Annotated in this window: 53 protein-coding genes, 1 tRNA gene and 1 riboswitch (1 of these 55 running past the window's edge); of the genes, 44 read left to right on the top strand and 10 right to left on the bottom strand. The window is 48.8% G+C overall.

Annotated elements, in window-relative coordinates; all coding sequences use genetic code 11:
* Positions 1–205: 205 nt before the first annotated feature.
* The 4 genes from DXC51_RS22340 (at position 206) to DXC51_RS22355 (ending at position 3,602) form a co-directional block, all read left to right on the top strand.
* On the top strand, positions 206–469 hold the full coding sequence (locus DXC51_RS22340; protein ID WP_147332395.1) for a hypothetical protein: 264 nt from the start codon (positions 206–208) through the stop codon (positions 467–469).
* Between the two features lie 459 nt (positions 470–928).
* Entirely contained in the window at positions 929–2,332 is a 1,404-nt protein-coding gene (locus DXC51_RS22345) for an NAD(P)/FAD-dependent oxidoreductase (RefSeq protein ID WP_021640083.1), read from the top strand.
* A gap of 2 nt (positions 2,333–2,334) precedes the next feature.
* Complete coding sequence (locus DXC51_RS22350) at positions 2,335–3,393, top strand: peptidylprolyl isomerase (RefSeq protein ID WP_025490768.1); 1,059 nt, start codon at positions 2,335–2,337, stop codon at positions 3,391–3,393.
* 35 nt (positions 3,394–3,428) lie between these two features.
* Entirely contained in the window at positions 3,429–3,602 is a 174-nt protein-coding gene (locus DXC51_RS22355) for a hypothetical protein (protein ID WP_025490769.1), read from the top strand.
* Positions 3,603–3,732: 130 nt separating this feature from the next.
* On the opposite strand, the gene bilS is transcribed toward DXC51_RS22355, so the two are convergent.
* From bilS to bilQ, 3 genes are all read right to left on the bottom strand, one after another.
* Positions 3,733–4,272, bottom strand: a complete 540-nt coding sequence (gene bilS / locus DXC51_RS22360; RefSeq protein WP_025490770.1) for a flavodoxin family protein BilS — start codon at positions 4,270–4,272, stop codon at positions 3,733–3,735.
* 197 nt (positions 4,273–4,469) lie between these two features.
* Positions 4,470–5,585, bottom strand: coding sequence for a bilirubin reductase (gene bilR / locus DXC51_RS22365; RefSeq protein WP_025490771.1), 1,116 nt, complete (start codon positions 5,583–5,585; stop codon positions 4,470–4,472).
* Complete coding sequence (gene bilQ / locus DXC51_RS22370) at positions 5,570–6,007, bottom strand: bilirubin utilization transcriptional regulator BilQ (protein WP_025490772.1); 438 nt, start codon at positions 6,005–6,007, stop codon at positions 5,570–5,572. The genes bilR and bilQ overlap by 16 nt, the downstream gene beginning before the upstream one ends.
* A 396-nt stretch (positions 6,008–6,403) precedes the next feature.
* Here bilQ and htpG point away from each other — a divergent pair, with 396 nt between their 5' ends.
* Positions 6,404–8,512, top strand: a complete 2,109-nt coding sequence (gene htpG / locus DXC51_RS22375) for a molecular chaperone HtpG (RefSeq protein ID WP_025490773.1) — start codon at positions 6,404–6,406, stop codon at positions 8,510–8,512.
* A 189-nt stretch (positions 8,513–8,701) separates the two neighbouring features.
* Here the strand turns inward: htpG and DXC51_RS22380 are convergent, their stop codons facing one another.
* The 4 genes from DXC51_RS22380 to DXC51_RS22395 all read right to left on the bottom strand — a co-directional run bounded on the left by DXC51_RS22380 (position 8,702) and on the right by DXC51_RS22395 (position 11,209).
* The gene (locus DXC51_RS22380) at positions 8,702–9,112 is read right to left on the bottom strand and encodes a DUF3592 domain-containing protein (RefSeq protein WP_025490774.1); all 411 of its coding nucleotides are present in this window, start codon (positions 9,110–9,112) and stop codon (positions 8,702–8,704) included.
* A 14-nt stretch (positions 9,113–9,126) separates the two neighbouring features.
* A complete protein-coding gene (locus DXC51_RS22385) occupies positions 9,127–9,786 on the bottom strand; it encodes an ABC-2 transporter permease (protein WP_025490775.1) in 660 nt (219 codons plus the stop codon).
* Between the two features lie 5 nt (positions 9,787–9,791).
* Positions 9,792–10,727 (bottom strand): ABC transporter ATP-binding protein, encoded by a 936-nt coding sequence (locus DXC51_RS22390; RefSeq protein WP_025490776.1) that lies wholly within the window; start codon positions 10,725–10,727, stop codon positions 9,792–9,794.
* Between the two features lie 98 nt (positions 10,728–10,825).
* Positions 10,826–11,209, bottom strand: coding sequence for a GntR family transcriptional regulator (locus DXC51_RS22395; RefSeq protein ID WP_025490777.1), 384 nt, complete (start codon positions 11,207–11,209; stop codon positions 10,826–10,828).
* 189 nt (positions 11,210–11,398) lie between these two features.
* Between DXC51_RS22395 and ilvD the strand changes: the two genes are divergently transcribed.
* The 19 genes from ilvD (at position 11,399) to DXC51_RS22485 (ending at position 30,549) form a co-directional block, all read left to right on the top strand.
* Positions 11,399–13,114, top strand: coding sequence for a dihydroxy-acid dehydratase (ilvD, locus tag DXC51_RS22400; RefSeq protein ID WP_117530609.1), 1,716 nt, complete (start codon positions 11,399–11,401; stop codon positions 13,112–13,114).
* 105 nt (positions 13,115–13,219) lie between these two features.
* Positions 13,220–14,116, top strand: a complete 897-nt coding sequence (locus DXC51_RS22405; protein ID WP_025490780.1) for a dihydrodipicolinate synthase family protein — start codon at positions 13,220–13,222, stop codon at positions 14,114–14,116.
* Positions 14,117–14,130: 14 nt separating this feature from the next.
* Complete coding sequence (locus DXC51_RS22410) at positions 14,131–14,811, top strand: FadR/GntR family transcriptional regulator (RefSeq protein WP_025490781.1); 681 nt, start codon at positions 14,131–14,133, stop codon at positions 14,809–14,811.
* A gap of 65 nt (positions 14,812–14,876) precedes the next feature.
* Complete coding sequence (locus DXC51_RS29330) at positions 14,877–15,065, top strand: hypothetical protein (protein WP_147331829.1); 189 nt, start codon at positions 14,877–14,879, stop codon at positions 15,063–15,065.
* Positions 15,066–15,108: 43 nt separating this feature from the next.
* Positions 15,109–15,858, top strand: coding sequence for a rubredoxin (locus tag DXC51_RS30785; protein ID WP_025490782.1), 750 nt, complete (start codon positions 15,109–15,111; stop codon positions 15,856–15,858).
* Positions 15,855–16,490 carry a rubredoxin-like domain-containing protein gene (locus DXC51_RS22420; RefSeq protein WP_025490783.1) on the top strand — a complete coding sequence of 212 codons (636 nt, stop codon included), beginning with the start codon at positions 15,855–15,857 and terminating at the stop codon, positions 16,488–16,490. Before DXC51_RS30785 ends, DXC51_RS22420 begins: the two co-directional genes overlap by 4 nt.
* A 184-nt stretch (positions 16,491–16,674) precedes the next feature.
* Complete coding sequence (locus DXC51_RS22425) at positions 16,675–17,478, top strand: hypothetical protein (RefSeq protein WP_025490784.1); 804 nt, start codon at positions 16,675–16,677, stop codon at positions 17,476–17,478.
* Positions 17,479–17,667: 189 nt separating this feature from the next.
* A tRNA-Asn gene (locus DXC51_RS22430) sits at positions 17,668–17,739 on the top strand.
* A gap of 88 nt (positions 17,740–17,827) precedes the next feature.
* Entirely contained in the window at positions 17,828–19,279 is a 1,452-nt protein-coding gene (locus tag DXC51_RS22435) for an aminoacyl-histidine dipeptidase (protein ID WP_025490785.1), read from the top strand.
* Positions 19,280–19,294: 15 nt separating this feature from the next.
* Entirely contained in the window at positions 19,295–20,329 is a 1,035-nt protein-coding gene (locus DXC51_RS22440) for a threonine aldolase family protein (protein ID WP_025490786.1), read from the top strand.
* Between the two features lie 199 nt (positions 20,330–20,528).
* On the top strand, positions 20,529–20,849 hold the full coding sequence (locus DXC51_RS22445; RefSeq protein ID WP_021640060.1) for a helix-turn-helix domain-containing protein: 321 nt from the start codon (positions 20,529–20,531) through the stop codon (positions 20,847–20,849).
* Positions 20,850–20,886: 37 nt separating this feature from the next.
* Complete coding sequence (locus DXC51_RS22450; RefSeq protein ID WP_162162489.1) at positions 20,887–21,561, top strand: RNA polymerase sigma factor; 675 nt, start codon at positions 20,887–20,889, stop codon at positions 21,559–21,561.
* Complete coding sequence (locus DXC51_RS22455) at positions 21,558–22,595, top strand: hypothetical protein (RefSeq protein ID WP_025490788.1); 1,038 nt, start codon at positions 21,558–21,560, stop codon at positions 22,593–22,595. Before DXC51_RS22450 ends, DXC51_RS22455 begins: the two co-directional genes overlap by 4 nt.
* 128 nt (positions 22,596–22,723) lie before the next feature.
* The gene (locus DXC51_RS22460) at positions 22,724–23,209 is read left to right on the top strand and encodes a hypothetical protein (RefSeq protein ID WP_021640057.1); all 486 of its coding nucleotides are present in this window, start codon (positions 22,724–22,726) and stop codon (positions 23,207–23,209) included.
* Between the two features lie 482 nt (positions 23,210–23,691).
* Entirely contained in the window at positions 23,692–25,545 is a 1,854-nt protein-coding gene (locus DXC51_RS22465) for a sensor histidine kinase (protein ID WP_025490789.1), read from the top strand.
* Positions 25,523–26,548, top strand: coding sequence for a response regulator transcription factor (locus tag DXC51_RS22470; RefSeq protein ID WP_181970171.1), 1,026 nt, complete (start codon positions 25,523–25,525; stop codon positions 26,546–26,548). The genes DXC51_RS22465 and DXC51_RS22470 overlap by 23 nt, the downstream gene beginning before the upstream one ends.
* A 329-nt stretch (positions 26,549–26,877) precedes the next feature.
* Positions 26,878–28,605: a type 2 periplasmic-binding domain-containing protein gene (locus DXC51_RS22475; protein WP_025490791.1), complete on the top strand. Its 1,728-nt coding sequence runs from the start codon at positions 26,878–26,880 to the stop codon at positions 28,603–28,605.
* A gap of 82 nt (positions 28,606–28,687) precedes the next feature.
* Entirely contained in the window at positions 28,688–29,617 is a 930-nt protein-coding gene (locus DXC51_RS22480) for an ABC transporter permease (protein WP_025490792.1), read from the top strand.
* A 47-nt stretch (positions 29,618–29,664) separates the two neighbouring features.
* Positions 29,665–30,549 carry a carbohydrate ABC transporter permease gene (locus DXC51_RS22485; RefSeq protein WP_021640052.1) on the top strand — a complete coding sequence of 295 codons (885 nt, stop codon included), beginning with the start codon at positions 29,665–29,667 and terminating at the stop codon, positions 30,547–30,549.
* Between the two features lie 66 nt (positions 30,550–30,615).
* Here the strand turns inward: DXC51_RS22485 and DXC51_RS22490 are convergent, their stop codons facing one another.
* Entirely contained in the window at positions 30,616–31,407 is a 792-nt protein-coding gene (locus DXC51_RS22490; protein ID WP_117530611.1) for a TIM barrel protein, read from the bottom strand.
* Positions 31,408–31,658: 251 nt separating this feature from the next.
* Between DXC51_RS22490 and DXC51_RS22495 the strand changes: the two genes are divergently transcribed.
* On the top strand, positions 31,659–32,369 hold the full coding sequence (locus tag DXC51_RS22495; RefSeq protein ID WP_117545499.1) for a 3'-5' exonuclease: 711 nt from the start codon (positions 31,659–31,661) through the stop codon (positions 32,367–32,369).
* Between the two features lie 37 nt (positions 32,370–32,406).
* On the opposite strand, the gene DXC51_RS22500 is transcribed toward DXC51_RS22495, so the two are convergent.
* Positions 32,407–33,237, bottom strand: coding sequence for an ornithine carbamoyltransferase (locus DXC51_RS22500; RefSeq protein WP_117545481.1), 831 nt, complete (start codon positions 33,235–33,237; stop codon positions 32,407–32,409).
* A gap of 500 nt (positions 33,238–33,737) precedes the next feature.
* Between DXC51_RS22500 and DXC51_RS22505 the strand changes: the two genes are divergently transcribed.
* The 5 genes from DXC51_RS22505 (at position 33,738) to DXC51_RS22525 (ending at position 39,769) form a co-directional block, all read left to right on the top strand.
* Positions 33,738–34,085 carry a hypothetical protein gene (locus DXC51_RS22505; RefSeq protein ID WP_117545482.1) on the top strand — a complete coding sequence of 116 codons (348 nt, stop codon included), beginning with the start codon at positions 33,738–33,740 and terminating at the stop codon, positions 34,083–34,085.
* 91 nt (positions 34,086–34,176) lie between these two features.
* Positions 34,177–35,847, top strand: a complete 1,671-nt coding sequence (locus tag DXC51_RS22510; protein WP_117545483.1) for a DUF5597 domain-containing protein — start codon at positions 34,177–34,179, stop codon at positions 35,845–35,847.
* Positions 35,848–36,060: 213 nt separating this feature from the next.
* The gene (locus DXC51_RS22515; protein WP_117545484.1) at positions 36,061–36,714 is read left to right on the top strand and encodes a GrpB family protein; all 654 of its coding nucleotides are present in this window, start codon (positions 36,061–36,063) and stop codon (positions 36,712–36,714) included.
* Between the two features lie 259 nt (positions 36,715–36,973).
* Positions 36,974–37,336, top strand: coding sequence for a BlaI/MecI/CopY family transcriptional regulator (locus DXC51_RS22520; protein ID WP_025490799.1), 363 nt, complete (start codon positions 36,974–36,976; stop codon positions 37,334–37,336).
* A 12-nt stretch (positions 37,337–37,348) separates the two neighbouring features.
* Positions 37,349–39,769: a M56 family metallopeptidase gene (locus DXC51_RS22525; RefSeq protein WP_117545485.1), complete on the top strand. Its 2,421-nt coding sequence runs from the start codon at positions 37,349–37,351 to the stop codon at positions 39,767–39,769.
* A 277-nt stretch (positions 39,770–40,046) separates the two neighbouring features.
* On the opposite strand, the gene DXC51_RS22530 is transcribed toward DXC51_RS22525, so the two are convergent.
* Positions 40,047–40,982, bottom strand: a complete 936-nt coding sequence (locus DXC51_RS22530) for a helix-turn-helix domain-containing protein (protein WP_117545486.1) — start codon at positions 40,980–40,982, stop codon at positions 40,047–40,049.
* Positions 40,983–41,218: 236 nt separating this feature from the next.
* Here DXC51_RS22530 and pdxR point away from each other — a divergent pair, with 236 nt between their 5' ends.
* The 14 genes from pdxR to DXC51_RS22600 all read left to right on the top strand — a co-directional run.
* Positions 41,219–42,730 carry a MocR-like pyridoxine biosynthesis transcription factor PdxR gene (gene pdxR / locus DXC51_RS22535; protein WP_102289748.1) on the top strand — a complete coding sequence of 504 codons (1,512 nt, stop codon included), beginning with the start codon at positions 41,219–41,221 and terminating at the stop codon, positions 42,728–42,730.
* A gap of 68 nt (positions 42,731–42,798) precedes the next feature.
* A complete protein-coding gene (locus tag DXC51_RS22540) occupies positions 42,799–43,992 on the top strand; it encodes an aminotransferase-like domain-containing protein (protein ID WP_117545487.1) in 1,194 nt (397 codons plus the stop codon).
* 18 nt (positions 43,993–44,010) lie between these two features.
* Positions 44,011–44,967: a phosphotransferase family protein gene (locus tag DXC51_RS22545; RefSeq protein ID WP_117545488.1), complete on the top strand. Its 957-nt coding sequence runs from the start codon at positions 44,011–44,013 to the stop codon at positions 44,965–44,967.
* A gap of 49 nt (positions 44,968–45,016) precedes the next feature.
* A riboswitch (cobalamin riboswitch) is annotated at positions 45,017–45,213 on the top strand.
* 180 nt (positions 45,214–45,393) lie between these two features.
* Positions 45,394–46,155 carry a cobalt ECF transporter T component CbiQ gene (gene cbiQ / locus DXC51_RS22550; RefSeq protein WP_117545489.1) on the top strand — a complete coding sequence of 254 codons (762 nt, stop codon included), beginning with the start codon at positions 45,394–45,396 and terminating at the stop codon, positions 46,153–46,155.
* A gap of 8 nt (positions 46,156–46,163) precedes the next feature.
* Complete coding sequence (locus DXC51_RS22555) at positions 46,164–47,021, top strand: energy-coupling factor ABC transporter ATP-binding protein (RefSeq protein ID WP_117545490.1); 858 nt, start codon at positions 46,164–46,166, stop codon at positions 47,019–47,021.
* Entirely contained in the window at positions 47,018–47,767 is a 750-nt protein-coding gene (locus tag DXC51_RS22560; RefSeq protein ID WP_117545491.1) for an energy-coupling factor ABC transporter permease, read from the top strand. The genes DXC51_RS22555 and DXC51_RS22560 overlap by 4 nt, the downstream gene beginning before the upstream one ends.
* 148 nt (positions 47,768–47,915) lie before the next feature.
* Positions 47,916–48,221 carry an energy-coupling factor ABC transporter substrate-binding protein gene (locus DXC51_RS22565; protein ID WP_117545500.1) on the top strand — a complete coding sequence of 102 codons (306 nt, stop codon included), beginning with the start codon at positions 47,916–47,918 and terminating at the stop codon, positions 48,219–48,221.
* 338 nt (positions 48,222–48,559) lie between these two features.
* On the top strand, positions 48,560–49,513 hold the full coding sequence (locus DXC51_RS22570) for an ABC transporter permease (protein WP_021640030.1): 954 nt from the start codon (positions 48,560–48,562) through the stop codon (positions 49,511–49,513).
* Positions 49,514–49,525: 12 nt separating this feature from the next.
* Positions 49,526–50,455: a carbohydrate ABC transporter permease gene (locus DXC51_RS22575; RefSeq protein WP_243003256.1), complete on the top strand. Its 930-nt coding sequence runs from the start codon at positions 49,526–49,528 to the stop codon at positions 50,453–50,455.
* Positions 50,456–50,546: 91 nt separating this feature from the next.
* On the top strand, positions 50,547–52,181 hold the full coding sequence (locus tag DXC51_RS22580; RefSeq protein ID WP_181970172.1) for a DUF3502 domain-containing protein: 1,635 nt from the start codon (positions 50,547–50,549) through the stop codon (positions 52,179–52,181).
* 130 nt (positions 52,182–52,311) lie between these two features.
* The gene (locus DXC51_RS22585; RefSeq protein WP_021640027.1) at positions 52,312–54,135 is read left to right on the top strand and encodes a sensor histidine kinase; all 1,824 of its coding nucleotides are present in this window, start codon (positions 52,312–52,314) and stop codon (positions 54,133–54,135) included.
* Positions 54,132–55,643 carry a response regulator gene (locus DXC51_RS22590; RefSeq protein ID WP_117545493.1) on the top strand — a complete coding sequence of 504 codons (1,512 nt, stop codon included), beginning with the start codon at positions 54,132–54,134 and terminating at the stop codon, positions 55,641–55,643. The genes DXC51_RS22585 and DXC51_RS22590 overlap by 4 nt, the downstream gene beginning before the upstream one ends.
* Before the next feature lie 44 nt (positions 55,644–55,687).
* On the top strand, positions 55,688–57,358 hold the full coding sequence (locus tag DXC51_RS22595) for a glycoside hydrolase family 43 protein (RefSeq protein ID WP_051358492.1): 1,671 nt from the start codon (positions 55,688–55,690) through the stop codon (positions 57,356–57,358).
* Positions 57,346–57,671: the beginning of a glycosyl hydrolase family 28 protein gene (locus tag DXC51_RS22600; RefSeq protein WP_021640024.1), read on the top strand. Its footprint extends 1,120 nt past the window's final position; only the first 326 of its 1,446 coding nucleotides appear in the window; the start codon lies at positions 57,346–57,348; the stop codon falls past the right edge of the window. Before DXC51_RS22595 ends, DXC51_RS22600 begins: the two co-directional genes overlap by 13 nt.

The following is a 57,671-nucleotide window of genomic DNA, read 5'->3' on the forward strand; positions in this document are numbered from 1 at the left end:
GTGGCTGATGTTCTACAGCACGCAGGATCCGGAACGGATAATCGAGCTGATAAGTCAAACACCCCGTTGCAAGCAACGGGGCATTTGACCCTCGCGGCAGTCGCCAAGTGGATGCACAAGTGCATCCGTTTGGCTCGTTGCTCGCGGAAATAAATACCCGATTTTCAGACAGATGTATGGGGACGTATATGAGGTCTGCCGGAATATGGAGAAGGTGATGGGAATGTTTTCGGAAGAACTAAGAGAGATGGATCGGAACACAGTGCAGTATATGATAGACGAGATGCAGGCAACGATAGATGCACAGTCCGCTGCGTTGGAAGAAGAAAAGAAGAGGCACGAGGAAGAGAAGAAAAAGTACGAGGAAGAAATGCAGGATCTGATTGCTACCCAGACTGCCGCGCTTGATAAGGCCATGAAGCGGATAGAAGAACTGGAAAGAAAAGTCGGTTCTGAACCCGTAAAATAAGCCGCCGCAGTGTGTGGTGGGAGCTGATGTTTCCTGCTGTAGTACTGTGTAGCGTTAAACTCAAAAGAGCGCAGACAGAAACCACGTGCCGATAATCCTCGCTTGAAAAAACTATAAAGAGTAGCATCCGGACGCTGCATGATTTGCGGGTAGGGATGCTATTTCTTTTTGCCATTTCGTTTCCCTGGATATAACGGAACTGCAGGAACTGTGAAGATAATGAACAGTTAAAATACATGAAAGACACCCCTGGATGGAAAAGCAGGTTTCATTGACTTTATCCCGTAAAATAGGTATAATAAAGCCGGCAAACAGCATGGCTGCGGGGAGGTTTACGGTGTCCGGCCGTAAGAGGCGCAGGAAATGTCAAAGAGGGGTACTGTGCGGCATTTACGACAGGTTCGTAGGTGTTTGAAATGCTGAAAATAAAGTTTATGACCGGGCAGAACAGGGGTTTATATGGAGAAGAATTATGATGTGATTATTATCGGAGCCGGGCCGGGAGGTATTTTCTGCGCTTATGAGCTGCTGGAGAAGAATAAGGATTTGAAGGTCCTGATGGTGGAGAAGGGACGGCCGATTGAAAAAAGGACGTGTCCTAAGAGGAAGACCAAGGTCTGCGTGGGCTGTAAGCCCTGTTCCATCACTACGGGCTTTGCAGGAGCAGGGGCTTTTTCGGACGGAAAGCTTTCCCTGTCGCCTGATGTTGGCGGGAACCTGCCGGAGATTCTGGGATATGAGGAAACAAAGGCTCTGATTCATGAGTCGGATGATATTTATCTGAAGTTTGGCGCGGATACGCGTGTGTATGGTATAGATAAGGAAAAGGAGATCCGGGAAATCCGCAGGGAGGCTATCAATGCAAACCTGAAGCTGGTGGAGTGCCCTATCCGTCATCTGGGGACGGAAGAGGGGTATAAGATTTATTCACGTCTGCAGGAGGCGCTGGCTGAAAAGGGCGTGGAAATGCTTTTTAATACCATGGTTTCTGAGATTCTTGTGGAAAACGGCCATGTAAGGGGCGTGGTCACGGACAAAGGAGATACCTTCCTGGCAGATGAGGTAGTATCTGCGGTAGGGCGTGAGGGTGCCGACTGGTTCAAGGATAAATGCGCGCAGATCGGAATAGAGACAACGCCGGGTACGGTGGATATCGGCGTACGTGTGGAGGTGCGTGACGAGGTCATGCAGTTCCTGAATGAGAATCTGTATGAAGCGAAGCTGATTTTCTATACGCCTACCTTTGATGATAAGGTGCGTACCTTCTGTACGAATCCTTCGGGAGAGGTGGCGACGGAATATTATGAGGGCGGGCTTGCCGTGGTGAATGGCCATGCCTATAAATCCCAGGATTATAAAACGAGTAATACGAATTTTGCATTGCTTGTGTCCAAAAATTTCACCAAACCGTTCAGCACACCGATTGAGTATGGACGTAAAATTGCAGAACTTTCCAACATGCTCTGCGGCGGTAAGATTCTTGTGCAGACCTTCGGTGATTTTAAAAGGGGCAGAAGGACGACGGAGGAGAGACTGTGCCGGAACAACCTGATCCCCACGTTAAAGGATGCGGTGCCTGGCGATCTGTCTCTGGTATTCCCTCACAGGATCATGGTGGATATCGCGGAGATGATTGAGGCGCTGGATAAGGTGACTCCGGGTATCGCCAGTGACGAAACCCTGCTTTACGGCGTAGAGGTGAAATTCTACTCCAACAAGGTGGTGGTGAATAAGGATTTTGAAACGAGCATCAAGGGGCTTCGCGCCATCGGAGACGGCGCCGGGGTGACCAGAGGGCTTCAGCAGGCTTCCGCCAACGGCCTGAGTGTGGCAAGAAGCATTATTAAAAGCATGGGAAAGTGAGAATGAAAAAAACAGCAATGAGGCTGGCGGGCTGCCTTCTGGCATCCTGCCTGCTGCTGCCGCTGAATGCCTGCAGCAGCGCGGAACCGGTAAAAATCGTACTTACCACCGGTTTTAATAAAAATGAAATATTCCGTCTGGAGGACACCTCCTGTACCCTTCCTGAGCTTATGGTATATCTGACCACTGAGCAGAATACCTATGAGTCGGTATACGGCAGGGAAATATGGGAGACAAAGTCTGAGGGGGCAGGACTGGAAGAGCGGCTGAAGGACAAGGTTCTGGCGGAGATTTCCCAGATCAAGGCCATGACGCTTCTGGCTGCCCGCAGGGAAATTGTGCTTTCTCCGGAAGAGGAGGAGTTGGCTGTGCAGGCCGCCGGCGAGTATTATGAGTCCCTGAATGAAACGGAGCGCAGCGCCATGGGGGTTACGAGCCAGCTGATTGAGGGGATGTACCGTGATTATGCTCTGGCGGACAAGGTGTACCGTCAGATTATCAGCGACATTAATCCGGAAATCAGCGATGACGAGGCCAGAAATATCACGGTGCAGCATATCCTGATCAAAACGGTTACGGAAAATGCGGATGGTACAATTTCTGCTTTTTCGGACGCGGAAAAGGCAAAATGCTACCGCAGGGCCCAGGAGGTGCTGGCTGCGGCATCGGAGGGAGAGGCCTTCGAAGCACTCATTGAAAAATACAGTGACGATCCCCAGGGAACGATATCCTTCGGCAAGGGCGAACGGGAAATGGCCTTTGAAACCGCCGCTTTTAATCTGGGGACGGATGAAATCAGCGGGATTGTGGAGACTGCGGAGGGGTATGAGATCATCAAGTGCATCAATACCTTCAACCGGGAGGAAACGGATAGGAACAAGCTGAAAATCGTGGAAAAGCGCAAGGATGAGGTTTTCGGGCAGGAATACGACAGTTTTGTGAACTCCCTGGCAAAGAATCTGAACGAACCGCTGTGGGATTCTGTAAACATGATTCATGACGACGCGGTGACTACAAGCAGTTTTTTTGAAATTTATAAAAAATATTTTTCGCAGCCGTAGTTTCCGGCTGTATAAGGAAAGGAAGCAGGACAGGGATGAATACGTTTGAATATATGGTGGTGAGTCTGGACGGCGATTATGCCAATCTGAAAAGGACGGACGAGGAATCTGATGAAATTAAGCTGGTAGCCAGGGCGCTTCTGCCGCCGGAAACGGATGAAGGGACCAGGCTGAAATATGAATTTCTGCAGTACTCCATAATTGCCTGACAGTGATTGGAGCTCTGCTGCAGAGGCTGTGACTGTCCCTGGGATTGTTAAATGAAGGAGAGTGTAAAATAAAGTGTGCAGGCGATTGATTGCCTGCACACTTTATTTTATGATATTTGCGCCTGTAAGCCTAAGCCTTCTGTTCTGTAAAAATATCACGGATACGCATCTGAAGCTTTTCCAGGTCGTCTGCATCAGGATGGGACAGCGCCTGGCTGAAATTAGCGAGGAAGGCGGCGGCCCTTTCATTGTCAGGAGCTTTTTCCAGCATGGCTTCATAGCGCTCTTTTACGGCAGCAGGCATTTTCCCCTGGCACATGTAGGTTCCAAGGAGCGTATTGTCATCAGGAAGCTGTGCGCTTACATTTTCAAGGATCCGGGAAAAGTAGGCATCGCTTCCTCCAAAGCCCGCGGTTCCGAAAAGAAAGACCTTTTTATGATGGATTCCCTGAAGGAATGCGGTTATTTTTTCATCACAGCTACCTTTATCGGTCCAGAAGCCTGCCAGCAGATATTGGGCTTCCTGCCAGCCGGAAGCCTCTCCTGCCTGCATTAGTTCATCAAGGCTGCCGGAATAAATACAGTCCTCCGGAGGAAGCGCGGCCAGGACGGCCTGTGCCAGCTGTGCGGTGTTGCCTGTGCGGCTGCTGAATACAACGGAATATTTCATGATTCTTTCCTTTCTGCCGGAGCGGTTTCCCCTATGCTCTTATACGGCATTGTGATGCGTTGACGTTTAAAACGCAATGTTTTTACAGGCATTTTTTTCAGCGGGCAACGAGCAAGGCGGCCATGCCTGTATGGATATCCGGTGACTGCGGCGGGGCAAATGCCTGTAGCTCTGCGGCGCTGCAAGCTTATACTCTGTTACTTGCAACAGGGTATTTGACCGTCATAAATACAGTGGACACCCCGGTGCTGCTGCATGCCGCCCAGGCATTCCTGATTACAGCGGATACAGTAGTGGATGGCATCCTCCCTGCCTTCCCGCACCTTTTTCACCCAATCCGGATCTGCGATGAGCTGGCGGCTCATGGCGGCGCAGTCGATCCTGTGCTTCTGAAGCTGTTCTTCGATAAAAGAAGGATGGACCAGGCCGCCCACGCCGCAGAGGGGGAGTGCGGTCAGCCCGCGCAACGCATCACAGAAATCCAGGAAGCAGCCTTCTTGGCTGAAAAAAGGATGGCTGGCCGGCGGAATGGTGTCGGTAAGAGCGCCGTGGTTGGCCAGCGTAACATGGAAGCTGGTTACGCCTGCCTGTTCCAGGAGAGGCACGAATATGGGAAGCTCCTCCTGCAGGATGCCGGCGTTTCCGTAATGCGGGTTTTCCCTGCGCACGGCCAGTTTAAAATCTATGGGAAATTGGGGGAGTGCGCTGCGGATGGCGGAAACGCATTCCACTGCAAAGCGCGCCCGGTTTTCAGGTGAACCGCCATAGGAATCCTGGCGTTTGTTGTAGAGGGAGGAGCTGAAGCTGCCGCACATCCTGTCGCCATGGACCTGGACCATATCAAAGCCAAGCTTTTTGGCTTCCAGGGCGGCGGAACCGAAGGAGGAGGTGATTCTGCGGATTTTTTCCGGAGGGAGCGCGGTAATGTAAGGGGATATTTGATCATTCAACAGACGGCGCAGTCCCTCGTGGGAAATTCGTTTTGTAAGGATGCCGGGAAGAAAACGCAGCATGCCCTTCCAGTCGGAGTCCGACTGATGCAGCTGGGCGCAGATCAGGCAGCCATGTTCATGGGCGGCGGCTGTCAGCCTGCGGTAGTAAGCGGCCCCTTTGCGGGTAAAAAGTGAATGGAAGCCCCTTTTTCCCACGGGAACATCCCCTATGATGATCATGGCACAGCCGCCGGCGGCAATGGCTTCCATTTTTGCAAGAAGTTCATCCTCTTTCAGCCCCATGGAGGTAGGGGCGAAGATGATCCGGTTTTTCAGGGTCAGCCCGCCCAGTGTGACAGGGCTGTTTATGGTTTCATACATGGTGGTTCCTTCCTTTCCCCGGGCAGGATTCTGCGCAGCAGGGCAAGCAGCTGTGTGTGCTCTTCCTGAGTCAGGCCCCGGACAGCCTCCGCCTCCCAGCGGTCAAACAAATCATGGCTTAAGTCAAAGGCATCCTGTCCCTTGTCCGTCAGCTCTAAAATGCAGGAACGCTTATCCGCAGGATTTGCCTGGCGGAGGATAAAGCCTGTTTCCTCCAGACGGGTAAGGGAACGGGTGGAATGGCCGGCATCCATTTGAAGGGAACGGCTCAGCTCGCCGGGGGAACAGCCGGGATGCTTTCCTATATACAGAATAAAATACAACAGTCCCTGGGAAAGTCCTTGCTCGGACAGCTTCTGTCCGCAGTATTCGGTAAAATCCTTCCGCAGGAGGGAAATATAGTGAGGTAAAGAAGGATGCATGGACAGGACTCCTTTTTAGTTAGTATAATTTAATTGACAAAGTCAAATATATACTGTTTGCTTGACTTTGTCAACTAAATTAAATTTGTATAATATATTAGTTTTACGAAAACTGTTCAGTACACTCACAGTTGCAGTTTTACAATATAACAGTAACGGTTCAAATTTATCAGAACTGATATTCAAATATTCCCAGCTTGTTCGGACAAAGGGAAAGCAGATAAAAGCTGAGTTTATTTTTTCTTTATATATTTTTCATACTTTTGTTAGCACTCAACTAAATTGAGTGCTAATTTTCTATTGACTTTTTTTAAAGATCGAAGTACACTTATTCCTAGAGCAAAACCGGACAAAAGAAAAAAGTCCGTGGAAAAAAAGAAAGGAATGTGATGAATTATGGCAGAAAAACATGGCAGCTTGTCCATTAACAGCGAAAACATTTTCCCTATTATTAAGAAATGGCTGTATTCTGACCACGATATTTTTTACAGGGAACTGATTTCCAACGGCTGCGACGCTATTACGAAATTAAAGAAGCTGGATGTGATGGGAGAGTATTCCTTACCGGACGGCTATAAGCCGGAAATCCAGGTTATCGTGAATCCGGAAGAGAAAACCCTGAAATTTATTGATAATGGTATTGGTATGACAGCGGATGAGGTGGAGGAATACATCAACCAGATCGCCTTCTCCGGCGCAACCGATTTTATTGAAAAGTATAAGGACAAATCTGACGACAATCAGATCATCGGCCATTTCGGACTGGGCTTCTATTCCGCATTTATGGTTGCCGATGAAGTGCACATTGATACGCTTTCCTATAAGGAAGGAGCAGCTCCGGTACACTGGGAATGCGACGGCGGTACGGAATTTGAGATGGAGGACGGCACCTGGGACAAGGTGGGAACACAGATTACGCTGTTCCTGAACGAGGACTGCCTCCAGTTCTGCAACGAATACAAGGCACAGGAGGTTGTTAAGAAGTACTGCTCCTTCATGCCGGTAGAGATTTTCCTTTCCAGGGAAAACACGCCGGAGACCCAGACCATCGATGAAGCTGAGAAGCTGGATACGGATGAGGTTCTGGAAACCATCCAGCCTGAGAAGAAAGAGGATGCCAAGGAAGGCGAAGAAACTGAAGAGAAGCCTGTCAGGCTGAAAATCAAGAAGCGTCCCGTTGTAATGAATGATATCCATCCTCTCTGGACCAAGAATCCCAGCGAGTGTACGAAGGATGATTATATTGAATTTTACCGCAAGGTTTTCCAGGATTACAAGGAACCGCTGTTCTGGATCCATCTGAACATGGACTATCCGTTTAATCTGAAGGGAATCCTGTATTTCCCCAAGATCAATATGGAATATGAGTCCATCGAAGGAACCATCAAGCTTTACAATAACCAGGTATTTATTGCCGATAATATCAAAGAGGTAATCCCGGAATTCCTGATGCTCTTAAAGGGCGTCATCGACTGTCCTGATCTGCCGCTGAACGTTTCCAGAAGCGCGCTGCAGAACGACGGCTTCGTGAAGAAGATTTCCGATTACATCACCAAGAAGGTTGCCGACAAGCTGTCCGGCATGTGCAAGACCGACAGGGAAGAATATGAGAAATACTGGGATGACATCAGTCCCTTCGTTAAATTCGGCTGCCTGAAGGATGACAAGTTCTGCGAGAAGATGACGGATTATATCCTTTTCAAGAACCTGGACGGCAAATACATGACGCTGCCTGACTGTCTGGAAGTCAACAAGGTTGATCCGGATGAAAAGGAAGAAGGCGACAGCGCTGTTGATGAAAACGGCGAAAAGGTAGAGGCAGAGGTTGTTGACGAAGTAGCTGCCGGGGAAGAAGCAGGAGAAGGCGCAGAAGAGGAAAAGAAGGAAAAGACCATCTACTACGCAACCGACCTGAAGGTGCAGAGCCAGTACGTGAACATGTTCAAGCAGGCCAAGATGGATGCTGTCGTGCTGCCTGACCAGATTGACCAGCCCTTCATCAATCAGCTGGAAATGAAGAATGAAGGCATCAAATTCCAGAGAATCGATGCGGATTTGACGGATACCTTCAAGGCAAAGACCTCCAAGAAGACTCAGGAAGAGCTGAATGCCCAGTCCGAGGAGCTTCAGAAGCTGGTCCGCAAGGCGCTTAAGAATGACAAGCTGACTGTAAAGGTTGAGAAGCTGAAAAATAAAAAGGTTTCTTCCGTCCTCACCATTTCTGAAGAGAGCAGAAGAATGCAGGATATGATGAAAATGTACGCCATGAACGGCATGGATATGGGAATGTTCGGCGGCGAGGGCGAAACCCTGGTGCTCAACGTAAGTCATCCCCTTGTAGAGTATGTGATTGCGCATAAGGACGACAAGGACAATAAGAATGAAGCACTGATTTGCGAACAGCTTTACGATCTTGCCAAGCTGCAGCAGGGACCGCTGGATGCGGAGGCTATGACCAAGTTCGTTAACCGTTCCAACGATATTATGGTTGCATTGACCAAATAAGCTTCCTGTGATGCAAAAGCCGGGATGCACAGTAGTGTCCGCTGAAAACGGCGGAACCTGAAAAAGTATTGCCGGATAAAAAATATGGAATGAAAAAGGTTACTGGTCACGGAGTGAACAGTAACCTTTTTCAGCTTTATCAGCGTTCATTTTAGCTTGAAGGAGCTTCTGTTTTTTTGTCCATCTCATTTACACCAGAAAACCAAGCAGGAAAAAAAGCAGGGAAAAGACGGCAAAGAGCAGGAGCCTGGAAAAGGAGCGTTCCACTATCATGTCAGGAAAATGGACGGCATAGCGGATTTTCACCTGATCTCCCACCTGGGTTCCGGCAGGGACCGGAATTTCATTTCCGGAAAAATAATTCCGGCCTTCCACGGAATAGGTGACAAATGCCATGAGAGGTAAGGCCTTCTTTTTTCCAGAGCCCGCAGCCTTCCGCCGGGATAGATCCTCCGGTTTGGCGGGACGTACTTTGGTCACCACGGCGGCAGTGCGGCGGGAACGGGGCAGAACCACTGTCAGGCGGAGGATTTCCGTCAGTGTCATAAAAAACATCAGGATGCCTGCAATATAACAAAGCTGGTTGAACGGGTATCTCATTGGTATACTTCCTTTCACATAAGTTCTTTTCTGCCGAAAATCCATATTGTCACGGTGGCAGACACCGACAGCAGGACTGCACACAGAAAAAGCAGCGCCAGGAACAAAGGGACGGAGGGCAGGGTAAGCAGCCAGGCCGGCTGGAGCGCGTTCTTTTTCAACAGTACGGGCAGAAGAAAGCAGGAGGCCATGATAATGATTACCAGGACAAACTTGGAATTCTCAAAGCCGAACTGATACTGGAGAGGCGTAAGTATGCAGAACAACAGTGTATTCAGGAAAAAAGCGACGGCATATTCCGGCATTGTGGGGAGGAAGGAGGAGGGCAGCAGCATGGCGGGTATGGTGTAAATAACCGCGGTTGCAATGAAAACCAGGCAGAACAGAAAATACCGGCACAGTACAATATCCCTCCTGCGGTAGGGTGAAGCGCACAGAAGTGAGAGCGCCTTTGGATACTCCGCATCCTTCAGGAAAATCTGTTCATAAGCGAGGAACTCGCTGTAAACGGAAGCCACAATTAAAATGAGCAGGCCGGTTCCCTTCTGCAGGGAAAAATCCGGCAGCCGCCAATAATAGAAAAAGGGGAGCACCAGTGTAAAAACAGGAATAAAGCAAAGATAGTTACCCATGAGGAACAGGTCTTTTTTTATCAGAGATATATGTGCTTTCATCTGATTCACAGCCTCCTTTCCGTAATTTCCTGTGACAGGACGCAGCGGTTTTCTAAAGAATCCGGCCGGCCTTCGCACAGGGCAATCGTGATGTCATCCACGCAAGCACGGTCAAACAGTGCTTCCGGAAAAAGCTGTCTTGCTTTCTCCGGCTGATCGGTGACTGCTGTGAAACCGAAATCGGTAATCCGCAGACAGCGCAGAAAGGTTTCCTTTTCCGGTGTCAGTGAGGCACGGTCACCTTTGACCAGGCGCCAGCTGTCCAGAAGCGCGTCCTTATCCTCCTCCAGCAGAATTTTTCCATGATCGATAAAAATAATATTGTCTGCGCATTTATCCAAATCGGAGGTAATATGTGTGGAAAAAAGCACGCCGCGGCCGCCTTTTTCCATAAACTCCCTCAGAAGGGTGAGAAAGGTGTCACGGACAAGCGGATCCAGGCCGCCTGTGGGTTCATCCATGATTAGGAGCTCCGCATTGTGGGAGAGGGCCAGCGCAAGCGCCAGCTTCATTTTGGTGCCTGAGGACAGGGTTTTGATTTTACGGGAGGGCTCCAGGCCGAAGCGCTTTGACAGCTTCCGGAATTCATCCTCCTGCCAGCTGCTGTAGGCGGGGGCTATTGCCTGCTTCATCTGCCGGATGGTGAGGTTTTCATAAAAAGCACCGGCACCGAGCACCACGCCGATGCGGTCGGCAAGCAGGTTCCTTTGGAAATCGGAAGCTGTGCCGGGATGGAGGGGACACGGCTTGCCGAAAAGACGGATTTCTCCGCTGTCAGGCTGCAGAAGGCCGAGGATGGCACGCAGCGTTGTGGTTTTTCCTGCGCCGTTGGCGCCCACAAAACCGGTGATACAGCCCTCGGGTACGGTAAAGCTTGCCTGGGACAGGGTGAAGCCCGGATATTTCTTGGTGAGATTGTTAACTTCTATGATATTTTTCATGGCAGACAGCTCCTTTCACAGGATGGAGGGACGTAAAGCGATGGAGGGACGTAAAGCGCCGTCCGGCAGGGCCGGCCGGAGATGGAAAATATGGTTTGTCAGGTATTTTTAAAATCATCATAAAGAATATCGAGCATGGCGTGCAGCTCATCCCGGGGGATGTGCAGCCCGCGTGCGGATTCAAGGGCGTCCTGCATTTTCTGCTCCACCACACGGCGTCTGGCATCCCGTAGCAGTTCCGCATTGGCAGCGGAAACAAAGGTGCCGACTCCTACCTGCTGCACAAGGAAGCCTTCCTGCTCCAGTTCATCGTAAACACGGCGGATCGTGAGGACGCTGACTCCCAGGTCATTGGCAAAGCGGCGTATAGAGGGCATGCTGTCCCCGTCCTTCAGCTCTCCCTGCAGGATGGCGTCCTTCAGCTGATCCTTAATCTGCTGGTAGAGCGGCAGGTCGGAGCTGTTGGAAATCAATATTTTCATCGTGAGAACCTTTCTGAAATATCAGTGTGTATCAACTTAATACACACTATATACTTTGCAGGGGGAATTGTCAATAGGAATACAGGGCATTATGGTACTTGACTTTTTCCGTCGGCAGGCTTAATCTGAAGTTACCTGTAATATAGGTATACAAGACATACGGAATACAAGGATAAAAAGGGGGTTACTATGGCAATACGCAGTGAAAAGGAACGTTTTGGCTGGGCGCAGTTTGATGCGCTGCAGCTGGGTAGCGGCTGGGATGAGGAGGACATCGGAAAACCGCAGATTCTGGTGGAGGACGCTTATGGGGACAGCCATCCCGGGAGCGTACATCTGGCAGGGCTGAGCACACAGGCGGTGTATGGGGTATATGAAAAGGGCGGGCATCCGGCGCAGTTCCATGTGACGGATATTTGCGACGGCTGTGCGCAGGGACACGACGGGATGAATCTGGTGCTGGCGTCAAGGGAAGTGATCGCAGATATGATCGAGATGCATGCCGGGTTTGTGCCCTGGGACGGGATGCTGCTTTCCTCTTCCTGTGACAAATCCATTCCGGCGCATCTGAAGGCGGTGGCCAGAGTCAATATTCCCGCCATTTTTATTCCGGGCGGCAGCATGCGCCCCGGGCCGAACCAGACCACCTCTCTTGTGGCGGGCGATATTTCTTTGAGACAGAAGAGGAAAAATGAGATTACGCCGGATGAAATCCGTGATTATAAGCTGACGGGCTGTCCTTCCGCCGGCGCGTGTACCTTCATGGGGACGGCGAGCACCATGCAGTGCATGGCGGAGGCGCTGGGGCTTGCGCTGCCCGGCAGCGCACTGGCGCCGGCCACCATGCGGGATATCCTTTCCATGGCAAGGAGGGCGGGGCGGAAAATCATGGAGCTTGTGGAAAAAGATATCCGGCCGGATAAAATACTGACGCCTGCGGCATTCCGCAACGCCATCGTCATCCACAGCGCCATAGGCGGCTCCACCAATGCGCTGCTTCATTTGCCGGCCATCGCAGGGGAACTGGGAATCGAACTGGATCCCGAGCTGTTTAATGAGATAAACCGGACGATTCCCCACATAGGCAATATCAATCCCAGCGGCCGGCACCTTACCGAAGCCTTCTGGTTTGCAGGAGGAATCCCCAGAGTCCAGCTGCTTCTGGAAAAATACCTGGATCTGGATGTACTGACCGTAACCGGAAGGACGCTGGGGGAAAATCTGGAGGAAATACAAAAAGAGCATTTCCTGGAAAGAGGGGAAGGCTATCTGCATAACTACGGGCTTGAAACAGAGGAGGTAATATTTCCTTTGGAGCAGGCGGAGGAGACAGGATCCATCGCTGTGCTGAAGGGCAGCCTGGCGCCGGAGGGCGCGGTAGTCAAATATTCCGCCTGTGAAAAAAGCATGCGCTCCCATGTTGGAAAGGCCGTGGTTTTCGACTGTGAAGAGGATGCCCACGACGCAGTGGTGGAAGGAAAAATCAATCCGGGAGAGATCCTGGTTATCCGCTACGAAGGCCCGCGGGGCAGCGGCATGCCGGAAATGCTGATGACCACGGAGGCAATCTGCTGTGACCACAGGCTGAACGGCAGGGTTTCCCTGATAACGGACGGCCGTTTTTCCGGAGCCACAAGAGGCGCAGCCATCGGCCATGTCTCTCCCGAGGCGGCCTGCGGCGGGCCGATTGCCTACATAGAAACAGGGGATCTTCTGGCCTATGATATTGAGAAAAAGACGATAGATATTGTGGGGATCGCGGGAGAACGTATGGAGGCGGACGCCGTCCAGGCAATCCTGGGCGAAAGAAGAAAGAGCTGGCCGCTGAAAAAGAAAAGCTATAAGGGCGTACTGAAAAGATATACCCAGGCTGCGGCCTCGGCAATGAAGGGCGCGGGTTACTGAAACTGATTGTGCGCCTTGTTTAAAGACAGGAGAAGCCCGGAGGTTTTCTTCAAACAATGGATTAATGAAAATCGCAGGCAGAACTGCGATATACAGGAGGTAAAGATGAAAGCACGTTATATCACACCGGCAGTCACAGTTATGGGGAAGGATGGAACCATCGATTTTGAGGGCTGCGGAAAGGTTTATGAACATTTGATCGAAGGAGGCGTGGACGGGATTCTGCTTCTGGGCAGCATCGGGGAATTTTTTGCGCTGACTATGGAACAGAAAAAGGATCTGATACGGTTTGCAGTGGACAAAATAGCGCACAGAACGCAGCTGATTGTGGGGACGACAAGCATGGTTTTTGAGGAACTGCTTGCGCTGTCCCGTTTTGCCGGGGAAGAAGGCGCGGATGCAATCATCCTCCTGCCGCCTTATTATTTCCCGCTGAGCCCTGAAGGGCTGGAAACGTATTATGCCAGGATTGCGGAGGCGCTTCCGGAGCAGTCCATCTACCTGTATAATTTCCCGGATCGCACCGGCTATGACCTGACGCCGGAAATCACGCTGCGGCTGGTGAGAAAGTACAGGAATATTGTGGGCTATAAGGACACCCAGGCTGGAATGGATCATACGAGAGAGCTGATAAAGCTGGTGAAGGGGGAGTTCCCCGCGTTTGAAGTTTATTCCGGGTTTGACGACAATTTTGCCCATAATGTGCTGGCGGGAGGCGACGGCTGCATTGCAGGGCTGTCCAACCTGGTTCCCGGACTGTGCCACGCATGGACGGAGGCTTTTGCCAGGGAGGATCTGGTTGAGGCTGCAGCGATTCAGCAGAAAATTGATCTGCTTATGGAAATTTACCAGGTGGGGACGCCTTTTATTCCCTATATTAAAGAAGCGATGGCAATCAAGGGAATTATCGGCAGCGCCGCCTCTTCCCTGCCTTTCCCGGAAGCGGATCCGGGGGATTCGGAAAAAATACGCGGGATTCTTAAAAAAGCCGGGCTGCTGTAAGGAAAGGGACTGCTATGGCAATTTATAAAATCAGCAGGGAAAGCATAAGCGATCAGGTTTTTGACCAGATGAAGGAGCTGATTCTGGAGGGAGAATGGAAGCCGGGGGAAAAAATCCCCTCGGAAAATGAACTGGCTCAGCAGTTCGGGGTCAGCCGCGTGACAGTGCGCAATGCCCTGCAGAAGCTGTCTGCGCTGGAGCTTTTAGAGACCCGGTTCGGAGAGGGATCCTTCGTACGCAGCCCGGATGCGGCTGCCATGCTGAGCCCTCTGGTTTCAGCGGCCTATATCAATGATAAGGGGCTGGAGGAAATACTGCAGCTTCGCAGCATGATCGAAGGGCCGGTCTGTAAAGAGGCATGCAGACGGGCGGACGATGCAGGGAAAGCGGAGCTGGCGGATATTTTCCGGAGAATGCGCCAGGCCAGGGATTATCTTCCCGAGTTTGCCCGGTTGGATTACGAATTTCATCTGAAAATAGCCCAGCTGGCCGGGAATTCCGTAATCATACGCATTTATGGCATTTTAAATGAGGTGATGAAAAGTGCGTTTGACCAAATCGTCCAGAAGCGGGGAAACCAGGCCGGGCTGTTTTATCATGAGAAGATTCTGGCAGCTTTCGAAGCGGGGAATGCGGAAGAAGCCGGAAAAGTGATGGATGAGCATATGAAGGATCTATATGAAAGCTATCGGTGACGGGATATATGAAGCTTAAATGAAATACACGCTTTTTGACTTTAAAAGGTTGAAAGGCGTGTATTTTGATTAAGAAAGCCCAAAAAGTGCCGGTAAGATTAGAAACACGGCCAATAATGATAAATGCTTTTCAAAAGGAACAGGGGCCAATTGCAGAAAGGCATTTTATTTTTATAAATAAAATAGTAATTATTATTATTACTGTAACTTGGTCACAGAATAATAAGCCGGAAGCTGATATATTATTATCATAACGAGAAGGACAAGCATAGGTGATAAAAAGAAGGAGGTAAAGGCGTGAAAAAGTATGTATGTACGGTCTGTGGTTACATTTACGACGAAGCGGCGGGCTATCCTGCCGGAGGAATCGCACCCGGCACTACGTGGGAGGCAGTGCCGGAGGGCTGGGTCTGCCCTGTGTGCGGCGCCGGAAAGTCAGAATTCAGGGAACAGGCGGCCGCTGTGAATAAGCCTGAACCAGAAAAGAAGGAAACGGCTCAAACAGCTGCAGGGGAGGCGTATAAAGTCCCGATTTTGTCCGGGAATGCGGAGAAGATGGGGAATGACGGGGAAGAAAGGGAAGAGCTTCGGGAGCTGACAGCAGGAGAGCTTTCCGCTCTTTGTTCCAATCTGGCCCGCGGGAGCGAGAAGCAATATTTATCAGAAGAAACAGCCTTGTTTATGCAGCTGGCCGATTATTTTAAAAATATCACTCCGGAAGAACCGGAGGCGGATGTAAGCAGACTGCTTTCCATGCTGCAGGAGGATTTGGAATCGGGTTATCCTGCCGCGAACGAAGCAGCGGGAGTAAAACCGGACAGAGGCGCGCTGCGTGCCCTGGTCTGGGGAGAAAAGGTCAGCAGGATCGTAAATTCCATTTTACAGAGGTATGAAAAGGAAGGGGATGCGCTGCTGGAGCACACAAATATTTATGTTTGTGATATCTGTGGTTTTATTTACATAGGCGATACGCCTCCTGCGCTTTGTCCCGTATGTAAGGTGCCAGGCTGGAAAATGACAAAGGTGGAAAGGGGGCAGGCAGGATGAAGAAGATTGCGGTAAGAAACATCCGTTTATGTACGAAGGACTGTCTGTGTCTGTATGTGTGTCCCACTGGGGCTGCGGATACGGAGAACAGTATTATTGATGTGAATAAATGTATCGGGTGCGGCGTCTGTGCACAAAGCTGCCCGTCCCGCGCGATTTCCATGGTTCCCACGGAATACCCGCCCCAGCAGCCCAAGGAAAAAAATGTGGCTGATGCCCTGTATGCGCTGTTGAAAAGCAAGACCGTCCAGGAGAGGATTGCCCGGCAGCTTGCGGAAAATGGGGATTCGCCGGTATTAAAACAGCTGGCGGAAGCCATAGCAAAATCGAACCGGCTCATGGCTGAGGATATTTTGCGGGAAGCCGGCTATATGCTGCCACAGAGCGGCAATACCCACAGCCTGCTGCAGTCGCTTCTTAATAACCCTCCTGGGGAGGAGTTCCCGAAGGAAGCTGCCGAAAGGCTGCTTGAACTGCTGCCTGATAACGACAGGGAGAAACAGGAGGAAAAGGAAGAAAAAATAGAAAAATGGCGTTGTACTGTATGCGGATATATTCACGAAGGGCCTTTGCCAGAGGGCTTTACCTGCCCACGCTGTAAACAGCCGGCCTCCGTATTTGTAAAAGTGTGAAAAAAGAATTGTTGAAGGGAAACGGCGGCGGTATGAAAAAATCATGCCGCCGCTCTGTTAATTACAGCCATGGCTGCTCACGCATTGTTCTTTGAAAAAAGAAGCATTATATAATATCAGGTAACCTATTCCGTCAGGCTATGGTATAATGGCAGGTATGATAACAAAAACGGAGGAATACGGCATGGGAGAAATTATAGCGAGGCGGCAGTTCGATCCTCTTTATATCTGGCTGGATATTATTTTCCTGTTGATTTTCATGGGGCTTCTGCTTTATAAAAAGAAGTTTACGACGGTAGTGGTGGGGCTGATTTTCGGACTGGTTTATATGGCGGTGGATTATGGGATTTTCCACCTGCTGTGCCATGCGCGTTCCATTGAAAACGGCTACAGCCTTTTCTGGGTTCTGCTGTGGATGTCAATGAGCTTTGGTTTTACCAATTTTACATGGATATGGCTGTGGCTTTCCAAGGATAAAAATCTGCTGGAATGGTCCGTGCTGCTGATTGGCTGGTGGATCTGCTGCCCTTTGATTTCCACGGCGTTCGGCGGGGCGCAGCAGCCGGTGATCATCCAGCGGACAACGGGAGCCTACCACGGCTATATGGCTGCCATTCTCATCGTGGGCTATCTGGGTCTTGTCATATGGAACATTACAAGAAAGGAAGCTGCGTTAAAAGCGCCTGTCCTCTGGTTGCTGGGCATCGGAATCCTGGCACAGTTCGGCTGGGAAGCGGGGCTTTTAATCGGCGGCGTACGCAGCGCGGGATTTGAGACGCTGGAGGCAAAGCTGGCTACGCTTGTGGTGAATTCCCTGCTGGAAACCAATCTGGGAATGCCCTACATTTATATGATTTTCATCGCCTTTTCCGCAAAATTTACAGAGCAGGGAAAACGGAGAAAGCCCTGCCTGACCTTTCAGGAGCGTATCCGTGAGAGCAACAGGGAACGGGTTTGGCGGGAGGATGGACGCGGCAAAACCATGTAGAGCCTGTCCGTACGGGACGGCGGAAAAAGAGGCCGGGAAGCAGGGACACGGCGGTCGAAGCCCTGATGGGGTGAGGGCTGCAAATGATTTCAAAGAAAACCGGGAAAAAGTGAATATCTTCTATTGACAAGGGGAATACTGGAAACTATAATCATATCTAGTGAGAGAAATCACTGATTAATTTCATAGTCCTCGATAGCTCAATGGTAGAGCACTCGGCTGTTAACCGAGTTGTTGTAGGTTCGAGCCCTACTCGGGGAGTTGTTAAGCGGTTTGATAGACTTCTATCAGGCCGCTTTATAGGTTTGAGGTATTACACAAGGAAACATATAAAAGGAGTAAAGAGAGTATGGGCAAAATTAGTCAGCTTGAGCCAAAGGAAGTCTTTCATTTTTTTGAGGAAATCAGTCAGATACCTCACGGTTCGGGAAATGTGGAGCAAATAAGCGATTATCTTGTGGATTTTGCGAAGGCAAGGAATCTTGAGTATGTACAGGATGAACTGAAAAATGTGGTCATCATTAAGGAAGCTTCGGCAGGCTATGAATCGCAGGAGCCGATCCTTCTCCAGGGGCATATGGATATGGTTGCGGTGAAAAAGCCCGGCTGTACCAAGGATATGACAAAGGAAGGGCTGGATCTGGAGGTGGACGGAGATTATCTTCTGGCGCGGGATACCACGCTGGGAGGCGACGACGGAATCGCGGTGGCTTATGCGCTGGCTATTCTGGATTCCGACAGCTGCGAGCATCCCCGTCTGGAGGTTATCATAACCGTGGACGAGGAAACAGGCATGGAAGGGGCGAATGGAATTGATCTTTCCATGTGCAGAGGCCGCAGGATGCTGAACCTGGACAACGAAGAAGAAGGCGTACTGCTTACCAGCTGTGCAGGCGGCGCAAGGGTCCACGGCAGGGTTAAAGTGGAGACACAGAAGCTGCAGGGCTATCGGTACCAGGTAGGCGTGGAAGGCCTGCTGGGAGGCCATTCCGGTGCGGAGATTGACAAAGGAAGGGCTAATGCCAATGCCATGCTGGGAAGGCTGATCCATTTTTGCAGGAAAAACGGAGATTTCCGTTTTATGGACATGGCCGGCGGCAGTGCGGACAATGCGATCCCTTCCGCTTCCCATGCACAGATTTTTGCCTGTGAGAAGGAGTGTGCGGCACTGGAGGAAAGCCTGAAGTCCTTTGAGGAGATTCTGCGCAGGGAATTTTCCGTTACGGATCCCGGTATTTCAATTACTGTGGCAGGAAAAGAACAGGGCGAATGGGAGGCTTTTACAAAGGAAAGCACTAAAAAAGCAGAAATGCTCCTTTTCATGATGCCCAATGGAATCCAGGCTATGAGCGCGGATATTAAAGGGCTGGTACAGACCTCGCTGAATCTGGGCATCCTGAAAATGGCGGATGGCGTTCTGGAACTGGATTATTCCGTCCGCAGCTCCGTCATGAGCGAAAAACAGATGATTATAGACAAGGTATGCCTGCTTCTGGAATCCCAGGGCGGCACCTATGAGATTTCCGGGGATTATCCGGCATGGGAATACCGCCAGGATTCTGCCCTTCGTGATAAAATGGTGGAAATCTATGAAGAGATGTTTGGGAAAAAGCCCAGAATCGAAGCCATTCATGCCGGCCTGGAATGCGGCATCCTGGCGGGCAAGCTGCCTGGCCTGGATTGTGTGTCCATCGGCCCGGATATGAAGGATATCCATACGCCTGAGGAAAGGCTGAGCATTTCTTCCACCAAACGGGTATGGGATTATGTGCTGGCAGTCCTGAAGAAAAAAGACAATTAAGGAGTTACAATACAAATGATTTTATTTCAATGCGATTACAATGAAGGCGCTCATCCGAAGGTAATGGAAAAAATGCTGGAAACCAATATGGAGCAGACTCCCGGCTACGGTGAGGATGCCCATTGCCGGCATGCGGCGGAGCTGATCAGAAAGGCCTGCTGTGACGATACTCTGGCGGTACATTTCCTGGTAGGCGGCACACAGGCGAATATGACGGTTATAGATGCGGCTCTTCGCTCCCATCAGGGGGTGGTTTCCGCACAGAGCGGACATATCAATGTACATGAAACCGGGGCGGTGGAATCACTGGGACATAAGGTGCTTTCTGTCCCGCACAAGGACGGCAAGCTGGATGCCGGCCAGGTGGAGCAGCTGTATCTTGCCCATATCAATGATGATTCCTTTGAGCATACGGTGCAGCCGAAAATGGTTTACATATCCAATCCTACGGAATATGGGACACTTTATAGCAGGAAGGAAATTGAGGATTTAAGCAGCATCTGCAGAAAATACGGACTGTATCTGTTTATGGACGGGGCAAGGCTGGGCTACGGTCTGGCGGCGCCGGACAATGAGCTGGATCTTCCTTTCCTTTCGCAGCATTGTGATGTTTTTTACATTGGAGGCACCAAGGTGGGCGCCCTGTTCGGGGAAGCGGTGGTGATAGCCAATGAAGAACTGAAAAAGGATTTCCGCTATTTTATCAAACAGAAGGGTGGAATGCTGGCAAAGGGCCGTCTGCTGGGAATCCAGTTTGAGACGCTGTTTGAGGATAATCTTTATATGGAAATTTCAAAGCATGCGATTCGCCTGGCCGAAAAGCTGCGCAGCGCGTTTCTGGAAAAAGGCTATCCTATGCTGGTGGAGAACAGGACAAATCAGATTTTCCCCATAATTCCGGATGCGGTTCTGGAAAAGCTGGGAGAAAAATATGGATATTGCTATCAGGAGCGTGTGGATGAAACTCACAGCGCGGTAAGATTCTGTACCAGTTGGGCTACTCTGGAAGAAAACGTAGATGAGCTGATAGAGGATTTAAAGAACTTCTGACAATCCGGACTGCGGCAGAGTTTTTCGGGAAGGGAGAGGATAACGCTCCCTTCTTTTTTTTTAATACAATTAAAGGAGAAATCATAATTTATAGTAGTTTTTTCATGACAAATACAAATATATAGTTGCTAAAAAGCCATTCTTAATCACAGTATCATAATAACGTACCTTAGGAAAAAACTGGAAATGGAGAATCGGAATGGCGGCAACACTTGTATTGGTTGAAATCGGAGAACGTCTGCGCAGGCAGAGAAAGAAACTGAAGATGACGCAGGAAGATACAGCGGAGCTTCTGGAAATGTCCACGACTTTTTATGGAGAGATTGAACGTGGAAATAAAAGGCTTTCCATAGAAAAAATTTTGCTGGTTTATGAAAGAATGGGACTGGATCCTACGTATCTTTTAACAGGAGAACTGACTTCTGATAAAACAGTGGTAGAGATTTTCAAGGATTGTCCCAAGGATAAGACACAGGTCCTGGAGCAGATTCTTGAAAATCTGACAAAATTGTATAAATAGTGCAGGCACTTACATGCGGCTGCGGACAGGGTGTTCTGTGTCTTCCAGGAAAAACGGGACAGGCAGGGGCGGGGTGATGGCCATATGTATGGCGCTTCAGGAAAGAAGACCATTTGACCTGAAAGAAGGTAATATGACGAAAGAGGATAGAGGGCCAATGGAGGATAGCAAAAAGTTTTTCGAAGAACTGTATAATGAAGAGTTCGATGAGATAGTAAGGTATGTCCGCCGAATGCTCACCGACAGCAACGCGGTTGAGGATGTTGCGCAGGAGACCTTCTATGAATTCTACAGAAAGCGGAAGGAACTGGTGAATCATCCGAATATCCACGGTTGGCTCCGCATCACCGCCAAAAACAAGGTGATGAAGTGGGAGGAAAAACAGAGAAAGTACAGTCTTGATTTTGATTTCCTTCTGGATAATGCTACGTTGGGAAACGGGAGCAGGGTGGATGATTTCAAGATGGTGGAGGCCTATTCCACTGTCGGTGAGATCCTGTCGGAGGAAGAGCTGGAGCTTCTCCGGTGCTATTATGAATATGGGTATACATCGCAGGAAATGGCGAAGAAGCTGGGGATTACCGAGAACTGTTTTAAGGTCAGGATTTTGAGAATGAAGCAGAAAATACGCGGCAGTATGCTTCTGCCGTTTTTATTCAGTGTCTGCAATCTTACATTTCAGCTGATTACTTCCATAGGAGACAAGTTATGACACAGGGAAAAGGGAAACGTGATGAAAAGTTAATTGAGGAACTGTATGAAAAGCTGTACTGGTACACCTATGAGGCCAGCGAGGAGGAATTTGACGATAAAGAGGTGGACGCTATCGTAAGGCTTCTTGATGTGCTTGATCCGAAGGAGGATGATCCGAAGTTTCCCTCGGATCCGGAGGCGGCGTTTGAGAGGTTTAAGAGCCGGTATGGGCTGGAGGAGGAGTTTGCGGAGGCGGACGCGGAAGCCGAAGAGGCGGCGTCCGGTAGCGGCATGGGTATGGCGGCGGCCGCAGATGCAGATGTAAATGCAGAAGCTGCGGGCGGCAGTGAGGAGGAAGCTGCGGTTCGTTTTGGCGGGACGGACAGTATTGTGTTGGATGTGGAGCCTGGAGCTGACAGGGAGCCGGATAATGGCGATGTTATGGAATCCAGGGAAAATGGTAAGAAGAACGGAGTGAAGTGGAGGAGGAGGCTGGTTCGGATCGCTACCGGTGCGGCGGCCTGCCTGGTTTTGATGTTGTCAGTGAATTTCGGGAGTTATGCTTTGAAGAAGAAGTCGTTCTTTGAGGTGGTTAGGGACGAGGTTGGGCGGACGAAGGTTACGGTTACTGGGAATGTGGATGGGATTGATGATGCGAGTGGATCTGCTGTATATTATAGTGGATGGAATGAAATAGAGAGTATAGTTGGTAAGCAACTATTAAAGCCACAGTATATGCCAGAAAACTTTAAAATGGAAAATATATGTATAGATAGTATGGAGTCTAAAAAAGCTATAATAGCGAGATATAATTATCAAGAACTTTATATACGAATAGAAATCGATATATATGAAAGAGATTATTCTGAGAACATATTGTCCTTTGACAGTGAATGGGAAAAAGTTGATGAATCAAATGATGGTAAGGTTCAGTATTATAAAAAGAACGAACAATTAGAGGCTTATTTTTTAGATGGTCAGGAGATTTATATTGTAAATACTAATGTAGATATAACAGAATTAAAACGAATCATTAATAATTTTAAATTATAATCATTACAAAAGGCAGCTATTATCCTTTAAAAGGGAGATAGCTGCTTTTTGTAACTTTTCTATAGATTGGTAGAATAATTATAAGAAGAATTCATTAGGAGGAAGTTTTTCGAAAGTAAGGAGAAAAGATGAAAAAAAGGTTAAGAGTATTTATTTCATTAGTTTTGGTCGGAGTAGTATTAGCAAAACCAACTAATTTGGAGGCTTCAGATAGTAGCACTGATTTTATTGATATTCCTGTTGAACAAATCGATATTAAGGCATCTTCAGAAAATGAAACTACCGTTTTTGCAGAAGAATCCTTAGCCTCTTGTGATTTGGGCATTGGGATTAATAAGAATGGTGTAGGAGTTACATTTACTACTCGAGCAACTACAGAAGCAACAGAAATCGGTTGTAAAGATATTGTGCTTCAAGAAAAAACAACATTAGGTTGGAAGGATATTACAATAAGAGATCATTATACATATGATTCTGATTATTATATGGGATCGGTAGTATACTTGAAAGCTGAAGTTGGAAAAACCTATCGAGTATATTGTACTCATTATGCAATTATAAATGATGAGGAGTATACATTATACAATATTACTGATTCTATAGTATACAATTAATACTGAAGATGCTTCTTAATGAATTCTTGTTTTTATGCGATACAGCATTTATATATTAACTATTAATTGTTAGGGAAATATGTAAATGCTGTATTACTTTGCGATAAGATGAAAATGTAATATTTTATATTATTTGTTTTGTATATTTGCACCATTAATATATTGTGGTGAAATTTATGCGTTTATCCTGAACATAGATAGAGTAAGACTGTAGCAGCAAGGCTGCAGCAGGGATTGATTTCCCTCTGAAAATGTTCTATACTTTTATAGAATTTATAAAGAAATATAAAAAATTCCCATAAAAAGTTATAAAAGAATTGTTCTGAAAATTAGGAGAAATGAAAAAATAAAACACTGAAAAACAGTTAATCCGCTGTCAGGCGTCATATGAGATTTATCGGTGTATCCGGCAGCAGGCATACCTCAATATGGTGAGAAAGAAAAGGTCTGTGCCGTAAACAGAGGGGATGGAGGGGGATATATTGCAGCGCAATGAGGGGAAACAGACATTTCATAAAATCAGGAACAGCAGTGAACCCCGATTCAGGAGCTTCTTGAAGGAAAACTTCTTAAAGGGGAGTTCTTTTAAGGAGCCCATCAAAAGGGGGAAATTTTTATCTGGAAACTCCTTAAAGGTTAGATTTTTACAAATCCTTATAGTAAGCATTCTTCTGTGCCTTATTCTTATTTTTATCGTAATCCGTTTTTCCTGGACGATTGCCCAGCGTTCCCGTGTGGAAAATTCACTCACCGCGGCGCTTCAGGATATTATCAGCCGTGTTGATTCCGAATATAATGAGATATTGCAGGTTTCACAAAACATGACTCCTACAGGGCTGATTGGAGAAAAGTATGATTCCTTTCTTTCGGGAAGCATACAGTATGACAGAATTAATGATTATAGTTTATTTGCAAACAGCCTGAACATTGCAACCTTTGGAACCGAAAATATCCTGCTTTCAGTCTATTTTTCTGAGAAAGAACAGGATAACGGTTCTAATGAAATTATTTTTTCCAGTTTTCCGGTGTCCGAACATTTCGAACCGAAGGGCCTGCCGGTTCTCATCAGGACGGATGAGATAGTATTCCAGCCGGTACATGAAACATATAATAATATTCTGAATAAGGATGTGGTTTCGGTAATGCGGCCCATCGTGTTCAGCAACGGTTTGGAGGCTGTCATTTATCTGGAGGCGAAGACGGATGTGCTTTCTTCGCTGCGGAATAAATCGGAGCTGGAGGAAACGGCGTATGCTTTTCTTCAGCTGGATTCTGAGAACCGGGTAATCTACAGCAGTTCGGATAATTTTCCTGTAGGGACATCCGTTGCGGTAGATGATGAAGGAATGATTAATCAGAATCAATACATAGGTGTTGCGGAAAACAGCAGATATGGTTTTTCTTATGTTCTTTTGCTTCCATTTAATGAATATTCCCATCAGACCAATCAGTGGCTGATCTGGATTTTTATTGCAGTATTTATTTCTTTTGCAATCCTTGCCATTGTTACGTTTTCACAGATTTGGCTGCTATCCCGGCCTCTTAAAGCATTGGAAAATGAAATGGCATATTTCAGCGATGGTAATTTTGAAATATCGGAATACCACTTTAACCTGAAGGAATTTGATCATCTGTTTGAAGTGTTTAACCGGATGAAGCAGCAGATTAAGTCACTGATGGATAAAAACCAGCAGCAGATGAAGGAAAAGTCGTTGCTGGAGCTGGAAAAACTGAAATACCAGATCAATCCCCATTTTCTAATGAATGCACTGAATACGGTACGCTGGATGGCAATTGCAGAAAAGGCAGAGGATATTTCATCCTATGTGAACCGGCTGGGCTATATCCTGTCTTATTCGCTGGGAAAAATTGATTATGTAACGACCCTGCGCACTGAGCTGCGCGCTCTTGAAAATTATCTGGAGCTGCAGCAGACAACCTATGATTTTGACTATATTATGGATGTGGAGGAAGGAGATTACCTGGATCAGGAATGCGCGCGCTTCATTCTTCAGCCAATTGCGGAAAATTCCGTCTGCCATAATATGGACGAGTTCGGCCATCTGTGGGTAAAAGTGTGGCAGGAAGCGGAGCAGATACATATTACGCTTACTGATGATGGAAAAGGGTTCGTGCTTACTCCGGAGAATGAGGTGGAAAATCCGGAAGAAAGCCGGAAAAATAAAGGAATAGGGCTTCGGTATCTGAAAATGACATTGGACGCAGTGTATGGGGAGCGGGCTAAGCTGCGGATTGAAAGCTCGGCCGGAAAAGGAACTGTGGTTAAAATTATTTTACCGAAGGGTGATGCTCATGTATCGAGTGCTGATTGTTGATGATGATAAACTGGCCAGGAAAGGGTTGATATCCATTGTTCCCTGGGAGGAGTGCGGTTTTACGGTGGTTGGGGATGTGGCCAATGGAGCGCTTGCCCTGGATTTCATTGAACAGAATGAAGTGGATCTTGCCGTTGTGGATCTGGCGATGCCGGTGCTGTGCGGGTTGGATTTTATACGAGAATGTAAGCTGAGAAGGCCGGAAATAAAATATGTGGTTCTGAGCTCGCATGAAAGCTTTGATTATATTCAAAAGGCGCTGCGGCTGGGTGTCTGTGACTATATTTCCAAGCTGCAGCTGGATCAGGAGGATTGTGCGGAAATCTTCCGGCGGATTGCTTCACAGATGGATTCCCGGGCGACGGCGGAAAGCTCTCCCAGAGAAAGCAAAAAAGAGCTTATTGATGGGTTTTGTGATGAAATCAGTGCATTACACTGTATTTATAACAGGGAAGAAATGGAAGTCTTAAGGGAAAGGGCGGCGGCTGCACAGCTGAATGAAATCGAGCGTTACCGACTTTTACTGCATATATTGCGTACTGTTTCCCAGAGCTTTGAGGTGCATCTTTCTGAGGATGATTTTGATTTTCATGCCAGTCAGATGGAGTGGATGCCGCAAATGAGGGAGAAGCTGATTGACAGTATCCGCCGTCAGGAAAATAATCAGCGTATTGAGAGCCTTATACTGGTTGCTGCAGATTATATTCTGGAGCATCTGACCGAAAACGAATTAAAAACCGAAGATGCGGCGGATTCCATAAGCATGTCACGCAGCTATTTCTCTACCAGCTTTAAAAAATATACCGGTTTTTCTGTGAATGGTTTTATCCGGAAGGAGAGAGTGGAGCTGGCAAAGAAAATGGTCAGGGAAAACTACAGCCTGTCCTTTTCTGAGGTGTCTTATCAGGTAGGCTACCGGGATGAAAAATATTTTGCAAAGGTATTCCAGCTCAGGGAAGGCATTACGTTTTCTGAGTATAAGAGGGCGCTTTCTGATAAATAATGTATTGGGTATATTGTACAGTATTTTGCCGGGAAATAATAAACAGGGGTATTATGTTACAGCCTTACAGAGACGTTTGTTCGCAGTGGAAAGAACAAACGTCTCTGTTTTATATATTTGTTCTGTTTTTTTAGAAAATTATTTACAAATGACATATATGTCTATGCAATTGTTCTATAAAATGGGGGCGTTTGCTGGTTACGGATGGGTAAAATAAATAATAAAATAGAGACAGAAAAACAACAGTAACTTTATTTTACACAATAATGGAGAAAATCCTCTGCTCGTACAGAAGTCGTATTTTCTCCGCATAAACAGGGAGGTTTACAATGAAAAAGAAAAAACTTGTTTCCATGTTACTTGCAGGCGCAATGACATTTTCATTGCTTGCGGGCTGCGGTTCAAAGCCAACAGATGCGGGAACTGCAGATGTTCCGGCTTCAGAGGTTGAGGGAGGTTCCGTATCGACAGAAACAGCCGGTTCACAGGAAGCCGCATTTCAGAAATTCCCGGAGGTTGTGGAGGTTCATATCGGGCAGGGCGTCAGTCCCACAGATACGCTGCCGGAAGGACTGAGCGTGGAGAATAACCAGTATACGGATTATCTGCTGGAGAATTTCAACATTAAGGTAGTAGTGGATTGGACTGCAGCCAGCGGCAACGATTATACACAGAAGGTGGCGCTTTGCATCGCCAGCAATACGCTGCCTGATGCAATGACAGTTTCCAGGGAGTATATGTTGAAGGCGGCAAGAAGTGGTCAGCTGTATGATATTACTGACCTGTTCCAGCAGATGCAGTCACCTCAAGTGAAGGAGGTAATGGAATCTACGGGTGGAGAGGCAATCAAAGAAGCCAGCGTGGATGGCCGGCAGTATGCAATTCCAGCAACTGAAGTGGAGACAGCAGGAATACAGGTTATCAATATTCGCCAGGACTGGCTGGATGAATGTGGACTGGAAGCACCGAAAACATTGGATGATGTAGAGAATATAGCAAAAGTATTTGCGGAAAAGAAGCCTGCAGGCGAGGATACAATACCGATTGCCGGTCCTGATAAAAATACCAGCTGTTATACAACCTTCCAGGAAACAGCGACTACTACAGGCGGTTTCGATGCCGTATTTTCAGCTAATGATTGTTATCCAGGTATCTTTTTGAAGGATGAGAACGGAAATGTGACTTATGGAACGGATAGCGCGGCAACGAGAGCAACCCTGGAACGTCTGGCCGACTGGTATCAAAAGGGATATATCGATCAGGAAATGGGGACAAGGGATTCTACAATCGAACTGATTAATTCCGGAAAGGTCGGAATGTTTTTTGGAGCCTGGTGGGTATCCGGTTACGGCATCGGGGATGCATACAGAAATGATCCCACGGCGAACTGGCAGGCATATCCCATTTATACGGATGATAATAGATATTATGTAAAGGCAGGCTCTGCCACCACTGGCTATTGTGTAATCAATAAAAATGCTTCTGAGGATGTGGCGAAAGCGGTTATTATTATGGCTAACGTATTGCTCAGAGACGAGAGCAAATTTGATGTATCTGAGCAGCCCTTGGATTTCTGGCCGGTAAGAACGCTGATGGCTCCGGCGGATGAGTGTGAATATACCTATCACGAATTGATTAACGTACTGGATGGAAAAACTTCTCCCGAGGATTATCAGGGTATTTCCAGTGCATACAAGCTGCTGGCCAACGATGTTTCCGTGGTAAAGGATGTTGTTCCAGGCTATGAGAGTGGAAAACAGCTTTCTATTGAGGACTTCAGCATGGAGAACTTCGGTGATTTCCAGAGAATGTATTCCCTGCTTATCGGTGACAGGCCTTATGCCACCACGACTGTTGACAAGAAGACCCGCAGCTGTGTTTTCAGCCAGACACCAACTATGGAGAGCAAGTGGTCCAATCTTCTGTCTATGGAAAAGGAAATGGTTATGAAGGTAATCACTGGAAAATCCGATATCAGCGCTTATGATGAATTCATTAAAAAGTGGAAAGCGGAAGGCGGAGATACGATTCTGCAGGAAGTAGCCGAGCTTCAATAGGCTTTAAGAAGGATTGCAGCCCTGCTGTAATCCTTCCTTCTTTCAATCAGAAGCAATATAAATATTTACATGGAGGAATCTTATGAAAACTGCTCTTATGCATCTGCAAAAGCCCGGCAGGAAAAGAAAATCCACAACCTTTCTGAATTATAATATCATGGTGGGCGTTGGAATGCTCTGGCTGATTTTATTTAATATTGTTCCCATGATAGGCATTGTAATGGCTTTTGAAAATTATGATCCGGTAAAAGGTTTTTTCCGGTCTGATTTTATCGGCCTGGAAAATTTCCAATATCTTTTTTCGATGAGCGACAGCAGACGTGTTATTGTGAATACCATAATTATTGCCGTATCAAAACTGGTTTTAAATGTAATTGTACCTCTTGTATTTGCGCTCCTTCTGAATGAAATAAGAAAAATGAAATTTAAGAAGATCGTTCAGACGGTAGTTTATCTGCCCCATTTCCTTTCATGGGTTATCCTTGCGAGTATTTTTCTGGAGCTGTTCAGCTTCCGGGGGGCTTTTAATACGATAGTGTCAGCTTTTGGCGTGGAGCCTAAGATTTGGTTTGCGGAAGAAAAATATTTCAGGCAGCTGGTTATTTTTTCTGATGTATGGAAGGAATTTGGATATAATGCGGTTATTTACCTGGCGGCTTTGACAGGCGTCAGCCAGGATCTGTATGAAGCCGCAGCCATAGACGGCTGCAGCAGGCTGAAGGCCGTGTGGCATATTACGCTGCCGGGAATTGCGCCGACGATCGTCGTGGTAGCTGTCCTGGGATTAGGGAATGTCCTGAATGCAGGTTTCGATCAGGTATTTAACCTGTACAGCCCACTTGTCTATTCCACGGGAGATATTCTGGATACCTGGGTTTACCGGATGGGATTATTGAATGTGCAGTTCTCACTGGCTACGGCAGCAGGCCTGTTTAAATCCGCAATCAGTTTTATCCTGATTGTGGTGTCCTATATCATTGCATACAAGGCTGCAGATTATAAAATTTTCTGAGTCCGTCGGTCCGCGAATACAATTTATATTTGTAAAGGAGAATACATATGATCCAAAGTAAATCAATAGGAAGCAGAATATTTAATGTATTTAACGTCATTCTTATGACGCTGCTGTCCGTTTCCTGTATTTATCCTCTCTGGTATGCCTTCTGTTTATCCGTTTCCAGTAAATCGGCTGCAAACTCCGGGTTGGTTACTTTTTATCCCGTGGGCTTTTCACTGGCTTCCTACCAGCAGATTATGGGGGATACGCAGTTCTTCCGTTCATTTCTGATATCCGTGGAAAGAACGGTCCTAGGCACAATTGTAACCATGCTGATACTGATTATTTTTGCCTATCCGTTATCTAAGCCGGCCTCAGAATACAGGCCTAAGAACGTGATTATGTGGATAGTCATTTTCTGTATGCTTTTTAACGGAGGGACCATTCCCTGGTATATCACCATGGTAAAATACGGACTGATTGATAATATATGGGGACTGGTATTGTGCGGCGGCCTGCCGGTTTTCAATCTGATTCTGCTGATTAATTTTTACAGGGGGATTCCGAAGGAGCTGATAGAAGCGGCACAGGTAGACGGTGCAGGGGAGTGGAGAATACTATTCCGGATCGTGGTTCCCTGTGCGATTCCTGTTCTTGCCACATTGATTCTGTTCACCAGCGTGGGCTACTGGAATGAATTTTTCCAGGGGCTTGTGCTTTCCAGCGGGGAACGGCATTATCCGCTGCAGACCTATATCAAGCAAATGGTGGTCAGCATACAGACGACCAATCTGTCTATGGATCAGATCGAGAAGATGGATAAACTTTCCAACAAATCTCTGGATGCGGCAAAAATCTTCATTGCAATGATACCCATGCTGGTCGTGTATCCTTTTTTACAGAAGTACTTTGTAAACGGTATTATGCTTGGTGCAGTGAAAGAATGACAAAAGCCTGCAGGATACAATTATTAGATATGGAAGCTCTGTCCGCTGTAAAGCGGCAGAGCTTTTTTAAGCATCCATAAGATGCGCTTTCATCCATCCCACCGACCTTTCCATCCCCTCTACGGTTTTCGTTTCCAGAACCAGGCGGGCACGGCATTGGAGGGCAAGATGCAGATACTTCTGCAGGGCGATTTCTCCGGTGCCAAGGGGAAGGTGATTTTTTCCCGCCGTGGCGTCGTGGAAATGAAAATGGTGCAGCCTGTCTCTGCGGCTGATTATTATCGGCTCATCCTTATGATTGATGCAGTAATCATGTCCAATATCAAAGGTCAGCGCGAATACGGTGCTTTCCAGCAGCAGATCCAGCGCCAGAAGCTGAAAATCCGTGTAGCCGCTGCTGTTTTCAATGCAGATTTTAAGGTTGGACGCTCCGATATTATTCTCGCAGGTTTCCCGGAAAAGCCGGATGCTCTGTAAATATTGCTCCCTGTATTGCTCGTACAGAAATATTTTCCTGTCGGGAAGCGTAAAATACACGCCTTCGGACAGATGCATATTAAGCACTGGGATATTCAGCCTGCGTGCAATACGGATTGTTTCCAATACCGTGCGGGTATAGGCCTGAGCGACAAACGGGTTGAAATCGCTGACATTCAGGTTTTCGTCCAAATGTATGGTAAAATAAATACCGTATCTCTTCGCGGCTGCTTCCAGTCTGTCAGTATCTAAGCTGACGGTCTGGTATTGGGGGAGATTCATATTCAGCTCCACAAACTGCAGCCCAAGCTTAGAACATAGTGCGGCACAGTCTTCAATTTCGGGTAACTCGATGAGCGTTGGCATGCCTATATCAATCATAATTCCACCTTGCCGGACAAAAGCTGCTTTCCTGTTTTCTTTTCATTGTATCAAAAAGCAGGGAAAAATACAGCAGCTATGGTGAAAGCTCTTTTTGAGAAAAAATAAACCGTACCAGAACCGCTTGAGGTAGAATAATTAACAAAAATATTTTATAATGAATGCGGATGGAAATTTTCGAAGATAAAGCTTATCCGGCCTGTGGCCGCAGCGGCTGCGGTGACGAAAAGGAAAGGAATACGGCAGAGGACATGTTAAAATCATATATTGCTTTTGACCTGGAAACCACAGGTCTGAGCCCGGAGACCAATGAAATTATTGAAATCGGCGCGCTGAAAGTGCAGGATGGGAAGGTTCAGGAACGATTTATGGAATTCATAATGCCGAGCGAGCCTATTTCCGCAAGAATCACGGAGATTACCGGAATTACCAATGAGATGGTGGCCGATGCCCGCAGACGGGAGGAGGTGATTCCTGCGTTTCTGGATTTCTGTGGGAATGAAGTGCTGGTGGGGCATAATATAATTTTTGATTACAGCTTTATGAAAAACCAGGCGGAGCTTTTGGGGCTGTCTTTTGAGAAGCAGGGGATTGATACCCTGAAAATTGCCCGGCGCGTCCATAAAAATATGGAATCGAAAAGCCTGGAGGCCCTGTGCGCCCATTATGAGATAGACAATAAGGCGGCACACCGGGCATATCATGATGCTTTGGCAACGGCAAAGCTGTATCAGACGCTTGCCCATTATTTTGAAGAAAGAGAACCTCAGGTTTTTAAACCGTCGCCCCTGAACTGCAGCGGGAAGGGGAGGACGGAGTTCCCCGCCAGCCCGAAGCAGGTGGCATTCCTGGCGAGGCTGGCGGCACAGAAAAAGATAAAAATCAACTGGAATCCGGAAACGCTGACGAAAAGCGAGGCTTCCCGGCTGATAGAGCTTATTTTGTCGGGAGGGCAGCCGTAATCCGGAAAGTACAGGCTGTTTTGGCGCGGGGAGAGGATTACCTTGTGAGGCAGTAAATGAGGATGGCCTGCTGTACCTCAAGCAGGTGTTTCTTAAATTCATAGCCCACGAAGTATTCGGAGTCCAGGGCGTCGGCGGAGACTTCCCTACCCCGGGAAAAGGGAGGACAGGGATTGAGCAGGGCGCCTTTGTTGGCCATTTCCATAACTGCCCTGGTTACCTGGCAGTTTTTGAAGTCCGCGGGAGCATCCGGGGGCAGGGAATCCGTACATATGATGTCTTTTCCCCGGATGGCGTCCGTAATAGTATCAAAGGCTGTAATGTGCTCCATTTCCCAGCCCTTTGGACAGCACTGCGATAAATCAAAGCCCATGACAAGTGAGGCTTCCTTCCATGCCAGGCCGATGTTGCCGTTTTCACCGCAGAACAGGTAGCTGTCTTTTAGGAAATCCTTTCTCCGTTTGGAAAGGGCATACATATCTGCGATAATCTCGCAGGGATGGTTGCTGTCGGTCATGGCGTTGATCACGGGGATATCGGAATGCTGCGCCAGTTTTTCAAGGAGGCGGATATCCTTGTGCCGGACGATAAGGGCGTCGGCCCAAAGACTGAGATAGCCGCATACATCCTGCAGCGCCTCTTTTTTATCCAGGGCTTCAGGCGGGAACAGGATGGGCTGGCCGCCCAGCAGGGAGATGCCTTTTTCAAAGGTAACTCTTGTGCGGATGCTTGTTTCGGGAAAAAACATGACAATACTTTTTCCCTTCAGGATATCTGCATGTTTTCCCTGCCGGATTTCATCTGCGATGTGAAAGATATCCATAATATCCGTTGCTGTGTGGTTGGTAAGTCTTATCATGTGCTTCATGGCGGATTCCTCCTGTGATTGTGAGTTTAGTGGGCGGCGATATCATTGATAAAAGGGCGAATGTTGCTAAGTGGCGGTATCGGAGCAGAATGCCGGGCTTAAGACCGGCTGTTTTGGAGGTTGGTAGTTGCTCCGTGTATTCAGCGGCCTGTCCCCACGGCCGATAATATTTGTACTATAAAAGATGTATCAGGCCTTGTCAAGGCGCGTGTCATTGATACATGGTATTCGCTTATCATTATGCGTGTAAACTGTCTCATCCCTTGTGCTGCATTGTATTGTTCCTGCCAGTGTGTTACTCTTAGTTAGAAGTAGCTAACGTTATAGCCGGGAAAAGAGATTCACAGGCTGCTGTCAGGAGAAAGGGGCGTATCCGGCATGAAAATTATGTTTATCGGTGCAGGGGTTATCGGCAGTTATCTGTACCATGTATTATGTAAAAATAGTCGTGAGGTAACGGTGTTGGCACGCGGCGCAGGGAGGAGGGCGGGGGAATCTGCGTGCGTTTCGGTATCGCACATTTATCCTGCGGTTTTTTGCCCAGTATGCCGGATGAAGGGACGAAAGCTGTGTTTTCCAGCATTTTTACGGGAAAATATCAGCCGGTTTATGTTTCAGATATGGATGGCTGGTATAAAAGCCACCTGGCGTTTATCCTGCCGATATGCTATGTCTGCTATGCGCTGGACTGTGATCTGACGAAAATCAGGGGGCAACAGCTGAAGCTGGTGATGGATGCCGCGGGGGAGGGCTATGCAATGCTGGCGGCGCTTGGGTGTCCTGTTTTGCCGGAGGGGAGTGAAAAAGCCTTTGCGCCGGGATGGGAGGAACTGCGGAGAGCACTGTAATAATGGGAAGTGGAGTTTGGTTAAGATGATTTAAAGAGATTGTACGAAGATTGGGGGCCGTTGAAAGAGCGGCAGAAAAAGGAGGGGCAATATGAGACATTCATGTTTTACGGTTTCGGGGAAACCATTTTTTTCATTGGGAGGACAGGTACATAATTCTTCTTCCTATCCGATTGGAGGGATCGGGGAAGGAAAAGCAGGGGAGGATGCGGAAAGGTCGTTCCAAAGTGTCAGGGCAATCGGGGGAAATACGATAGCGGTCCCTGTCTGCTGGGATGCGTTTGAGCCGGAGGAGGGCGTATATAATACCGGCTATGTCCATGCGATTATTGATGCTGTCCGCAGCCATGGACTGCATGGAATCCTGTTATGGTTCGGCACCTGGAAAAACGGGCAGATGGAATACACGCCGGCCTGGGTGAAGAAGGATCGGGAACGTTTTCCGAGGGTGCGGTGTAAGGACGGCACGGAAACCACGGTGCTTTCCCCTCACAGCAGGAATAACCTGGAAAAAGATGCGGAAGCTTTCTGTGAGCTGATGAAGATTCTGAAAGATTATGATGAAAAAAGAGAAACCATTATAGCGGTTCAGGTGGAAAATGAACCGGGTATTTTTGCAGCGACCAGGAGGGATTTCAGTGAGCAGGGGACGGCTGCTTTTTCCAGGGAGGTGCCGGAGGATATCAGGCTGCTGGCGCAGTCGCAGGATGCGGGCTCCATACATGAAAGCTGGCTGAAAAACGGCGGTGTCAGCACGGGAAGCTGGAAGGAAATGTTTGGCGCCTTCGGCGCAGAGCTTTGTACGGCATGGGCGATTGCTTCCTATATCGATGAAATCGCGGCCAGAGGGAAAGCGGTCAGGGATATTTTCATGTATACCAATGTGTGGATGGACAGGAACAGTATGCACGGCTGGAATCTGGCCGGGCTGGAATATCCCTGCGGAGGGGCGGTTTCCAAATGTCTGCCGCTGTGGCAGTGTGTATGCGGCCATCTGGATGCCCTGTGCCCGGATATTTACGAGATGAACCCGGACACGGTACGCAAAGCCTATGACATTTATGACGGGAAGGAAAAAGGCTGGCCGCTTTATGTGCCGGAATCGGGGCTGACAAGCGTGAACGCTGCGTGTATGTTCAGCGCGGTGGGTGAGCACAAGGCCGTTGGATATCATGTGTTCGGCATAGAAAGCTGTCTGGATGAGAGTGGGGAGCTGAAGCCTTCCGCTGTCCCGATCATGCATTCCTTTGCCATGCTGAAGGCGGCATCGGAGCTGTTGTATGATGGCAGGGTGCGGCAGACTGCTGTTTTCTGCCAGAGCCTGGGGCAGGACTCACAGTACATGGAAATCGCGGGCCGCAGATGCCGGGTTTCCTTTGCGGGTGTGGGAACGGATTATGCCGGCTGGGTGCCGCTTGATTACCATCATAACCGGGATTTGGAGGGGCTGAACCGTCTTCCGGCCAGCCTGGCTGAGGAGACGGCAAGAGGAATGCTGTTTTGTATGGCGGAGAATGAATTTTATCTGGTGGGGCATAAGGTAAGACTGTTTTTTACCGGTGCGGAGCCGGAGGACGGATCGATACCGGTTAACTGGCTGAACGGACAGCATCTGGCTCACAATATGGAGTTCCTTTGCCTGGAGGAAGGGCATTTTGAGGAGGGCCGTTTTGTGGTGGACAGAGTGAGGTCAGGGGATGAGGCGAGACATGGGATCTGGGCGCAGTATGACTGCGGAGTGGTGCATTTTATTTTGAATTAGAATTGTGCGGGATTATGACAATATGCAATTGAGGTTCTGCAGAATGCGTGATGATATAAAATTTTTCCCTTTATCATTCTTGGGAAAATGACGGAATGATAATTTCCTTCGGAAATAACCGAAAACCGAAGTGGAAACTCCGGAACGGTTATGTTATGATTTAACCATCAAATCAACAGCGCGAATTTTTATAACAGACAAGGAGTGTCAGCTATGGCTAAGAAAGTATCCGAACTATCGGCGGACGAATTTAAGAAAACGTTCCCAATCATTTTAAAGGAGTACAATACAAGTTATAAGGACTGGTATGAAAGCGAGAAGAAAATTATTTTAGATGCTGTAAATGCCGAGGATGTTGTGCGGATGAACCATATTGGGAGCAGCGCTGTCGAAGGTGTCATAGCGAAACCTACAATAGATATGCTGCTTGAGATTGATGGCTGCTGTAACGTAACCAGGCTGGTTGATGCTTTAAAGGCGATTGGATATGGGGAGGCAATTTTTATCCGGTGGGATGATCCGATGAAATTACTGCTTGGGAAAGGCTATTCCATTGATGGTTATGAAGAAAAGGTTTTCCATCTCCATGTGAGATACCTGGGGAACTGGGATGAGTTATATTTTAGGGATTACCTGATTGCGCATCCTGATGTGGCGGCGGAATATGGGAAGCTGAAGGAAAATATACTGAGCGATATTGAAAGTGGGAAAATACGGCGCATTGTAGACGGAAGGCCCAACGGCTATTCGGAAGCGAAACTGAAGTTTGTTGAAAAGTATTCGAAGGCCGCAAAAGAGGAATTCCGGAATTGCTACAGCCCCAGGGAAATCCTTTCACCTTCCGCTGACAGTACAGGAACGTATTGATTTTGGCAGTATGAGTAAACGCATTGAAACCTTTGCAGATTTCGGTGAAAAGGCTTTGGATGGGAACAATGAATATGTAACAGGGCAAGGGGGATATCCTAAACGATATCCTCTTTGTTGTTATAAAATGAATTATTAAAGGCCGGCAGTTTCTTCAGGTAAATACTTCAGAAACTGATTGACAAAACAGGTCGGTGGTTATAGACTAAAGAAAAGAAGGTCTATAACCACCGACTTATTATATCAGGGAGGATTTTTTATGGAGTATCTGAAGTTATGTGACAGTGATTATCGTTTTATGCTGATTGTATGGGAGCATGCGCCGGTGAATTCAGGAGAACTGGTAAAACTGTGCGCAGGTCAGCTGGGATGGAAAAAATCAACCACTTATACGGCAATAAAAAAGCTTTGTGATAAGGGCTATATTACCAATGAAAATGCGGTGGTTTCCGTTGTGATCCCAAGGGAGCGGGTACAGAAGGAGGAAACGGAATATTTTGTGGAGCGTACCTTTGGAGGCTCCCTGCCCCAGTTTGTGGCCGCTTTCCTTGGGGGGAAAACGCTTTCGGAAAAAGAAGCGGAAAGCATTAAGGCATTAATCGATGCACATAAAGAGGAATAGGAGGGATTGTTTATGGCAAGCGGATTGTTTTCACAGCTGATCTCCATGGGAATGACGGCATCCTGGGTGATCCTTGTGGTACTGGCCGTCCGGCTGTTGTTTCAAAGGCTGCGGCTTCCGAAGAAATACTCCTATTATCTGTGGGCGGTTCCGGCGCTCCGGCTGATATGCCCGGTTTCGGTTTCTTCCGCATTCAGCCTGTTTAATGTTGATTTTATCGGGCGGAAGGCTGCGGGGATTGCAGCGGCGGTGGAATGGCTTACCGCGGGAGGAAGTGCTGCGGGGGTTGTAAAGAGAGCCGGTGCTGACCTGGCTTCCAGGGCGCAGGGAATGGTACAGGGGGCAGGAGCTGCGGCAAACGCATTAAACGTAGGGGGAACTGTGGCTGCGGGTACAGCCGGTGTGGATATAGCCGGCGCGGCAGGAAATGCCGCCGGAAATATACCGGCCGGTGCGGCTGAAGGTATGATACAGAAGGTTCTGGACGGCATCACAGGAGGAAGTGTGAGCGCGGCAGATTTGCTGCGTATAGCGTCGTGGGGTTGGCTGGCCGGGCTGGCAACGATTCTTTTATACAGCCTGTTTTGCTGGCTGCGGCTCAGAAGGACGGTACATATGGCGGTCCGCCTTCAGGACAATGTTTATGAATGCGGCAATATCAGTTCACCCTTTGTCCTGGGGCTGTTTCGGCCAAGGATTTACCTTCCTTTCCGCCTGAGTGAACGGGAACGGGAGTATATTATCCGCCATGAAGAGTTTCATATCAGAAGAAAAGATGTTTACGTCAAGGCACTGGCATTCTTCCTGGCCGCCGTATACTGGTTCCATCCGTTTGTGTGGCTTGCTTTTTTCTGCATGGGGCGGGATATGGAGATGAGCTGTGATGAGCACGTTCTGGTGGAGATGGGAAGCGGAATCAAAAAGGAATACAGCCTTTCGCTGCTTTCCTTTGCATCCAACAGACGGCTGCATCCCGCCGGTCCCCTTTCTTTTGGGGAAAAGGATGCAAAAAGCCGCGTAAAAAATATCCTTGGTTTCCGTAAGCCAGGCGTATGGGCTGCCGTGGGGGGAACGCTTATGATTCTTGTTATCGCCGCCGTATGCCTGACCAATGGGACGGGCGGCGCGGATGGGGCGGGGACAGACAGAGCAGAAATAAACGGCACAGAAATAAACAGCGCAGGAATAAACGGAACGGAGGAAACGGCCGGAACCCCTGAAACGGCCGGAACTGTGAACCGTACTGAGGATGGTCAGCCAGAGTCTTCCATGTCACAGGAGGGGAGCCGGGAAGATACGGTACTGCCCGATATTCATGAGGTGATGGGCAGGGTATTTGAAAATTGCTGGAAGAGCCGGAGGATGCTTTCCTTTGGTGATGTGGTTCCGGAGGACGGGGATTATATGGTACGGCTGGCCGCAACAGAGGACGGGCTTTATGAGGCATACGGCTGTGTCAGCCCGGAATACGGTTATCGGGGCATTTACATGAATTTCCGTCTGGATGGAATGGACAACATTAATGAAGTGGATGCGGAGTGGGTGAATTTGTATGACGGCCCGAAGCTTTCTGCCGGGGATTATGACGGAGATGGAAGGGACGAGGCGGCGCTTGCTTTTTTGGTAGGAAGCGGAACGGGGCTGTATCTGGAAAAGCTCCTGGTATTTGAAACTTATGATACCGCGCATATGGATCCTTATGAGTTGAGTGGTGAAAAGCTGGAGGAGGAAATCGGCAGGCTGCTGGATTATCGTGTGGATACGGCAAAAAAGACCGTGGACATTACGGAGCGGGAAACCGGAAGGGTTATCTTTGGCGGATTATCATATAAGCTGGAGGATAATGAAGATGCAGGATTTGGGGGAGTCAGCTACGGCAGCCATATAAGATATGCGTTAGGAGATCAGATTTATCTCTATGCCGGTGTTGGTATTATGAACAGTGCTTTTCCCGAACCGGGTTATGCGGGAAAGGATGTGGCATTCCGGGTCATTTACGAGGACCCGGAAACTGCGGGGAAGGACTGCTTCAGGCTTGCAGATCCTGCGGAAGGCGTTTATGGTGTGAATACGGAAGCAAATGGGGAAGAAGCAGCTGGATTTGATGTGCGGGAGGTTCTGGTGCCGGTGGAAGAGGTGGCCGATATCCGGGTGACAAACGGAAATACCGGCACGGTTTTTATGGTGGGCACTCAGGAAGAGAAGGAGCAGATTCTGGAAGCCTACGCGGCGCTGGACATACGGCCTGAGGAAGAACTGCAGCAAAGAATCGGATATTCTTACCGGATACAGCTGCTGGATGCGAATGGAAATGTGCTGCAGAACGTGACGCCCTATAAGGATGCGGTTACGCTGGACGGGGAGATTTATGACGGAAGCATGAACCAGACCACAACGGCGCTGCTGCTGGCAGTATCGGCGGCACGGGAATGATGAATATAAAATTCCGGACGGCCGGGCTGTGCCCAAAAGTACGGGGAGGCCAGACCGGAGTGAAATGCTGCTGCACCTTGCTGCCGGGCCGCGCGAAGGGCTGCGGCATCCCGCAGCTTAACCCTCACACTCAGCCCTGTACTGTGCAGGAGTCATCCTCATATGCTTTTTAAAGGCGCTGCAGGCTGCTGTTTACAGGTATATAGATTCGGATGAATTCCTGCCGGAGCAGGAGATTGCGCCTGAGGTGATAAGGGAACTGGTAAAATAGGAAAAGTCAGGAAGGGGCTGCGTTGTAAATGCGCAGCCCTTCCTGTTCCACCACGAATTTCCGCCTTGTCGGGTTATTTTTACCGGCGTCAAAGCCCGCGGGAAGAATTTCCGGAGGGATAATCGGTTCATAATCAATATCGGAGAAATAGTTGCAGAAAGCGATTTCCACATACATAATGCGGCGGGCCTTTTCATCGGTCAGCGCATACAGGATGCCTGAGGAATCTCCTGAAGCGGATAAAACAGGGTAGTAGAAGCCCTCGGCCCCGTATACCAGATACCGTGTCTGATCCAGAGGCATGCCGCATTTTGTGGAAATTCGGTCCCGTTCCTTCTCATAGGCGTCTTCGTCATAGGTGATATCCAGATAGATGACGTAATTGGGATCCCAGGGATTATAATATTCATAATAGAAATCATTTACATGGGCGCCCTCCGGGATCGACCGGGGGAAAATCCATTCCACCTTTCCAGGTGGTGCAAAGGGATTATGGCGGGCGTCGGGAACTGCCATATAGGTTTCATAATCTTCAATCCGTTCCGCCTTGTCTTTTTCCACAAAAAGATCGGTAACTAAAAAAAAGCATATGGCCATGAAGGCCAGCAGCTCAAACAGGAACATGCCAGCAAATGCCAGAATAATGTCACGGCGCTGTTTCTTCTGCCTTGCCTTTACAAGCTGTACCGCCTCTTTTAAAGAGGTTTCCGCCTTTTCTTCTTCGGATTCGTTTACAGAGCTGTCTATAAAAAGCTCTGTCATTTTCATACCCAGAGCGTCGGCCAGCGGCTCCAGGTTGCTCATATCAGGAAAGCAGAGTCCGCGTTCCCATTTGGAAACGGCCTTGTCCGTAACATGAACTTGGGAGGCCAGTTCCTTCTGTGTCATTCCTTTTGCCATACGGGCATTTTTAATTTTGTTTCCCATGTCTTTCGGTTCCATTGTACCCTCCTTTGTCTGCTCCCTCATTATACGAAAGGAGGCTTAAAAATGCTACCGACTAAAAGTAGAATGGCGGAAAAGCTGTAATATCGGGTAATCTTAGAGAATCATAGAAAAAATCTCCTTTAAAATTGGCTGTATAAAAATAAACCAAATTGGATGTTGAATCAATAAAATCATACGTATAAAATAAAATTGGATCCAACCAATAAAAATAAAGGCAGATGAGAATATCTATGAAGCTTCAGATAGACAAATCAAAAAAATTACCGCTTTACCAGCAGATCGTGGAACAGATCCGGGCGCAGATCACCTCCGGGGAAATTCCGGAGGGCTACCAGTTCCCATCCGAACGCCAGCTGGCGGAGGCGCTGGGCGTAAACCGCACCACGGTGCTGAACGCCTATAAGGAGCTGAAAGCGGACGGACTGATGGCGTCCCATGTGGGACGGGGGACGATTGCCGTCCGGGCGTGCGGTGAGGAACCGGTGAAAGCAGTTTATCCCGGAGAACCCATCTGGGATCACCTGTTCAGTGATTATCTGAAAAACAGTGACGGCTTCGATGTGAATAAATACCTGGAAATAGCCAACAGAAAGGATGTGATTTCCTTTGCGGCGGGTATTGCCTCCTTTGAGAATCCGCCCATACAGGCCTTTGAGGGCATCGGGGAGGAGCTGCTTGAAAGGCAGAGCAGCATGCTTGTTTCACCGGTGGCAGGCTTTTCCTCCTTCCGCAGGGTGATGAGCTCTTACATGCAGAAGCGTTCCTGCTTCTGCCAGCCTTCGGAAATCATGATAGTTTCCGGGGCGCAGCAGGGTATCGATCTGGTGGCGAGGGCCTTTATCAACCCGGGGGATATCGTGTTTATTGAAGAACCCTCCTTTTTTCCGGCGATCCAGGCCTTCCGCTCCCTGGGGGCGAGGCTGATGGCGATACCCATGGAAGAGGACGGGATGAATGTGGATGTGCTGGAGCAGCTGCTGACCAGGTACCGGCCAAAGCTGATTTACACGATGCCGGCCTACCATAATCCCTGCGGCGTTTCCATGAGCACCTCCAAGCGCATCCGCTTCCTGGAGCTGATAAATAAATACGGGGTGCCGGTGCTGGAGGATGATCCTTACAGTGAGCTGTGCTATGAGGGACAGACAATGACCCCGCTAAAATCCATGGATAAGAGCGGTTATGTCATATACCTGAGCACCTTTTCCAAGACCGTTTATCCAGGGCTGCGGCTGGGCTGGATCTGGGCGAATAAAAAGCTGATTTACAGGCTGTCCAATATCCGCCAGCTGATGGATCTGCATTCCAGCTGCATTTCCCAGCTGATCGTGGAACGCTTTATTGCCAGCGGGGAAATGGAAAAATATCTCTCCCTGATCCGCCGGGAATACAGGGACGGAAGGGATATTATGATGGATGCGCTTAAAACCTATGCGCCGCCGGGCCTCACCTGGAATCACCCGGACGGGGGCTATTACCTGTGGTGCAGGCTGCCGGAGGGGCTGCCTGCGGATCTGCTCGCCACCCAGGCGGCGCAAAACGGCGTTGCCGTCCTTCCGGGAACGCCCTTCTATCTGCCGGGACAGAAGGGGGAAAATTATATCCGGCTGAACTACACCTTCCCTCCCAGGAACAGAATTGCGGAGGGGATCAGGGTTTTATGCGAGGTTATCAGGAAGCTGACGGTATCGGAAAAAGAGGACGGAGCATTTTCAGACGGTGAAATCAGTCCTATTTTATAAGAAAAACCACTGCGGGGGCAGTGATATAAAAAAGTGCCGTTTTCGGAAAACGGCAGGAGGAGATTGTTATGGAATACAGATATGCAGGAAGATTATCCAATATCAGGGCTTCTGAAATCAGGGAGCTGCTGAAGCTGACGGAAAGGCCGGAGGTCATATCCTTTGCCGGAGGCCTGCCTGCCTCGGAGCTGTTTCCCATTCAGGAAATCAAGGAGGTCAACGATTATGTGCTGGACTGCTGCGGAGAGCAGGCCCTTCAGTATACGACCACAGAAGGCTTCCAGCCGCTGCGCAGATGGATTGCGGAACGGATGAACTCCCGGCTGGGAACGTCTTTTGACGAGGACAATATAATGATTACCCATGGGTCACAGCAGGCGCTGGATCTTACCGGAAAGGTTTTTCTGGAGGAAGGGGATGTGGTTTTGTGCGAAAGCCCCACGTATCTGGCGGCCATCAGCGCTTTCCGGGCTTACGGCTGCAGATTTGCCGAGGTGGAAACGGATGAAGATGGGATGGTAATCTCCCGGCTGGAAAAGGCCCTGGAGGAGAATCCGGGGGCGAAGCTGATATACATTGTCCCGGATTTCCAGAATCCTACGGGACGGACCTGGAGCCTGGCAAGAAGGCGTCAGCTTGCCGAGCTTTCGGCAAAATATAACGTTGTGGTCATTGAAGACAATCCTTATGGGGAGCTACGGTATGAAGGAGATTTCCTGCCCTCTGTAAAATCTTTTGACAAAGAGGGGAATGTGCTGTGTACAGGAACCTTTTCCAAAATTTTCTGCCCCGGCTATCGGATTGGCTGGATCGCAGGGGAAAAAGAGGTGATCCGCAAATATGTGCTGGTGAAGCAGGGCGTGGATCTGCAGTGTAATACAGTGGCGCAGATGGTTATTTCTTCTTTCCTGGAAAAGTATGATATTGATGAGCATATTGATAAAATACGGGAGGTATACCACAGAAGGCGTGACGCGGCAGTGGATTCAATTGAGCGTTTTTTCCCGGACAATATCAAATACACGAATCCGGAGGGCGGCCTTTTCCTCTGGGTGGAGCTGGATGGAAAAGTGAATACGACCAAGCTTCTTGAAAAATGCCTGGAGCAGGATGTGGCCTTTGTTCCGGGAGATTCCTTTTATCCCAACAGCGGAAAAAGCAATACAATGCGGATTAATTTTTCCAATACGCAGGAGGAGAAAATTGTGGAGGGGATCAGGCGGATTGGGAATGCCATTCGTGCCTTGTATGGGATTGACTGAAACGGCAGGGGGGATGGAATGATGGATGCAGGATGGGCGGAAAAGGAGCAGGAAGATACAGGTGCGAAAATATGCCGGGAACTGATGGAAAAGCTGGATATAAAAAGCTATGAAACAGTTGCGGAAGGTCTGTCGGGTGACAGGAAATTTCATGTGGAGACTTCAGACGGCGGGCACTTTTTGCTGCGGTTGTCGGATGAAGCGGAGTACGAACAGAAGAAAGCGGCGTTTGATAGAATGCGGAAAGCCGACAGCATTGGCATTCCCATGTGCAGGCCCGTTGCTTTCGGAAGCTGTGATGACGGGAGATGCGTTTATCAGCTTTTGACCTGGTGTGAGGGAAGGAATGGGGAAAAGCTTTTGCCGTTTCTGCCTGAAATGAAGCAATATAATATCGGCATAAAAGCCGGGGAGATACTGCGGACTATCCACACGATACCTGCGCCGGAACTGGAACCCTGGCAGAAAAGGTATTTTAGTGAAAACGACTGCCGGATAAAGGCTTCTTCGGATTGCGGGATCCGGATTGACGGCAGCGATATTTTGCTTGCCTTTGTGGAGAATAACAGGCATTTGCTTAACGGCAGGCCGCAGTGCCTCCAGCATGGGGATTACCATATTGGCAATCTGATGATATCTGATGCGGGTGAGGTGTCTGTAATCGACTGGGAGCTGCTTGATTTTGATAATTATGCAGATCCCTGGAAGGAGTTTGGCAGCATAGGCCTTACCGATGTGCATCCACATTTTGTTACGGGACTGATCCGGGGATATTTTGGAGGGGAACCTCCGTTGCAATTTTGGAAGCTGCTTGCCTATTATCTGGCTGTGGGCGCGGTTATTATGGTGCCCTGGGCATATTATTTGCAGAAGGATGAGCTTCCGTATGCTGTGAAGCACGTGAAGGATGTTTTGCGGTGGTTTGATAATTTCAGGAGGGATGTGCCGGAGTGGTTTTGCCCGGAGCGGCTTTAATCTTAAATTGTCATTGCTAAATTTTATAAGGAATGATATACTGATGGAAATTTGAAGTAAAAAGGTGCCTGATGCGGTTTTTGCCGCAGTTCAGGATAATAGGGAACCGGGTGGGAATCCCGGACGATCCCGTCGCTGTATACGCGGAGCATTTTTTCAGCCGGAAGGCGGTCACTGTGAAAATGGGAAGACGAAAAAATGTGAGGATGCGCAAGTCAGAAGACCTGCCTTTTTATTTGTGTTTATAGGGACTGCGATGGACAGGAACTTATAAAATAAGCCCTTTTGAGGGCCTTATTTTTGTTGCCTGTTTGTACGCACAGTCCGATTGTGTACAAGCAGGTTTTTTTATGCTCAAAAGAGGCTGTGATTCAGGCGGCACATGCATTTGCGCGGGCCGGGTCGCGGACATACAGGGAATATAGGATGAAAATAGATTATTATGCATATCGTTCAGGAATGCGCAGCTGGAATGCAGGGCTGAAAATGTTTCTTGCGGTCATGACGCTTTGCCTGGTAATAGCCTTCGATAAGCCGGCGGTTTCCATTTACGTGATACTCACCATGGGAGCGCTTACGCTGGTGAAAGGGAAAATACCATGGAAGGCCTACATACATTTTATGACGGTGCCTCTTGCCTTTATGGTTTTCAGCGGAGCGGCGATTGCCGTGGAATTTGGCCGTGCGCCTTTGGGGGACTGGAATCTTCCGGCCCATTTTTTCTGGATATGCCTTTATCAGGAAAACCTGGTTCTGGCAGGCAGGGTGTTCCTGAAGGCAATGGCCGGAATGAGCGCTTTATATATGATGTCCCTTGCCACGCCGGTCAGCGAACTGGTTCTGGTGCTTCAGAGGCTTCACCTCCCGCGCCTGCTGGTTGAACTGATGAACCTGATATACAGATATATTTTTATCCTGATAGATGTCTCGGAGCAAATGCAGATCGCAGCGAAAGCGCGGCTGGGCTACCATTCTTTCCGCCAGTCCTGCAAAAGCTTTGCCCAGATAGCGGGGAACCTGTTTCTTGTATCGTTAAAAAAAGCGAATGCTTATTACGATGCCCTGCTGTCAAGAGGATATGACGGGAAGCTGGAATTTTTATCGGAAGAAAATCCGCCCGCGGGAGGACAGCTTGTTTTTACCGGGTTTTACCTGATTGTCCTTTTGGCTGTCGCGGTTATTGTGTAGGAGAGCATATGGAAAATGAAGTATTGCTGCAGGTAAAGGGACTGTCTTTTACCTACGGGGAGGAACCGGTTTTAAAAGATGTGAATCTCATAATCAGGCGTGGTGAGAAAATTGCGGTGATGGGTTCGAACGGAGCGGGAAAATCCACCTTTTTCCTGAATCTGAACGGGGTATTGAAGCCTGATTCCGGGGAAATCCTTCTTGGCGGAAGCAAAATAGGGAAAAAAGAGCTGAACCTACTGCACAAAAAGGTAGGCTTTGTCTTCCAGGATGCGGACAGCCAGATTATCGCGGCGAATGTACGGGCGGAAATTTCCTTCGGGCCCATGAATCTGGGCCTGAAACGCAGTGAGGTAATACACAGGGTGGATGCTGCAGTTTCCTATCTCGGCCTGGAAGATCTGCAGCAGCGTGCGCCGCATTATCTGAGCGGAGGGGAAAAGAAACAGGTCAGCATTGCCGATATTCTGGCGATGGAGCCTGAGCTGCTCATATTTGACGAACCGATGGCTGCGCTGGATCCAATGAATGCGCAGAGGGTGGAGGATATCCTGAATAAGCTTCATGAGGATGGAAAAACTCTGCTGATTGCAACACATGATGTGGATTTCGCCTGGCGTTTTGCAGACAGGATTCTTGTTTTTTGCGACGGAATGCTGATTGGTGACGGAACGCCGGCTGAAATATTTGCCCAAAAGGAAATGATGGAAAGGGCCCATTTAAAAAAGCCGTCCATCATGGAGGTCTGGGACGCACTGCTTCAAAATGAACTGGTGGCGGATCGAAAGGGATATCCGTCCACCCCGCAGCAGGCGGCGGAATGGATCGCTGCCTGTAAAAATGAGAGAGGAGATTCAAAAGAATGACAGAGAAACAAAAGAAAATCCTGAAGCTGAGTATTGCATTTTCTGTTGCCTTTGCGGTTTACCCAACGGTCAATGCCATGCATATTATGGAGGGCTACCTTCCGGTCGGCTTCTGCATCGCCTGGGGCGTTGTCTGCCTGCCGTTCCTGGTAAAAGGGTTTTTTACCATACGCAGGCTGTTTCAGGAAAACAGAAAGGCAATTACTATGCTGGCTATGGCGGGCGCTTACATATTTGTCCTGTCCGCACTTAAAATCCCTTCCGTCACAGGAAGCTGTTCCCATATGACGGGGACCGGCCTGGGCGCAATCCTTTTCGGCCCCAGCACCGTCAGCATACTGGGCATTATTGTTTTGCTGTTCCAGGCGGTTCTGCTTGCGCATGGGGGACTGACAACGCTGGGAGCCAATACCTTTTCCATGGCGATTGCAGGGCCGTTCGTTACCTATGGAATTTATCTGCTGTGCAAAAAATGTAAGGTGAACAGGATGGCCGGGATTTTCCTCGCCGCTTTCTTCGGGGATCTTTTTACCTATTGTGTAACAAGCGTACAGCTTGCGCTGGCATATCCCAGCACGCAGGGAGGCGTATTTGCATCCGCCCTGGAATTCCTCGGCGTGTTTGCACCGACCCAGCTGCCGCTGGCCGTTGTTGAAGGCCTGCTGACCGTACTGATTATGATGGCGCTGGAAAACTATGCGAAGCCGGAGTTAAAGGCAATCGGTTTTATGAAGGCCGGTAAATGATAGAACAGAGGCAGCTGTGAAGGCAGAGATTGCTTTGATGCCGCGGGCTTTCCCTGCGGTATACTGGAGGCAAAGGTTTGAAAGTTCCTTCAAACTACTTATTAATGCAGTATCGCAGGCCTGCCTGCGGTATGAAAGGGGTAAATCCATGAAAAAAGAAGCGAAAACAGCAATAATACTGATAGTCCTGGTGATACTGATTGTGGTGGTGCCGCTGTTTGCCAGGAAAGGAGCGGAATTTGGCGGCTCCGACGACGCGGGGAGCCAGAAGATAGAGGAGATTGCCGGGGAATATGAGCCCTGGTTCACGCCTGTCTTTGAAACCGCCCTGAACGGGGAAATCCCGGGCGAGGTTGAAAGTCTTTTATTCTGCGTCCAGACCGGGATCGGAGTGGGGATAATTGCATTCCTGATGGGACGGATGGTGGAGCGGAAAAAGTGGTGTAAGGAATAAGGCGGAACAGGACTCCAGGCAAGAAAAGAAAGCAGATAATTAATAAAGTAAAATTTAATAAGTATATGCAAAAAAGACAATCATATAAGGTTGTCTTTTTTTGTTGAAGTTTTCCATTCTACAACTCTGGGATGGAAAGTGTATCAATTACCCACAAAGCCTGGTCTGAAGATCGTTTGACGCATGCCCGGGCCATGCCGGTTATTCAAAAATTACCCTTTTTAATCAAAAAGTCATATTTTTTCCGCTGCCCGGATCCGCTATCCTGAATATAAGCAAGAAAGCAAAGCGGTTTCAAAAAGCAGCAGGTGTGTATTTACGCACGGATCGGAGAGTTTATGAAAAAGAATAATATGCAGGCGGCAGTAAAAAAGAAAAGGCCCTTTGATGATTTCCGCCGTCATAAAACCTACTATTTTATGCTGATTCCCATGGTGGTTTTCTTCCTGCTTTTCTGTTACCTTCCCATGCCCGGCCTTTATTATGCATTTGTGGATTATGACTTCATGCAGGGGCTGAGAAGCCCGTTCTGCGGATTCCGGAATTTTGAATTCCTTTTTTCAGGAGGCATGGATTCCATCATCTGGAAGCTGACGAAAAACACGATACTGTATAACCTGGCCTTTATTTTAATCGGCAACCTGGCGCAGATAACGGTGGCCGTGCTGCTGAAGGAGATACACAGAAAATATTTTGTAAAGGTTTCCCAGACATTGATGTTTATGCCCTATTTCGTGTCCATGGTTACCATAGGGGTTATCGTCTATAACATTTTCAGCTACAAATACGGCATAGCGAATAATATCATTACAGCCCTTGGCTTTGAAAAATTTGATTTTTACCAGAATCCACAGGTGTGGCCGGCCATAATCGTGGCGGTGCAGGTGTGGAAGGGGCTGGGCTATGGCAGCGTGGTCTATATGGCGGCCATTCTTGGAATTGACGAAAGCATCTATGAGGCGGCCTATGTGGACGGTGCGTCCAACTGGAAAAGAATCCGCTATATCACCCTTCCGCTGCTGAAGCCTACGGCGATCATGCTGATTATGCTGGCTCTGGGAGGGATTATCAAAGGCTCCTTTGAGCTGTTTTACCAGATTGTGGGGAACAACGGCCTGCTGCTGGATAAAACGGATATTATAGATACCTATGTTTACCGTTCCCTGGCAGTGGATTTCAACATGGGGCGGGGGGCGGCCGCGGGGTTGTACCAGTCAGTATTCGGATTTGTGCTGGTCATGGTGGTTAACCGGATTGTGAATAAGGTGAGTCCGGAAAATGCGTTGTTTTAGGGGGAGACTTAAATGAAAAAGAAAAGAAAAATGATGGACGGCCGGGTACAGGCCGATGTACATATCCGGCACGGCTGGAAGGCGGCAGTTTTCAATGGCCTGAGCATGCTTTTTATTTCCCTGCTGGCCGCGGCCTGCGTGATTCCGTTTATTTTCATATTGGCAGGCTCCTTCAGCAGCGAATCTGCGATTGCGGTCAACGGTTATTCCCTGCTGCCGCAGGAATTTACCCTGGACGCCTACCGGTCGGTTTTTCATATGGGGAATTCCATTCCCCAGGCGTACCTTGTGACTATTTTCATTACCCTGGCCGGAACTGCAATCGGGCTGCTGACGACCTCTGTAAGCGGGTATGTGCTATCCCGGCCGGACTTTAAGCACAGAAATAAATTTGCATTTTTTATTTATTTCACCACCCTGTTTTCAGCGGGAATGATTCCCTCCTATCTTGTGAATGTGAATATCCTGCATTTAAACAACAATATCTGGGTATTGATCCTGCCGGCGGTCATGAATCCGTTCAATATCTTCCTGTTTCGCAATTTCGTGAAAAGCATTCCCCATGATTTGGTGGAATCTGCGCGGATTGACGGCGCCGGTGATTTTAAAATCTATTATAAGGTTATTATGCCGCTGGCAAAGCCTGCGGTGGCTACCATCGGCCTGTTTCTGGCCCTTGGCTACTGGAATGAGTGGTTCCGCTGCAATCTGTATATCAAAAATACGGATTTGTATACCCTGCAGTATTTTCTGCAGTCCATGATGGCGAACCTGTCCGCCATGATGAGTGAGAAAGGGCTGGTGGACAGCGTTGTTTCCCTGCCTGGTGAGACGATGAAGCTGGCGACGGCAATTATAGCCACTGGGCCGGTGCTGCTGTTTTATCCGTTTGTACAGCGGTATTTTGTAGGAGGGCTTACCATTGGCGGCGTTAAGGGCTGATGCTGAGGCAGGAATACGTATAGCTATTTTTTCAAGTGGTATGCAGACAGGCCGAATGGGCCTGATGTATAATAAAAAAGGAGGTTCGGGTATGAAGAGAAGAATGATTACGGTGAAAAATGTATGGAAAAAAGCGGTAGCCTTGGGGACGGCGGCAGTTCTGGCGGCGTCACTGGCAGGCTGCGGTACGGCAGATACGTCAGGCGGTGCAGGAACGGCAGGCGGTGAAAGCGCTGCAGATGCTGGCAGTACGGAACAGACAGTGCAGCAGGAACAGTCCGCGGAGGAATCCGGTGAAGCTGTTACCTTAAAAGCATTTACCATGGGAAATGAGCCGGCGTCCGGCATGGATACATTTTATGAGCAGCTGGATGCCCTTACAGTAAAGGATCTGGGAATTAAGGTACGGTTTGATTTTATCCCCTGGGGTGATGAAAAGAATAAAATCAATTTGAACATCGCTTCCGGCGAATACGATTTGTATGTGGGCGGCAATTTTTCAGATTATAAGGTGATGGCGACTAAAAATGCATTCCTCGATCTGAAGCCCCTGCTCAGTGAAGTGCCTGATCTGGTGGCCCATTATTCCGTGGTTTCCGATAGGACGCTGGAAAGCTGTGAAATCGGAGGGAAGCTGTACGGGATTCCGCAGTTTGGAAAAGCAACGGACAGCGTAGCTGCGAATGAAGGCTTCATGTACCGGGAGGATCTCCGCAAGAGCTGGGGGCTTCCGGAAATCAACAGCCTGGAAACGATGGAACAGTACATGTATAAAGCAAAGGATGAATATCCGGAAAGCTCGGTGGTAATGGACAGCCGCATCTGGTCCTGTGTATGGAATATTCTGGCCGCAGGCAAATATCTGGAGCTTGACAGTTATATGAATACTCCTTATACGGTGGTTTCCATTGACGATCCCTATACGGTGTTAGACAGGACACAAACACCGGAATACAAAACCATGCTGGAATATATGGAAAAATGGTACAAAGACGGAATCATCGATCACGATATTCTGGCTTCGAGCGCAAATGAAGGCAATAAAATTTCTGAACTGGTAAAGGCGGACAAAAAGGTGACTACCACCAATTCCCCGGCATGGTCACTGACGGCGACCGTGAACGAAATCAGCAAAACAAATCCGGAATGGGAAATGGGCTGGTATGATTATGGTTTCGGGAAAGCTCCCGTATACCTTCCTTCCGTATCCAATTCCACATGTATTTCCATAAACCCCAAATGCAAGGAGCCGGTAAAGGCCCTGCAGTTTATAGAAAAAGCCCATACGGATCAGGACTATTATGATTTGCTCAGGTGGGGAGTGGAAGGTGAAAACTATAGCAGGGAAGAAGGAAAAATTACCACGGCAGGAATCGATGCGGCAAATATAAAACCCTCCTGGACCGGGCTGGTTGACGGCTATATGGAGGAAGAGGTTCCCAGCCAAAACGCTTACTGGCAGGAGCAGATGGACGCAACCCGGGTTACCCCGGAGGAATTCAGCCCTCTGGATGGATTTATCTTCGATGCTTCCTCACTTTCTTCGGAAACAGCGGCTTTGGAATCTGTAAAGGCACAGTATATGACACCTCTGCTCTGCGGTGTAACACAGGACAGAAACGGGGATTATGAAAACGTGCTTGCACAGCTGGATAAGGCCGGCATCCAGAAATATATAGAGGAAATGCAGCGGCAGCTTACTGCATTCAAGGAAAAGAAATCGTAACTGGGAAGATACCGTACAGTTACAGCAAAACGGCAAACTAAAGACAGGCACCGCCTTCCTGCGGTCCGGCAGACGGATCGCGGGAAGGCTTTTGGCGTAATTAAAACACGCGTCGGGAGGGCACAGAATCATGAAGGATATTTCATTTCGGAATAGACTGTCCGGCTGGAAATGGAGTGGAAGCATTCCACGTAAGCATTTCTTTCCGGGAAAATTCAGCGATCTTTCGCTTACCATAAAAATGTTCCTGCTGTTTTCCTGTGCCTGTCTGGCAGCCATGGGGGCGGCCTTTGCGGTATCCTACCGGCAGCTTTACGCATCCACGGAAATCAATCAGGAATTTCTGGCCAGACAGCGTTTTGAGCAGACCCGTTCCATGCTGGAGGAGCGTCTGGAGCGGGTGGAAAGCATCACAAGAATGGCTATCGGCAATGAAAACCTGAATTATTATCTGAAGAACCTCATGGAAAGCAAAGGCTTCAGCCAGCAGTATGTACAGCTGCAGTCGGCCTGGGACTGGATTGAAAACATATATTACGGCACGGATTATGATTCCTGCCTTTTTTATCTGGACGGCGATTATCCCTTTGCCGACAGCATTTCCGGCTATGTGAGGGACTGGGACAGTGAACGCGGCCAGGAAATCCATGCGCTCATGGAAAAGAACGGCTACCGGCCGGTATGGCTTACCGGGGAAATGGAGAAGAACGGGGAAAACGGGCAGTACCTGATATTCATCCGCCCCGTGACCAATCTGGAGGATTTCAGCAAGAACCTGGGAAGCATGCATGTATATATCCATGCGGATAAGCTGAAGGAAAGCTTTTTGAATACCCCACAGAAAGAAGTGTATTATATCAAGTCCGCCCAGGGGGAGCTGATGACCGTCAGCGACAGAGCCCTGTATGAAAAAATAGCACCCTCTGATGAACTGGAAAATGCCTGCCTTAAGGAGGGCGGAAAGGTCCGGGCGGACGGCAGGGAATATTATGCCAGAAGGGATGAAATCGGGGACAGCGGGCTTATTCTTTTTGCGGTAATGCCTTCAGATACGGTGGAGGGGATTTTCTGGGAAACCGGGATGTGGACGGTCATATTCTTTGCCGCTGTCTGCGCAGCGCTTCTGGCGGCGGTGTGGCTGATCGCCCGTTCGGTCTGCGCCAGAATCCTGCAGCTGTCCACGACGGTTGCAAAGGTAAGGGAAGGAAAACTGGAAACTCTGGATGAAAAAGAGGGACAGGACGAGGTGGGCCAGCTGATTGGCAATTACAATTATATGATCCGCCGTATCCGCATGCTTTTAGAGGAGCAATACCGTCTGGGCCAGGAAAAGAAGGGGGCCGAGCTGATGGCGCTGCAGTCCCAGATCAACCCGCATTTTCTGTACAACACCCTGGATATGATCAACTGGATGGCCTCCCGGAATGAGATGGATAATATCAGGGAAACCGTGCTTTCCCTGGCCCGGTATTACAAGCTGATACTGAATAAGGGGCAGGATATCATCACCATCGGGCTGGAAATCGAGCTTTGTGAAGCCTACATTGCCATCCAGCAGAAGCGCTTCCGGGGCAAAATCCTGTTTGAGATCGATGTGGACGACCAGATACGCAGGTTCCTGATCCCCAAAATTACGCTGCAGCCCCTGATAGAAAATGCCATTGTCCATGGAATCATGGAAAAAAGCAGCGGCCGGGGAACTATCCTGATCAGCGGCTGGGAAGAGGACGATGAAATCTTCCTGTCCGTAACCGATGACGGCGTGGGCATGGCGACAGGGCAGGAGAACGAGCGGAAGCATAAGGGAAGCAAGTACGGCATCAGCAATATTGAGACACGGCTGACCCTGTTTTATAATATGGACAAATGCATTACCTATGAAAGCACGCAGGGCGTGGGAACCTGCGTCAGCATAAGAATCGGGAAAAAGACGGGAGAGGGGGAAACACAGTGAGATTACTGATTGCGGATGATGAGGATTATGCAAGAGAAGGGCTGATTGAATCTATTCCCTGGGAAAAATACGGGATTGACGAGATTATGCAGGCGAAGGACGGCCGGGAAGCGCTGACGATATCGGGCTGGTTCCGCCCGGACATCGTGCTGACCGATATCCGTATGCCGAAGCTTAACGGTCTGGAATTTGCGGAACGGCTGATACGCCAGTGCCCTGACAGCAAGCTTTTGTTCATGAGCGGTTACATGGAAATCGAATACCTGAAAAAGGCGATTTCCCTGGATGCGGTGGAATTCGTGGAAAAGCCGATTGAACTGGATAAGGTGGAGCAGGCGGTGAAGAAGGCCGTAACGTTTGTCCGGGAAAAAGAGCTCTTTGAGAAAAAAGAGGGCCAGTGGCAGAAGCTGGAACGCCAGCGGCTTTTAAACATGCTGAAGCTGAAAACCAAGGACAAAGCGCTGATCGAAAAGCTCTGCTGCGAGGTCGGTTTCCCGGAAAAAGCAGGCTATCTGACCGCAGTACTCTGGAACAAAAATGAGGAGAATGCCGGAGAACTGGAGCCTTTAGCGGCCGAATTCTGGAAGGATACGGGAATAGATTATCTGCTGACCATGCTGGATCGGGGAAAATATCTGTTCCTCGGCGCTTTCGGCGCTTTTCAGCAAAGCCGAATCAGGGAAAAATGCCGTGAGATGGCCGGACTGAAGGAAGGCCTGTGTTTGGGCATAGGCTTTGAAACCGACAATCTGATGGCTGTGGCGGCAAGCTCAGAAATTGCGCTTCTGAATGCAGAGCAGTCCTTTTTTAAAAGTGAAAGGCGGATATTTGAAATTGAAGACGGCATTCCTGAGATGAAAAAGCTCAATCCGGGACTCTATGCGGAGTTTGACAGAATCCTCAAGGAAGACGCCGGAGAGGTAACCGCCTGGCTGCATGAGCTGGCGGAGAAAATATGCGGGGAGGGCTTCTACCGGCAGGAGGACATTGTCATGCTGATGAGCGCCTTTGCCAGACTTCTGATACAGGAGAAGAACGCGCTGCTTTTGTCGGTGGAGGGTATTGATACGGAGGAGGATGCGGAACAGAAAATCCGGGAGGCCTCTTCAATGGCGGAAGTGATGGAGCTGTTTGACAGGCTCCTGGAGGCCTTTGGCATCCACAGGGAGCAGGAAACACAGTACTCCCGGCTGGTGCGTGATACCATTACCTATATAGAGCAGCACTGCCGGGAAGCGGAGCTGTCTGTCACGGATATCGCTGCGGATATGCATTTTTCGGCGGCACATCTGAATGTGCTGTTTAGAAAGGAAACCGGCGTTACCGTAAAGCAGTATATCAGTGACTACCGTCTGAACCTTTCTAAAAAGCTTCTCTGCAATCCCCATATCAAGGTTTCGGAGATCGCGGAGCGCTGCGGCTATTCCAATGCCAATTACTTTTCCAAGGTATTCAGGGCTTCGGAAAATATGACGCCGGTGGAATACAGGAAGGAGAATTGTAAGTAGAGAGCGGATTGCCCTGGTAATCCGAAATGAAAGAGGAGTGCATTATGAAGATTAAGAATCCCATATTGAGGGGCTTTCATCCGGATCCGTCCATCATTCGGGTGGACGACGATTACTACATAGCAACGTCCACCTTTGAGTGGTGGCCGGGCGTAAGGCTGCACCATTCCAGGGATCTGGTCAACTGGGAGCTGATAGAATATCCGCTGAACCGAACCGGTCAGCTGGATCTGAGGGGCGTGGGAGCGAGCCAGGGCGTCTGGGCGCCGTGCCTGACCTATGATAAAGGGATATTTTATCTGGTTTATACGGTTGTGAAGGCCTTTTACTGTAATATGTACGATACCAATAATTATCTGGTGACGGCGGAAAGCATCCATGGGCCCTGGTCGGATCCCATCGCTTTGAATAATTTTGGATTTGACCCGTCTTTGTTCCACGATGAGGACGGACGAAAATATATGGTAAGCATGGTGACGGACCACCGGGTGCCGAAGAAATATGCGGGGAGGCTGGTGCTGCAGGAGTACGATCCGGTCAGGAAGGAAATGACAGGGCCGGTGAGGGAAATCTATGCGGCGGACACTATATTCCTGGAAGGCCCCCATATTTATAAACGGAATGGATGGTATTATCTTTTTTCGGCGGACACGGGGACCGGTGAGGCGCATGGACAGACTATCCAGCGTTCCCGCAGCGTATGGGGGCCATACGAAATGTACCGTGCGGATTTTATGGAGCATACCGGAGAGGAAGCCTGGTCGATTCTGACCTGCCGCCATCATGAGGAGCTTGCCCTTCAGAAATGCGGACATGGGGATCTGGTGGAGACGCAGGGCGGAGAATGGTACATGGTCCATCTTTGCGGGAGACCCCTTACCGCCAGAAACAGCGCGGATGCGCCCCGATTCCCGGGAAGCCGCCGTTATACCCTGGGACGGGAAACGGCAATCCAAAAGGTAAGATGGACGGAGGATGACTGGCTTGTCCTGGATAAGGAGACGTTAGACAGCCTGCCGGAAACGGAAGCGGATGCGCCGAAGCTGCCACTATGTCCGTTCCCTGGGAAAGCAGCACGGGATGATTTTAATGAAGAGGAGCTGGACCGGGAATATCAGTCCCTCAGGGTTGCGATGGATGCGCATTACATCAGCCTGACAGAACGTCCGGGCTTCCTTCGTATGTACGGACGCTCCGGGCTTGCCAGCCGTTTTTCCCAGAGCCTGATAGCCAGGAGGTGGACTGAATTTTCCTTTGAAGCATCCGCCTGTATGGAATTTGAACCGGAGGTTTTCAAGCAGATGGCGGGGCTGATATTCATGTATGATGATCAGAATTATCTGTATCTGCATGTGAGCCATGATGAAGAGCTGGGAAAGGTAATCAGCATTCTGAAGGCGGAAAACAAAAGGTATGAATACCCGATAGGCTTTATTCCAATAGAAGAGGGAAGGGCAATTATTTTAAAAGGAAAGGTAGAGGGGGAGCGCATACAGTTCTATTTTGGCTATGCGGAGGATGCGCTTACCGAAATCGGTCCGGTCCTGGACTGTAGCTTTATGTCCGATGAGGCCTGCCTGGAGGGGTGGTTTACCGGCGCCATGGCAGGCATCTGCTGCCAGGATCTGACCGGGTTTGGAAAGGCGGCAGATTTTGACTGGTTTGAAATGAAAACATATGACAACGATTCAGGGAGGAAGCTATGGGAACAATAAGAAACTATCCGACGCCGGAGGGCACCGTCCTGCAAAAAGATTTTCAGATCCGCGTCAGGGCCGCCGGGCAGGTGGAGTGGCAGGAGGTTTCCTGCTATCAGGTAAAAGTGGATATGCATGAGGTGCGCTGCGCGTCCATGGCATATTTTGATTTTTCCCAGGAAGCGGAGGTGGAAATCACCTGCCCGGCGCTGTTTTTTATATATCAGGTGGATGTGCGTCCGCTATCGGCGGGGATAAAAGCAGAATATGATTCGAAGAAGATAAGGCTGCATCTGGATCGGCCTGTAAAGCTGTCCATTGAAGTAAACAG

This window comes from Eisenbergiella massiliensis, from assembly GCF_003435485.1.

Excerpts from the sequence above, each read along its gene's own strand:
- DXC51_RS22340 (WP_147332395.1), top strand. The coding sequence starts at position 206 with ATGGAGAAGGTGATGGGAATGTTTTCGGAAGAACTAAGAGAGATGGAT.
- DXC51_RS22345 (WP_021640083.1), top strand. The coding sequence starts at position 929 with ATGGAGAAGAATTATGATGTGATTATTATCGGAGCCGGGCCGGGAGGT.
- DXC51_RS22350 (WP_025490768.1), top strand. The coding sequence starts at position 2,335 with ATGAAAAAAACAGCAATGAGGCTGGCGGGCTGCCTTCTGGCATCCTGC.
- DXC51_RS22355 (WP_025490769.1), top strand. The coding sequence starts at position 3,429 with ATGAATACGTTTGAATATATGGTGGTGAGTCTGGACGGCGATTATGCC.
- bilS (WP_025490770.1), bottom strand. The coding sequence starts at position 4,272 with ATGAAATATTCCGTTGTATTCAGCAGCCGCACAGGCAACACCGCACAG.
- bilR (WP_025490771.1), bottom strand. The coding sequence starts at position 5,585 with ATGTATGAAACCATAAACAGCCCTGTCACACTGGGCGGGCTGACCCTG.
- bilQ (WP_025490772.1), bottom strand. The coding sequence starts at position 6,007 with ATGCATCCTTCTTTACCTCACTATATTTCCCTCCTGCGGAAGGATTTT.
- htpG (WP_025490773.1), top strand. The coding sequence starts at position 6,404 with ATGGCAGAAAAACATGGCAGCTTGTCCATTAACAGCGAAAACATTTTC.
- DXC51_RS22380 (WP_025490774.1), bottom strand. The coding sequence starts at position 9,112 with ATGAGATACCCGTTCAACCAGCTTTGTTATATTGCAGGCATCCTGATG.
- DXC51_RS22385 (WP_025490775.1), bottom strand. The coding sequence starts at position 9,786 with ATGAAAGCACATATATCTCTGATAAAAAAAGACCTGTTCCTCATGGGT.
- DXC51_RS22390 (WP_025490776.1), bottom strand. The coding sequence starts at position 10,727 with ATGAAAAATATCATAGAAGTTAACAATCTCACCAAGAAATATCCGGGC.
- DXC51_RS22395 (WP_025490777.1), bottom strand. The coding sequence starts at position 11,209 with ATGAAAATATTGATTTCCAACAGCTCCGACCTGCCGCTCTACCAGCAG.
- ilvD (WP_117530609.1), top strand. The coding sequence starts at position 11,399 with ATGGCAATACGCAGTGAAAAGGAACGTTTTGGCTGGGCGCAGTTTGAT.
- DXC51_RS22405 (WP_025490780.1), top strand. The coding sequence starts at position 13,220 with ATGAAAGCACGTTATATCACACCGGCAGTCACAGTTATGGGGAAGGAT.
- DXC51_RS22410 (WP_025490781.1), top strand. The coding sequence starts at position 14,131 with ATGGCAATTTATAAAATCAGCAGGGAAAGCATAAGCGATCAGGTTTTT.
- DXC51_RS22420 (WP_025490783.1), top strand. The coding sequence starts at position 15,855 with ATGAAGAAGATTGCGGTAAGAAACATCCGTTTATGTACGAAGGACTGT.
- DXC51_RS22425 (WP_025490784.1), top strand. The coding sequence starts at position 16,675 with ATGGGAGAAATTATAGCGAGGCGGCAGTTCGATCCTCTTTATATCTGG.
- DXC51_RS22435 (WP_025490785.1), top strand. The coding sequence starts at position 17,828 with ATGGGCAAAATTAGTCAGCTTGAGCCAAAGGAAGTCTTTCATTTTTTT.
- DXC51_RS22440 (WP_025490786.1), top strand. The coding sequence starts at position 19,295 with ATGATTTTATTTCAATGCGATTACAATGAAGGCGCTCATCCGAAGGTA.
- DXC51_RS22445 (WP_021640060.1), top strand. The coding sequence starts at position 20,529 with ATGGCGGCAACACTTGTATTGGTTGAAATCGGAGAACGTCTGCGCAGG.
- DXC51_RS22455 (WP_025490788.1), top strand. The coding sequence starts at position 21,558 with ATGACACAGGGAAAAGGGAAACGTGATGAAAAGTTAATTGAGGAACTG.
- DXC51_RS22460 (WP_021640057.1), top strand. The coding sequence starts at position 22,724 with ATGAAAAAAAGGTTAAGAGTATTTATTTCATTAGTTTTGGTCGGAGTA.
- DXC51_RS22470 (WP_181970171.1), top strand. The coding sequence starts at position 25,523 with ATGTATCGAGTGCTGATTGTTGATGATGATAAACTGGCCAGGAAAGGG.
- DXC51_RS22475 (WP_025490791.1), top strand. The coding sequence starts at position 26,878 with ATGAAAAAGAAAAAACTTGTTTCCATGTTACTTGCAGGCGCAATGACA.
- DXC51_RS22480 (WP_025490792.1), top strand. The coding sequence starts at position 28,688 with ATGAAAACTGCTCTTATGCATCTGCAAAAGCCCGGCAGGAAAAGAAAA.
- DXC51_RS22485 (WP_021640052.1), top strand. The coding sequence starts at position 29,665 with ATGATCCAAAGTAAATCAATAGGAAGCAGAATATTTAATGTATTTAAC.
- DXC51_RS22490 (WP_117530611.1), bottom strand. The coding sequence starts at position 31,407 with ATGATTGATATAGGCATGCCAACGCTCATCGAGTTACCCGAAATTGAA.
- DXC51_RS22495 (WP_117545499.1), top strand. The coding sequence starts at position 31,659 with ATGTTAAAATCATATATTGCTTTTGACCTGGAAACCACAGGTCTGAGC.
- DXC51_RS22500 (WP_117545481.1), bottom strand. The coding sequence starts at position 33,237 with ATGAAGCACATGATAAGACTTACCAACCACACAGCAACGGATATTATG.
- DXC51_RS22510 (WP_117545483.1), top strand. The coding sequence starts at position 34,177 with ATGAGACATTCATGTTTTACGGTTTCGGGGAAACCATTTTTTTCATTG.
- DXC51_RS22515 (WP_117545484.1), top strand. The coding sequence starts at position 36,061 with ATGGCTAAGAAAGTATCCGAACTATCGGCGGACGAATTTAAGAAAACG.
- DXC51_RS22520 (WP_025490799.1), top strand. The coding sequence starts at position 36,974 with ATGGAGTATCTGAAGTTATGTGACAGTGATTATCGTTTTATGCTGATT.
- DXC51_RS22525 (WP_117545485.1), top strand. The coding sequence starts at position 37,349 with ATGGCAAGCGGATTGTTTTCACAGCTGATCTCCATGGGAATGACGGCA.
- DXC51_RS22530 (WP_117545486.1), bottom strand. The coding sequence starts at position 40,982 with ATGGAACCGAAAGACATGGGAAACAAAATTAAAAATGCCCGTATGGCA.
- pdxR (WP_102289748.1), top strand. The coding sequence starts at position 41,219 with ATGAAGCTTCAGATAGACAAATCAAAAAAATTACCGCTTTACCAGCAG.
- DXC51_RS22540 (WP_117545487.1), top strand. The coding sequence starts at position 42,799 with ATGGAATACAGATATGCAGGAAGATTATCCAATATCAGGGCTTCTGAA.
- DXC51_RS22545 (WP_117545488.1), top strand. The coding sequence starts at position 44,011 with ATGATGGATGCAGGATGGGCGGAAAAGGAGCAGGAAGATACAGGTGCG.
- cbiQ (WP_117545489.1), top strand. The coding sequence starts at position 45,394 with ATGAAAATAGATTATTATGCATATCGTTCAGGAATGCGCAGCTGGAAT.
- DXC51_RS22555 (WP_117545490.1), top strand. The coding sequence starts at position 46,164 with ATGGAAAATGAAGTATTGCTGCAGGTAAAGGGACTGTCTTTTACCTAC.
- DXC51_RS22560 (WP_117545491.1), top strand. The coding sequence starts at position 47,018 with ATGACAGAGAAACAAAAGAAAATCCTGAAGCTGAGTATTGCATTTTCT.
- DXC51_RS22565 (WP_117545500.1), top strand. The coding sequence starts at position 47,916 with ATGAAAAAAGAAGCGAAAACAGCAATAATACTGATAGTCCTGGTGATA.
- DXC51_RS22570 (WP_021640030.1), top strand. The coding sequence starts at position 48,560 with ATGAAAAAGAATAATATGCAGGCGGCAGTAAAAAAGAAAAGGCCCTTT.
- DXC51_RS22575 (WP_243003256.1), top strand. The coding sequence starts at position 49,526 with ATGAAAAAGAAAAGAAAAATGATGGACGGCCGGGTACAGGCCGATGTA.
- DXC51_RS22580 (WP_181970172.1), top strand. The coding sequence starts at position 50,547 with ATGAAGAGAAGAATGATTACGGTGAAAAATGTATGGAAAAAAGCGGTA.
- DXC51_RS22585 (WP_021640027.1), top strand. The coding sequence starts at position 52,312 with ATGAAGGATATTTCATTTCGGAATAGACTGTCCGGCTGGAAATGGAGT.
- DXC51_RS22595 (WP_051358492.1), top strand. The coding sequence starts at position 55,688 with ATGAAGATTAAGAATCCCATATTGAGGGGCTTTCATCCGGATCCGTCC.